This is a genomic window from Arthrobacter crusticola (assembly GCF_004357995.1).
GTDB lineage: Bacteria > Actinomycetota > Actinomycetes > Actinomycetales > Micrococcaceae > Arthrobacter_D > Arthrobacter_D crusticola.
Genome location: NZ_SMTK01000002.1, coordinates 621,218 through 678,888 on the forward strand (window position 1 = coordinate 621,218; position 57,671 = coordinate 678,888).

47 protein-coding genes, 1 tRNA gene and 1 riboswitch (1 of these 49 cut by a window edge) are annotated in these 57,671 nt (G+C 69.8%); of the genes, 34 read left to right on the forward strand and 14 right to left on the reverse strand.

Features of this window, described 5'->3' with window-relative positions:
- A protein-coding gene (ligA, locus tag E2F48_RS06775; protein WP_133403214.1) for an NAD-dependent DNA ligase LigA crosses the window boundary here: on the forward strand, positions 1-1,917 show its 3' portion. It extends 408 nt beyond the left edge of the window; only the last 1,917 of its 2,325 coding nucleotides appear in the window; its start codon lies off the left edge, out of view; its stop codon occupies positions 1,915-1,917.
- Positions 1,918-2,025: 108 nt separating this feature from the next.
- On the opposite strand, the gene E2F48_RS06780 is transcribed toward ligA, so the two are convergent.
- The 4 genes from E2F48_RS06780 to E2F48_RS06795 are packed head-to-tail and all read right to left on the reverse strand — an operon-like array spanning position 2,026 to position 6,671.
- On the reverse strand, positions 2,026-3,543 hold the full coding sequence (locus tag E2F48_RS06780; protein WP_165968709.1) for a glycoside hydrolase family 3 protein: 1,518 nt from the start codon (positions 3,541-3,543) through the stop codon (positions 2,026-2,028).
- Entirely contained in the window at positions 3,540-4,385 is an 846-nt protein-coding gene (locus tag E2F48_RS06785; RefSeq protein WP_246018654.1) for a carbohydrate ABC transporter permease, read from the reverse strand. The genes E2F48_RS06780 and E2F48_RS06785 overlap by 4 nt, the downstream gene beginning before the upstream one ends.
- A 29-nt stretch (positions 4,386-4,414) precedes the next feature.
- Positions 4,415-5,392 carry a carbohydrate ABC transporter permease gene (locus tag E2F48_RS06790; RefSeq protein ID WP_133403216.1) on the reverse strand — a complete coding sequence of 326 codons (978 nt, stop codon included), beginning with the start codon at positions 5,390-5,392 and terminating at the stop codon, positions 4,415-4,417.
- Positions 5,393-5,396: 4 nt separating this feature from the next.
- The gene (locus E2F48_RS06795; RefSeq protein ID WP_246018550.1) at positions 5,397-6,671 is read right to left on the reverse strand and encodes a sugar ABC transporter substrate-binding protein; all 1,275 of its coding nucleotides are present in this window, start codon (positions 6,669-6,671) and stop codon (positions 5,397-5,399) included.
- A 269-nt stretch (positions 6,672-6,940) separates the two neighbouring features.
- On the opposite strand from E2F48_RS06795, the gene E2F48_RS06800 reads away from it, so the two are divergent.
- The 10 genes from E2F48_RS06800 (at position 6,941) to ectB (ending at position 18,341) form a co-directional block, all read left to right on the forward strand.
- On the forward strand, positions 6,941-7,474 hold the full coding sequence (locus E2F48_RS06800) for a GNAT family N-acetyltransferase (protein WP_246018551.1): 534 nt from the start codon (positions 6,941-6,943) through the stop codon (positions 7,472-7,474).
- A 104-nt stretch (positions 7,475-7,578) separates the two neighbouring features.
- The gene (gene gatC, locus E2F48_RS06805; protein ID WP_120166793.1) at positions 7,579-7,875 is read left to right on the forward strand and encodes an Asp-tRNA(Asn)/Glu-tRNA(Gln) amidotransferase subunit GatC; all 297 of its coding nucleotides are present in this window, start codon (positions 7,579-7,581) and stop codon (positions 7,873-7,875) included.
- Between the two features lie 4 nt (positions 7,876-7,879).
- Complete coding sequence (gene gatA, locus E2F48_RS06810) at positions 7,880-9,385, forward strand: Asp-tRNA(Asn)/Glu-tRNA(Gln) amidotransferase subunit GatA (protein ID WP_133403219.1); 1,506 nt, start codon at positions 7,880-7,882, stop codon at positions 9,383-9,385.
- Positions 9,386-10,900: an Asp-tRNA(Asn)/Glu-tRNA(Gln) amidotransferase subunit GatB gene (gatB, locus tag E2F48_RS06815; RefSeq protein WP_133403220.1), complete on the forward strand. Its 1,515-nt coding sequence runs from the start codon at positions 9,386-9,388 to the stop codon at positions 10,898-10,900.
- Between the two features lie 214 nt (positions 10,901-11,114).
- The gene (gene tdh / locus E2F48_RS06820; protein WP_133403221.1) at positions 11,115-12,158 is read left to right on the forward strand and encodes an L-threonine 3-dehydrogenase; all 1,044 of its coding nucleotides are present in this window, start codon (positions 11,115-11,117) and stop codon (positions 12,156-12,158) included.
- 96 nt (positions 12,159-12,254) lie between these two features.
- Positions 12,255-13,454: a glycine C-acetyltransferase gene (locus E2F48_RS06825; RefSeq protein WP_133403222.1), complete on the forward strand. Its 1,200-nt coding sequence runs from the start codon at positions 12,255-12,257 to the stop codon at positions 13,452-13,454.
- A 186-nt stretch (positions 13,455-13,640) separates the two neighbouring features.
- Positions 13,641-14,726, forward strand: coding sequence for an NAD(P)/FAD-dependent oxidoreductase (locus E2F48_RS06830; protein ID WP_133403223.1), 1,086 nt, complete (start codon positions 13,641-13,643; stop codon positions 14,724-14,726).
- A gap of 100 nt (positions 14,727-14,826) precedes the next feature.
- The gene (locus E2F48_RS06835; protein ID WP_120166782.1) at positions 14,827-15,309 is read left to right on the forward strand and encodes a cation:proton antiporter regulatory subunit; all 483 of its coding nucleotides are present in this window, start codon (positions 14,827-14,829) and stop codon (positions 15,307-15,309) included.
- Between the two features lie 3 nt (positions 15,310-15,312).
- Complete coding sequence (locus tag E2F48_RS06840) at positions 15,313-16,521, forward strand: cation:proton antiporter (RefSeq protein ID WP_133403224.1); 1,209 nt, start codon at positions 15,313-15,315, stop codon at positions 16,519-16,521.
- A gap of 563 nt (positions 16,522-17,084) precedes the next feature.
- Positions 17,085-18,341, forward strand: a complete 1,257-nt coding sequence (ectB, locus tag E2F48_RS06845; RefSeq protein ID WP_133403225.1) for a diaminobutyrate--2-oxoglutarate transaminase — start codon at positions 17,085-17,087, stop codon at positions 18,339-18,341.
- A 187-nt stretch (positions 18,342-18,528) separates the two neighbouring features.
- Here ectB and E2F48_RS06850 read toward each other — a convergent pair whose 3' ends face one another.
- Complete coding sequence (locus E2F48_RS06850; RefSeq protein WP_133403226.1) at positions 18,529-19,539, reverse strand: M20/M25/M40 family metallo-hydrolase; 1,011 nt, start codon at positions 19,537-19,539, stop codon at positions 18,529-18,531.
- A 175-nt stretch (positions 19,540-19,714) separates the two neighbouring features.
- Here E2F48_RS06850 and E2F48_RS06855 point away from each other — a divergent pair, with 175 nt between their 5' ends.
- The 4 genes from E2F48_RS06855 (at position 19,715) to E2F48_RS06870 (ending at position 27,428) form a co-directional block, all read left to right on the forward strand.
- Positions 19,715-20,443: a 4'-phosphopantetheinyl transferase family protein gene (locus E2F48_RS06855; RefSeq protein WP_133403227.1), complete on the forward strand. Its 729-nt coding sequence runs from the start codon at positions 19,715-19,717 to the stop codon at positions 20,441-20,443.
- A gap of 251 nt (positions 20,444-20,694) precedes the next feature.
- Positions 20,695-22,020 carry an aspartate kinase gene (locus E2F48_RS06860; protein WP_246018552.1) on the forward strand — a complete coding sequence of 442 codons (1,326 nt, stop codon included), beginning with the start codon at positions 20,695-20,697 and terminating at the stop codon, positions 22,018-22,020.
- A gap of 75 nt (positions 22,021-22,095) precedes the next feature.
- Positions 22,096-26,256 carry a Pls/PosA family non-ribosomal peptide synthetase gene (locus E2F48_RS06865; RefSeq protein ID WP_246018553.1) on the forward strand — a complete coding sequence of 1,387 codons (4,161 nt, stop codon included), beginning with the start codon at positions 22,096-22,098 and terminating at the stop codon, positions 26,254-26,256.
- Between the two features lie 203 nt (positions 26,257-26,459).
- The gene (locus E2F48_RS06870) at positions 26,460-27,428 is read left to right on the forward strand and encodes an AfsR/SARP family transcriptional regulator (protein ID WP_133403228.1); all 969 of its coding nucleotides are present in this window, start codon (positions 26,460-26,462) and stop codon (positions 27,426-27,428) included.
- A 28-nt stretch (positions 27,429-27,456) separates the two neighbouring features.
- On the opposite strand, the gene E2F48_RS06875 is transcribed toward E2F48_RS06870, so the two are convergent.
- Both E2F48_RS06875 and hutH read right to left on the reverse strand, forming a co-directional pair.
- Positions 27,457-28,287, reverse strand: a complete 831-nt coding sequence (locus tag E2F48_RS06875; RefSeq protein WP_133403229.1) for a siderophore-interacting protein — start codon at positions 28,285-28,287, stop codon at positions 27,457-27,459.
- Between the two features lie 73 nt (positions 28,288-28,360).
- Positions 28,361-30,013, reverse strand: coding sequence for a histidine ammonia-lyase (gene hutH, locus E2F48_RS06880; RefSeq protein ID WP_133403230.1), 1,653 nt, complete (start codon positions 30,011-30,013; stop codon positions 28,361-28,363).
- 112 nt (positions 30,014-30,125) lie between these two features.
- Here hutH and E2F48_RS06885 point away from each other — a divergent pair, with 112 nt between their 5' ends.
- From E2F48_RS06885 to E2F48_RS06910, 6 genes are all read left to right on the forward strand, one after another.
- Positions 30,126-30,791, forward strand: coding sequence for an IclR family transcriptional regulator (locus E2F48_RS06885; protein ID WP_133403231.1), 666 nt, complete (start codon positions 30,126-30,128; stop codon positions 30,789-30,791).
- A complete protein-coding gene (gene hutU, locus E2F48_RS06890) occupies positions 30,788-32,485 on the forward strand; it encodes a urocanate hydratase (RefSeq protein ID WP_133403232.1) in 1,698 nt (565 codons plus the stop codon). Before E2F48_RS06885 ends, hutU begins: the two co-directional genes overlap by 4 nt.
- Before the next feature lie 96 nt (positions 32,486-32,581).
- On the forward strand, positions 32,582-33,790 hold the full coding sequence (locus tag E2F48_RS06895) for an allantoate amidohydrolase (RefSeq protein ID WP_133403233.1): 1,209 nt from the start codon (positions 32,582-32,584) through the stop codon (positions 33,788-33,790).
- Complete coding sequence (locus E2F48_RS06900) at positions 33,787-35,280, forward strand: formimidoylglutamate deiminase (protein WP_246018554.1); 1,494 nt, start codon at positions 33,787-33,789, stop codon at positions 35,278-35,280. Before E2F48_RS06895 ends, E2F48_RS06900 begins: the two co-directional genes overlap by 4 nt.
- On the forward strand, positions 35,277-36,533 hold the full coding sequence (locus E2F48_RS06905; protein ID WP_133403234.1) for an amidohydrolase family protein: 1,257 nt from the start codon (positions 35,277-35,279) through the stop codon (positions 36,531-36,533). Before E2F48_RS06900 ends, E2F48_RS06905 begins: the two co-directional genes overlap by 4 nt.
- Positions 36,534-36,575: 42 nt before the next feature.
- Positions 36,576-37,358 carry a CPBP family intramembrane glutamic endopeptidase gene (locus tag E2F48_RS06910; protein WP_133403235.1) on the forward strand — a complete coding sequence of 261 codons (783 nt, stop codon included), beginning with the start codon at positions 36,576-36,578 and terminating at the stop codon, positions 37,356-37,358.
- Between the two features lie 275 nt (positions 37,359-37,633).
- Here E2F48_RS06910 and E2F48_RS06915 read toward each other — a convergent pair whose 3' ends face one another.
- A complete protein-coding gene (locus tag E2F48_RS06915) occupies positions 37,634-38,395 on the reverse strand; it encodes a glycosyltransferase family 2 protein (protein WP_133403236.1) in 762 nt (253 codons plus the stop codon).
- Positions 38,396-38,428: 33 nt separating this feature from the next.
- Positions 38,429-39,070, reverse strand: a complete 642-nt coding sequence (locus tag E2F48_RS06920) for a VOC family protein (RefSeq protein WP_133403237.1) — start codon at positions 39,068-39,070, stop codon at positions 38,429-38,431.
- Between the two features lie 107 nt (positions 39,071-39,177).
- Positions 39,178-39,292: riboswitch (SAM riboswitch) on the forward strand.
- Between the two features lie 52 nt (positions 39,293-39,344).
- On the opposite strand from E2F48_RS06920, the gene E2F48_RS06925 reads away from it, so the two are divergent.
- From E2F48_RS06925 to E2F48_RS06935, 3 genes are all read left to right on the forward strand, one after another.
- Positions 39,345-40,661: a bifunctional o-acetylhomoserine/o-acetylserine sulfhydrylase gene (locus E2F48_RS06925; protein ID WP_133403238.1), complete on the forward strand. Its 1,317-nt coding sequence runs from the start codon at positions 39,345-39,347 to the stop codon at positions 40,659-40,661.
- 6 nt (positions 40,662-40,667) lie between these two features.
- Positions 40,668-41,807 carry a homoserine O-acetyltransferase MetX gene (gene metX, locus E2F48_RS06930; RefSeq protein WP_133403239.1) on the forward strand — a complete coding sequence of 380 codons (1,140 nt, stop codon included), beginning with the start codon at positions 40,668-40,670 and terminating at the stop codon, positions 41,805-41,807.
- Between the two features lie 98 nt (positions 41,808-41,905).
- Positions 41,906-42,148 carry a hypothetical protein gene (locus E2F48_RS06935; RefSeq protein ID WP_133403240.1) on the forward strand — a complete coding sequence of 81 codons (243 nt, stop codon included), beginning with the start codon at positions 41,906-41,908 and terminating at the stop codon, positions 42,146-42,148.
- 56 nt (positions 42,149-42,204) lie between these two features.
- Here the strand turns inward: E2F48_RS06935 and E2F48_RS06940 are convergent, their stop codons facing one another.
- Entirely contained in the window at positions 42,205-43,059 is an 855-nt protein-coding gene (locus E2F48_RS06940; protein ID WP_133403241.1) for an SGNH/GDSL hydrolase family protein, read from the reverse strand.
- A 114-nt stretch (positions 43,060-43,173) separates the two neighbouring features.
- Between E2F48_RS06940 and E2F48_RS06945 the strand changes: the two genes are divergently transcribed.
- Complete coding sequence (locus tag E2F48_RS06945) at positions 43,174-43,869, forward strand: alpha/beta hydrolase (protein ID WP_133403242.1); 696 nt, start codon at positions 43,174-43,176, stop codon at positions 43,867-43,869.
- 12 nt (positions 43,870-43,881) lie between these two features.
- Here the strand turns inward: E2F48_RS06945 and E2F48_RS06950 are convergent, their stop codons facing one another.
- Positions 43,882-44,133 (reverse strand): RNA-binding S4 domain-containing protein, encoded by a 252-nt coding sequence (locus E2F48_RS06950; RefSeq protein WP_133403243.1) that lies wholly within the window; start codon positions 44,131-44,133, stop codon positions 43,882-43,884.
- Positions 44,134-44,184: 51 nt separating this feature from the next.
- Between E2F48_RS06950 and E2F48_RS06955 the strand changes: the two genes are divergently transcribed.
- The 3 genes from E2F48_RS06955 to E2F48_RS06965 all read left to right on the forward strand — a co-directional run bounded on the left by E2F48_RS06955 (position 44,185) and on the right by E2F48_RS06965 (position 47,643).
- Positions 44,185-45,192 carry a DMT family transporter gene (locus tag E2F48_RS06955; protein ID WP_133403244.1) on the forward strand — a complete coding sequence of 336 codons (1,008 nt, stop codon included), beginning with the start codon at positions 44,185-44,187 and terminating at the stop codon, positions 45,190-45,192.
- Positions 45,193-45,346: 154 nt separating this feature from the next.
- The gene (locus E2F48_RS06960) at positions 45,347-46,735 is read left to right on the forward strand and encodes a glycine--tRNA ligase (RefSeq protein ID WP_133403245.1); all 1,389 of its coding nucleotides are present in this window, start codon (positions 45,347-45,349) and stop codon (positions 46,733-46,735) included.
- The gene (locus E2F48_RS06965; protein ID WP_133403246.1) at positions 46,735-47,643 is read left to right on the forward strand and encodes a GNAT family protein; all 909 of its coding nucleotides are present in this window, start codon (positions 46,735-46,737) and stop codon (positions 47,641-47,643) included. Before E2F48_RS06960 ends, E2F48_RS06965 begins: the two co-directional genes overlap by 1 nt.
- A 120-nt stretch (positions 47,644-47,763) precedes the next feature.
- Here E2F48_RS06965 and E2F48_RS06970 read toward each other — a convergent pair whose 3' ends face one another.
- Entirely contained in the window at positions 47,764-48,579 is an 816-nt protein-coding gene (locus E2F48_RS06970; protein WP_133403247.1) for a lysophospholipid acyltransferase family protein, read from the reverse strand.
- Between the two features lie 83 nt (positions 48,580-48,662).
- The gene (locus E2F48_RS06975) at positions 48,663-49,427 is read right to left on the reverse strand and encodes an alpha/beta hydrolase (protein WP_246018555.1); all 765 of its coding nucleotides are present in this window, start codon (positions 49,425-49,427) and stop codon (positions 48,663-48,665) included.
- A gap of 209 nt (positions 49,428-49,636) precedes the next feature.
- Here E2F48_RS06975 and E2F48_RS06980 point away from each other — a divergent pair, with 209 nt between their 5' ends.
- From E2F48_RS06980 to E2F48_RS07000, 5 genes are all read left to right on the forward strand, one after another.
- On the forward strand, positions 49,637-50,995 hold the full coding sequence (locus E2F48_RS06980; RefSeq protein ID WP_246018556.1) for a YibE/F family protein: 1,359 nt from the start codon (positions 49,637-49,639) through the stop codon (positions 50,993-50,995).
- A gap of 274 nt (positions 50,996-51,269) precedes the next feature.
- Entirely contained in the window at positions 51,270-52,400 is a 1,131-nt protein-coding gene (dusB, locus tag E2F48_RS06985; RefSeq protein ID WP_246018663.1) for a tRNA dihydrouridine synthase DusB, read from the forward strand.
- A gap of 72 nt (positions 52,401-52,472) precedes the next feature.
- Positions 52,473-53,756 carry a deoxyguanosinetriphosphate triphosphohydrolase gene (locus tag E2F48_RS06990; protein WP_133403250.1) on the forward strand — a complete coding sequence of 428 codons (1,284 nt, stop codon included), beginning with the start codon at positions 52,473-52,475 and terminating at the stop codon, positions 53,754-53,756.
- Positions 53,757-53,859: 103 nt separating this feature from the next.
- The gene (gene dnaG / locus E2F48_RS06995; RefSeq protein ID WP_133403251.1) at positions 53,860-55,887 is read left to right on the forward strand and encodes a DNA primase; all 2,028 of its coding nucleotides are present in this window, start codon (positions 53,860-53,862) and stop codon (positions 55,885-55,887) included.
- 55 nt (positions 55,888-55,942) lie between these two features.
- A tRNA-Asn gene (locus E2F48_RS07000) sits at positions 55,943-56,015 on the forward strand.
- 84 nt (positions 56,016-56,099) lie between these two features.
- Here the strand turns inward: E2F48_RS07000 and E2F48_RS07005 are convergent.
- Positions 56,100-56,714, reverse strand: coding sequence for a TetR/AcrR family transcriptional regulator (locus E2F48_RS07005; RefSeq protein WP_133403252.1), 615 nt, complete (start codon positions 56,712-56,714; stop codon positions 56,100-56,102).
- A gap of 157 nt (positions 56,715-56,871) precedes the next feature.
- Here E2F48_RS07005 and E2F48_RS07010 point away from each other — a divergent pair, with 157 nt between their 5' ends.
- On the forward strand, positions 56,872-57,546 hold the full coding sequence (locus tag E2F48_RS07010) for a hemerythrin domain-containing protein (protein WP_165968710.1): 675 nt from the start codon (positions 56,872-56,874) through the stop codon (positions 57,544-57,546).
- Positions 57,547-57,671: the final 125 nt, after the last annotated feature.

Below are 57,671 nucleotides of genomic sequence, written 5' to 3' on the forward strand. Positions count from 1 at the left end.
AAGATCGACGGCCTGGCGGTCAACCTGCTCTACCGCAATGGGGAACTGGTGCGCGCCGCCACCCGAGGGGACGGCGTCACCGGCGAGGACATCACCCACAACGTGCTCACCATTGCCTCCATTCCGCGGCAGCTCAGCGGCGACGACGTGCCCGAAGAGGTCGAGGTCCGCGGCGAGGTGTTCATCCCCTCCAAGGACTTCGCCGCGCTCAACGAGCGCATGGTCGCCGCCGGCAAGGCGCCCTTCGCCAACCCGCGGAACGCCGCCGCCGGATCCCTGCGGCAGAAGGACCCGGCCCTGACGGCCGAGCGCCCGCTCGACGCCTACATGCACGGCATCGGTGCGCGCACCGGCCTCACCGCCGAGGCGCAGTCCGAGACCTACGAGCTGCTGCGCCGCTGGGGCCTGCCGGTCTCGCCCTATTCCGAGGTGCTCGACGACGAGGAAGCCATCGTCGGGTTCATCGAACGCTACGGCGACAAACGGCACTCGCTGCGCCACGAGATCGACGGCATCGTGGTGAAGGTCGACAGCTTCGCCCTGCAGCGGGCCCTCGGACACACCTCCCGGGTGCCCCGCTGGTGCGTCGCCTACAAGTACCCGCCCGAGGAGGTCAACACCAAGCTGCTCGACATCCTCGTCAACGTCGGCCGCACCGGGCGGGTGACGCCCTTCGGACTGATGGAGCCGGTCAAGGTGGCCGGCTCGACGGTCAGCATGGCCACTCTCCACAACCAGGAGGTGGTCAAGGCCAAGGGTGTGAAGATTGGCGACATCGTCGTCCTGCGCAAGGCCGGCGACGTCATCCCTGAAATTGTCGGGCCCGTGGTCGCACTGCGCGACAGCCAAGACCCCCCGGTGCGCGACTTCGTCATGCCTACCGAGTGCCCCTCCTGTGGAACGCCCCTGCAGCCGGCGAAGGAGGGCGACGTCGACATCCGCTGCCCCAACGCCCGGTCCTGCCCCTCCCAGCTGCGCGAGCGCGTCTTCCATCTCGCCGGCCGGGGAGCGTTCGACATCGAGGCCCTCGGCTGGGAGGCGGCCATCGCCCTGACCCGGCCCGCCGAGCCGGCGGTGCCGCCGATCACCACCGAGGCGCAGATCTTCAACCTGACCCCGGAGATGCTCGCCGATGTGAGGATCGAGCGGGACAAGAAGGTCAAGGGGGAGGTGGTGGGACGCGAACTCGTTCCCTACTTCTACTCCAAGGGGACGGCGAAGAAACCCTCCGAGCCCAGCGCCACGACCCGCAAGCTGTTCGTGGAGCTCGAAAAGGCGAAGAAGCAGCCGCTGTGGCGGGTCCTTGTGGCCCTGTCCATCCGGCACGTCGGGCCCACCGCCTCGCGGGCGCTCGCCACGGCCTTCGGGTCGATGGACCGCATCCGCGCCGCGAGCGAGGAGGAGCTGGCGCATGTCGACGGCGTCGGTCCGACCATCGCGGCCGCGCTGAAGGAGTGGTTCGAGGAGGACTGGCACCGCGAGATCGTCGACTCCTGGGCCGCGGCGGGGGTTCGGATGGAGGACGAGCAGGACGAGTCGGTGCCGCGCACCCTCGAGGGCCTCACCGTCGTCGTCACCGGTTCCCTGGAGCGGTACAACCGGGACGAGGCGAAGGAAGCGATCATCACGCGCGGCGGCAAGGCCTCGGGGTCGGTGTCGAAGAACACGAGCTACGTGGTCGCCGGGGAAAACGCGGGCACGAAGCTCGACAAGGCCGAACAGCTGGGCGTTCCGGTGCTGGACGAGGAGGGCTTCGACCGGCTGTTGGCCGACGGTCCCGCGGGCCTGGCCGGCGCCGACGGGGGCGGTCCGGGTGCAAGTGGGCAGGACGCGGATGGCCGGGACACTGGTGATCCGGCGGGGGCGGATTGGACCGCTGACGCCGGGCACGTGCCCCTGGAGCCGGAGGAAGACTAACCGTCGAGTGCGCAGCAAACCACGCTTCGGCTCCGTAAAAGCGTGGTTTGCTGCAGTTTCGGCGGTTTCCCGGGGGCATGGGGGCGTCCCGAGGGGCGGACGCCGCCCTCAGCCGAGCAGCCGGGCCGCGAGCGCCTCGGCGCTGGCCCGCGAAGTGCCGTGGGTGTACACGGCCGGGAGATCCTGTCCGTCGGCCGGCACGGTTCCGGTGTGGACCCAGGCCGCCCCGGGCAGCAGGCGGTGGACCGCCTGGGCGGCCGCGAGCTGGGCGCCGCCGGGGGCGAGATCGTCGGTCAGCACCACCACCCGGCTCTCCGGGGTGAGGCCGAGCGAGCCGACCAGGTCCGTGGTCCCGGCCGGGTCCGGAAGGGCGGACCGGCGGACGGGGGTGCGCCGGGCGAGGGCCGCGGAGAACACGTCGCTGAGCGGGCCCGCGGCGATATTGGTACGGCCGCGGCCGTCGAGGAGCTGGACCGGGTCCGCCGCCGTACCGTTCCGGGACCAGGCCGGCAGGACGCCGGTGAGTGCGCGCCCTGCGGCTTCCACCCAGTCCCGCCCGGAGGGCGCCGGAGCGCTTCCGGCCGAATCCGGTGCTGCGGCGCGGGCCTGCCGCGTCGTTTCCACGAAGCGCCGGATGCGCCGGGAGGCCGTCTCGAAGTGGGAGGTCGTCAGGGTGCCGTCGTCGAGGGCGGCCAGGAGCGCGTCGCGCACCTCTCGGTAGTCGTCCTCGTCCGAGGTGCTGCCGGCCTTGGGGCCGAGGTTCGACGGATTGCCGACGCACAGCAGGTCGGCCCCGGCCTTCAGTGCCAGCACCGCGCCGGGGCCGGATCCGACACCGGCGCGGACCGCCGCCATGTCGAGGGCGTCGGTGACCAGGAGCCCGTCGTGGCCGAGTTCCCGCAGCAGGGCGGCGGCGGCGGGGTTGAGGGTCGCGGGCAGTTCGCCGAGCTCCGGAATCACAATGTGGGCGCTCATCACCGCAGCGACCGACTGTTTCACCGCGGCGGTGAACGGCGGCAGGTGGTCCCGGCGCATCTCCTCGAGGCTCAGCTCCACCCGCGGCAGTTCGAGGTGGGAGTCGGTGCTGGTGTCGCCGTGGCCGGGGAAGTGCTTGGCGCAGGCCCCGACGCCGGCTGACTGCAGGCCCCGGATCAACGCCGCCGTGTGCGCGGAGACGCGGGCGGTGTCCGCACCAAAGGACCGCACCCCGATGATGGGGTTGAGCGGATTGGTGTTCACATCCGCAACCGGAGCCAGCACCAGGTTCACGCCGGCGGCGCGGGCGAGGACGCCGATGTCGCGGCCGGCGTCCTCGGTGAGCCCGATGTCGTCCAGGACACCGAGGACGGCGGCGCCGGGGATGCCCGATCCGGCGGCGGACTGGAGGCGGGTCACATTGCCGCCCTCCTCGTCGATGCCGATGACGGCGTGCGGGTTGGCGGCCAGGACCGCCTCCGAGAGCCGGCCCACCGCGCCCGGAGTGTCCGGATCGATGTTCTGGCTGAAGTAGACGACGCCGCCCAAGCCGTTCCGGAGCGCCTCCTCCAGCCAGGCGGGCAGGGCCGTGCCCAGGAACCCGGGAAGGATGACGCTGTTGACGAGGCGGAGGCGGTCGGCGGCGTTCACCCCTTCACCGCCCCGGACACCAGTCCGCCGCTGAGCCGGCGCTGCACGAGGATGAAGAAGATCATCACCGGCAGGGTGATCAGGGTGGAGCCGGCCATCACGTAGCCCCACTCGTTGGAGTTCTCCCCGAAGAACTGCTGGAGGCCCACGGCGACCGTGTAGGTGGAGGGGCTGTCCATGAAGGTCAGGGCGAAGATGAACTCGTTCCACGCGATGATGAAGGCGAACACGCTGGTGGCGACCAGCCCGGGCGCGACCAGGGGCAGCAGCACCGACCAGAACATCCGGCCCCAGCTGGCGCCGTCGATGTAGGCGGCCTCCTCCAACTCGACGGGCACCGCCGCCACGAAGCCGCGGAGCATCCAGATGGCGAAGGGCAGGGAGAACGCCACGTAGACGATGATCAGGCCCAGGAAGGAGTTGAGCAGCTGCAGGTCCCGCACCTGGATGAACAGCGGGATGACCAGCGCCTCCAGCGGCACCATCTGGATGATCAGGATCAGCATGAGGATTCCGGTGCGGAACCGGAACCGGAACCGCGCGACGGCGACGGCGGCGAAGAGGGCGAGGATTCCCGACAGCACCACCGTTGACACCGCCACGATGGCGGAGTTGCGCAGGAAGGTGCCAAAGCCCGCCTCGGAGAGGACGTAGCTGAAGTTCTCAAGCGTCGGCTCGGCGGGGAACAGCGACTGGGCCCCGCCCGTGGCGCGCCCGTCAAAGGCGCTGCTGATCATCCAGTAGGTCGGAAAGAGGGTGAACAGCAGCAGCGCCGCGACGGCGACCGCCTTCCAGGCGAGCGTCCACCGTGCCCGGCGGCTGCGCGGCCGGCGGGCCGGGATGCGGACGGCGTCCGGCGCCGGGGGTGCTTTCACTTTTCCTCCTTGAACAGCGTGCGGACGTAGACGACGCTGATGGCCAGCAGCAGCACGGTGAGCAGCACGGCGATGGCCGAGCCGAACCCGTACCGGTTCTGGGCGAACGACTCCACGTAGGACCACACGCCGAGGTTGAACACTGAACGGTTCGAGCCCGATCCGCCGGGCTGGAGGTAGATCTGCGCGAACACCTTGAAGTCCCAGATCGTGGAGAGGATCACCACGACCGCGAAGACGGGCCGAAGGGTGGGGAAGGTGATCGAGAAGAAGCGGCGGACGGCGCCGGCGCCGTCGACGGTTGCCGCTTCGAGCATCTCCTTGGAGACCCCGAGCAGGCCGGCCAGCACGGTGATCGCCACGAACGGAAAGCCGTGGTGGATGATGTTGACCAGGACGACGGCGTAGAAGGACCAGCGGTCGGTGAACCAGTTGTGCGGCTCGTCGAGCAGGCCCACGCCCTGCAGGAACTGGCTGACGATGCCGCGGTCGGCGTCGAAGATCCAGATCCACACATAGGTGCCGGTCACGGCGGGCATCGCCCAGGCGACCATGACGGCGCTGCTGACGATCGTGCGCCAGAAGCGGTCAAGGCTGGCCAGCAGCAGGGCCACCAGGGTGCCGAGGATCACGGTTCCGCCCACGGCGGCCACCGCGAATCCCACGGTGTTGGGAAGGACGACCGTCCAGAGTGCCGGGTCGGCGAAGACCTCGGCGTAGTTGGCGAAGCCGATGTAATTGGAGCGCCCGCTGACGATCTCGCGCAGTCCGTAGTCCTGGAAGGAGATGAGCACGACGCGGGCGAGCGGCCACAGCAGCAGCACGGCGAGCACTGCGAGGGCCGGGGCCAGGAGCAGCCACGGCCGGGTTGTCGACAGGCGCAGCCTGCCGGGCCGGCGGCGCTGGGGTGGGGTTGGGCCGGTGGCCGCACGCGGTGCCGGGCGTGCGGCTCCAACCTTGGTGGGGGTGGTCAAAAAACTATTTTCCGTTCAGGAGTTCTTCGATTTCGGTGGCGGCGTCTTCGGTCGCCGAATCGACGCTCTTGTCGCCCGAGAGGATTGACTGGATCATCGCCGGAACCGTCTTCTTGGCCTCGACGGCGCCCCAGCCCGGAGCGACGGGAACCGAGGTTCCGGCTTCAACCATCTGGGTGGCGAACGGCTTGACCAACGGGTCATCGGACTTGGCCGCCTCCTCGAGCAGCGAGGCCTGGCCCGGGAAATAGTTGGTCTGTTCGGCCCACTCGGCCGCCGTCTCGCCGGTGGTCATCATCTCGACGAACTTCCAGGCGAGTTCCTGTTTCTTGGATCCTTCGAACACGCTCAGGTGCGAGCCGCCCAGGAAGGAGGGGCTGTAGCCGGACTCGGGGCCGGGGATCGGGAAGGCGCCGATCTTGCCTTCGAGGTCGGGGTTCTGCTCGAGGATCGCCGGCATCGCCCAGGAGCCCATGGTGGCCATTGAGAGGTTGCCCTTGACGAAGTTGTCGAGCACGTCCTTCTCGTTCCAGGTGGTGGCCCCGGCGGAGGACAGGCCGTCCTTCACGGCCAGGTCGGTGTAGAACTTCACGCCCTCGCGGGCTTCGGGGGAGTCAATGCCCGAGGACCAGGTGTCTCCCTCCTGCTCGGCGAGCTCGGCACCGGCACCCCAGATGAAGGGGTAGGCCAGGTACGCGGAGTCTCCGGGAACGGCGAACGGCGTCATGTCCGGCTCGGCCTCCTTCAGGGCGAGGCCGGCCTCGCGCAGCTCCTCCCAGGAGGTGGGCGGGGTCAGGCCGTGCTTTTCGAAGATGTCCTTGCGGTACACGACGGAGCGGACCCCGGCATACCAGGGCATGCCGTAGAGGCTGTCCTCGAGGGTGCCGGCCTCGACCAGGCCGTCGACGAGGTCATCCTTCAGCCCGGCCTTCTCGATCTGCTCGTCCAGCGGTGCCAGAGCGCCGGCCTCGGCGAATTCCGCGGTCCAGGTGCTTCCGGTCTCGGCGACGTCCGGCGTCGTGTTCCCGGCGATGGACGTGACAAACTTGTCGTGGGCCTCGGCCCACTGAACGAACTGCACATCGAGGGTGGCGCCGGTTTCCTCCTTGAACTCGGATTTCACCGACTTGAAGAAGCTTTCGGCGTCGGGGTTCGTCCCCTCCATGATCCAGACGCTGAGCGTCTCGCCCTCGGCGTCGGAACCGCCGCCGTTTCCACATGCTGTCAGCGCCAGTGCTGCCACTGCAGTCACGGCCATTGAACGCTTGAGCTTTCTCACTTGCTGTCCCCTCCATCGCGGCGAAGGCGGCGGCATCGGAATGTGCCACGGCCCATAGAGTGAAAGTAATCTCCATCACGGTCTAAGTCAACGTAACTGATTTCCAGACACGCCGGACGGACCCCCCTTCATCCCCGTGCTGGCCGCGGTGCAGAGCCTCCGCGGAGGGCAGGCGGGGGCGGGAACCGTGCCCGAAAACACACCCCGGACCGGCGTGGTGCACTGGCGCCGGGCGTAAAATTGACTTTTTATTCTCGATGAAGGACACCGTGGAAACCGCACGCACCGACTCCTCCCGCCCCTCTGACACCCTCACGATCCGCCCGGTCCTGCCCGGCGACTACGACGAGGTGGCGCGCATCACCCGCACCGCCTACCTCGAGGCCGGCTACTTCGCCGACGTCGACCACCCCTACATGGCGGTCCTCTCCGACGTCGCGCACCGTGCTGAGCACGCCGAGATCTGGGTTGCCGAGCGGGGCGGCCGGGTTGTGGGTTCGGTGGCGCTGACCTTCGAGGGGCAGCGGTACACCGATATCGCCATCGCCGGGGAGCTCGAGTTCCGCATGCTCGCCGTCGACCCCGCCGTGCAGCGCGGCGGCATCGGCCGGGCCATGGTCGAGGCGATCATTGCCCACGCACGGACCCTGCCAGGCATCAACGCCGTCAGCCTCACCAGCGGATCCAACATGGTGCGCGCGCACCGGCTCTACGAGTCCCTCGGCTTCCACCGCGTCCCCGAGCGCGACTGGCTCGTGCCCAATGAGGACATCCTGCTGTGGGTCTTCCGCCTGGAGCTCTAGGGCCGGTGTTCTGAAGGCCTTCCGGGCGGGTTCCGCGGTGCCCGCCCGGGCCCTGTCCGCCCGTAGACTAGAGGCAGACACCCATCCACTTCCAGGGGAGATCCATGGCTGAGATTAACCGTGAGGACGTCGCGCATCTGGCGCGGCTGGCGCACATCGACATGAGTTCCGAGGAACTCGACCGCATGGCCGGCGAACTGGCCGTCATCGTGGATTCGATCAAGAGCGTCAGCGAGGTGGCCGGCGACGACGTCCCCGCCACCAGCCACCCGATTCCGCTGAGCAACGTCTACCGCGACGATGTCGTGGGGGAGACGCTCAGCAACGAGGAGGCCCTCGCCGGCGCCCCCGACAATGCCGACGGACGCTTTCGGGTCCCTGCAATCCTGGACGGGGAGTAACCCAATGAGTGAAATCATCCGCCTGAGCGCCGCCGCGCTCGCGCAGAAGCTGCAGTCGCGCGAGGTCTCCGCCGTCGACGCCACGCAGGCGCACCTCGACCGGATCGCCGCCGTGGACGGCTCGATCAATGCGTTCCTCCACGTCAACACCGAGGAGGCGCTGCTCGTGGCCGCCGAGGTCGATAAGGCGCGCGCCGACGGCGACACCCTGCACCCGCTGGCCGGCGTGCCGATCGCCGTGAAGGACCTCATCGTCACCAAGGGCCAGCCCACCACGGCCGGCTCCAAGATCCTCGAGGGCTGGCACAGCCCCTACGACGCCACGGTGATCCGCCGGCTGCGCGAGGCGCGGATGCCGATCCTGGGCAAGACCAACCTCGACGAGTTCGCCATGGGCTCCTCCACCGAGCACTCGGCGTACGGGCCCACCCGCAACCCCTGGGACCTCGACCGCATCCCCGGCGGCTCCGGGGGAGGTTCCGCCGCGGCCGTCGCCGCCTTCGAGGCGCCGCTGGCCCTGGGCACCGACACCGGCGGCTCGATCCGCCAGCCCGGCGCCGTCACCGGCACCGTCGGCGTCAAGCCCACCTACGGCGGGGTCTCGCGCTACGGCGCGATCGCCATGGCGTCCTCGCTGGACCAGATCGGCCCGGTCTCGCGCACCGTGCTCGACTCCGCGCTGCTTCACGAGGTCATCGGCGGTCACGATCCACACGACTCCACCTCCCTCACCGACCCCGTCGGCGCCCTCGTTGAGGCCGCCCGGCGCGGCGAGGTGAAGGGCCTGCGCGTCGGCGTCATCAAGGAACTTTCGGGCGAGGGCTACCAGGCCGGCGTCCTGAACCGCTTCGCGGAGTCCCTTGAGCTGCTCCGCGGCGCCGGCGCCGAGATCGTCGAGGTCTCCTGCCCGAACTTCAAGTACGCCCTGGGCGCCTACTACCTGATCATGCCCTCCGAGGCCTCAAGCAACCTCGCCAAGTACGACGGCGTGCGCTTCGGCCTGCGCGTGGTGCCCGAGGGCGCCCCGACGATCGAGCGCGTCATGGGCGCCACCCGCGCCGCCGGCTTCGGCGATGAGGTCAAGCGCCGCATCATCCTCGGCACCTACGCCCTGAGCGCCGGCTACTACGACGCCTACTACGGCTCGGCCCAGAAGGTCCGCACCCTCATCCAGCGCGATTTCGACGCCGCCTTCACCCAGGCCGACGTCCTGATTTCCCCGACGGCGCCCACCACCGCGTTCCGCCTGGGCGAGAAGCTCGACGACCCGCTGGCGATGTACCTCAACGACGTCGCCACCATCCCCGCGAACATGGCCGGCATCCCGGGGCTGTCCCTGCCGGGCGGGCTCGCCGACGAGGACAACCTGCCGGTCGGCATCCAACTGCTGGCCCCGGCGCGCCAGGACGCCCGGCTCTACCGGGTCGGCGCCGTGCTCGAATCACTGCTTGAAGACAAGTGGGGCGGACCGCTGCTGGCGCAGGCCCCCGAGATTGCGGGAGTGAAGTAAATGACTGCTGTACACGACGAGGTCCTGTCCTTCGACGAGGCCATGGAGAAGTACGACCCGGCGCTCGGCTTCGAGGTGCACGTCGAGCTGAACACTCGAACCAAGATGTTCTCCTCGGCCCCTAACGGTTTCGGGGACACCCCCAACACCAACATCACCCCGGTGGACCTCGGCCTGCCCGGTGTGCTTCCGGTGGTCAACCGGGTCGCCGTGGAGTCCTCGATCAAGATCGGGCTCGCCCTGGGCTGCAAGATCGCCGAGCGCAGCCACTTCGCCCGGAAGAACTATTTCTACCCGGACACCCCGAAGAACTTCCAGACCTCCCAGTACGACGAGCCGATCGCCTACGACGGCGCCATCGACATCGAACTGGCCGACGGCACCGTCTTCACCGTGGAGATCGAGCGGGCCCACATGGAGGAGGACGCCGGGAAGCTGACCCACATGGGCGGGGCCACCGGCCGCATCCAGGGCGCCGAGTTCTCCCTCGTCGACTACAACCGGGCCGGCGTGCCGCTGGTGGAGATCGTCACCAAGCCCATCCTGGGTGCGGGCCGGCGCGCACCGGAACTGGCGAAGGCCTACGTCGCGGCCATCCGGGAGATCGTGAAGAACCTCGGGGTCTCCGACGCCCGGATGGAGCGCGGCAATGTCCGCTGCGACGCAAACGTCTCCCTCATGCCCAAGGGCAGCACCACCCTGGGCACCCGCACCGAGACCAAGAACGTGAACTCCCTGCGGTCGGTCGAGCACGCGGTGACGTATGAGATCCAGCGGCACGCCGCAGTCCTGGACTCCGGGGCCGCCATCGTGCAGGAGACCCGCCACTGGCACGAGGACACCCGGTCCACCACCGCCGGCCGGCCCAAGTCCGACGCCGACGACTACCGCTACTTCCCGGAGCCGGACCTGGTTCCCGTCGTCACCAATGACGCCTGGATCGAGAAGCTGCGCTCGGAACTGCCCGAACCGCCCGCCGAGCGCCGCAAGCGCCTCCAGGCCGACTGGGGCTATTCCGACGCCGAGTTCCGCGACGTCGTCAACGCCGGAGTGATGTCCTCGATCGAGGACACCGTTGCCGCCGGCGTCAGCCCCGCCGTCGCCCGCAAGTGGTGGATGGGTGAGATCTCCCGGCGCGCCAAGCTTGCCGACGTCGAGCCGGCCGAACTGGGCGTCACCCCCGAGCTGATCGTCGAACTGAACGCGCTGATCGAATCGGGAAAGATCAACGACAAGCTCTCCCGCGAGGTGCTCGACGGCGTGCTGGCCGGCGAGGGCACCCCCGCCGAGGTCGTCGAGGCGCGCGGCCTGGCCGTAGTCTCGGACGACGGCCCGCTGCTCGAGGCCATCGACGGCGCCCTGGCGGCCCAGCCGGACGTCGCGGACAAGATCCGCGGCGGCAAGGTCCAGGCCGTTGGAGCGATCGTCGGCGGCGTCATGAAGGCCACCCGCGGGCAGGCCGACGCCGGCCGGGTGCGCGAGCTGATCCTGCAGCGCCTGGGCGTCGAGGGCTGACGCTCCGTCCCCCTGCCCCACGCCTGCCCGCCGACAGCACCCTGTCGGCGGGCAGTCGGTTTTCCCGGGCAGGGGCGGGTCCGGCCCGCCCGCCTCGGGTGCCGTTCACCACTGATAATCTTGCGGTGGCTGTCACAACAGCCACCCGAGTTGCACCAGCTCGCCGCCGGCGGATCCAGCCGGCAGTGCGGGATTGGCGCGGAAGGAAGATGGAGTGAAGGCGCTTTACAAGTCCGGTGCGCATCCCGGATTCGAACTGGTCGACCGTCCCGAGCCGACGGTGGGCCTTGGAGAAGTAAAGATCCGGGTCATGACCACCGGGATCTGCGGAACCGATCTCCACATCGAGTCCTGGGACTCCTGGGCGCAGGGCATGATCAACGCCCCCCTGATCCCCGGCCACGAGTTCTACGGCGAGGTGGTCGAACTCGGCGGCGGCGTCCGCGACGTGAAGATCGGCGACCGGGTCTCCGGCGAGGGCCACGTCGTCTGCGGCATCTGCCGGAACTGCCGCGCCGGGCGGCGCCAGATGTGCATCCGCACCTCGAGCGTCGGCGTCCAGCGCGACGGAGCCTTCGCCGAATACGTCGTCCTTCCCGAGACCAACGTCTGGGTGCACCACGACGAGATCACCCCGGAGCTCGGCGCCGTCTTCGACCCGTTCGGCAACGCCGTCCACACCGCCCTGAGTTTTCCGCTGGTCGGGGAGGACGTCCTCATCACCGGCGCCGGACCCATCGGCCTGATGGCGGTCGCGGTGGCCCGCCACGCCGGTGCCCGGAAGATCGCGGTCACCGACATCGCCGCGCCCCGGCTTGAACTCGCCCGGGCCGTCGGGGCCGACATCGCCATCGATGTCAGCCGCATGCGCATCCTGGAGGCGCAGCAGGAGCTGGGCATGAAGGAGGGCTTCGACATCGGCATGGAGATGTCCGGCCACCCCTCGGCCCTGCCCGAGATGATCGACAACATGACCCATGGAGGGCGCATCGCCATGCTCGGCCTGCCGTCGTCGTCGATCTCCATCGACTGGGGCAAGGTGGTCACCCACATGCTCACCCTCAAGGGAATCTACGGGCGCGAGATGTTCGAGACCTGGTACGCCATGAGCGCCATGCTTCAGTCAAACCCGGCCCTGCGCGACGCCGTCGCGAGCGTCGTCACGGACACGCTGCCGGCCTCCGAATGGCAGGCCGGTTTCGACACCGCCCGCCGCGGGGCCAGCGGCAAGGTGGTCCTGGACTGGACCTCCCTCTGACCTCCCACTGACCTCCGGCGCCTCCCGGTCCTCCGCAGTCTCTCCTACCTCCAGCCGATTCACCTCCAGCCGTCCCATCCTCCAAGGAGCAGCGACATGTACACCTCCATCCGCGACCAGCTCACCGGCGAGCTTGAGGAGATCCGCAGCGCCGGGCTGTTCAAGCACGAGCGCACCATCTCCTCGCCTCAGTCAAGCCACATCCGGGCCGGGCTGCGCACCGGAGGGTCAGCCGAGGTCCTGAACTTCTGCGCCAACAACTACCTGGGCCTCGCGGACCACCCGCAGATCATCGAGGCCGCGAAGAACGCCCTGGACGAGCGCGGCTTCGGCATGGCCTCGGTGCGCTTCATCTGCGGCACCCAGGACCTCCACCTGGAGCTGGAGCGGCGGGTCTCGCAGTTCCTCGGAACCGACGACACCATCCTCTTCTCCTCCTGCTTCGACGCCAACGGGGGAGTGTTCGAATCCCTGCTCTCGGCGGAGGACGCCGTCATCTCCGATGCGCTGAACCACGCCTCGATCATCGACGGCATCCGCCTGAGCAAGGCCCAGCGCTTCCGGTACGCCAACCGGGACATGGCCGACCTCGAGGCAAAGCTCAAGGAGGCCTCCTCGGCGCGGCGCCGCCTGATCGTGACCGACGGGATCTTCTCGATGGACGGTTACCTCGCCCCGCTCGAGGCCATCTGCGACCTCGCCGATCAGTACGACGCGATGGTCATGGTCGATGACTCGCACGCCGTCGGCTTCATGGGCCCGACCGGTGCCGGGACCCCCGAACACGCCGGCGTCGGGCACCGCGTCGACATCTACACCGGAACGTTCGGCAAGGCCCTGGGCGGTGCGTCCGGTGGCTATGTCGCCGCCCGCCGCGAGATCGTCGAGGTGCTCCGCCAGCGCGCCCGGCCGTACCTGTTCTCGAACTCGCTGGCGCCCTCGATCGTCGCCGCGACCCTGACCGCCCTGGACCTGGTCCAGAACAGCGCCGAGCTGCGCGCCACCCTCGTCGAGAACGCGGCCCATTTCCGCCGCCGGATGACCGAGGAGGGCTTCGAGCTGCTCGAGGGAGAGCATGCGATCATCCCGGTCATGTTCGGCGACGCGGTCCTGGCGGCGAAGACCGCCGACGCCATGCTGGCCCACGGGGTCTTCGTCACCGCGTTCAGCTACCCGGTGGTGCCCAAGGGCGCCGCGCGCATCCGCGTCCAGCTCTCCGCCGCGCACAGCAGCGAGGACATCGAGGCCTGCGTCCGGGCGTTCGTCGCAGCCCGGTCCGAGGCCGCAGCCGGGTAGGGTCCCGAGGGGCGGCGCGTTCCTGCCGAAATCCCGGAGTTCCGGGCAGTCCCGGCCGGGGGAGGGCCCGCCGCCAGCGGGCGGTGCGTTCCCACCGGAACCGAGGCTCCCGGCGCCACTTCCCGCCGGACGCGCCGGGCGGCCCCATCGTGCCCGACGCGCAGCGGATGTGCCTACGATGGCGCCATGAACCTTAGCTGCGATGTCCTCATTGTCGGTGGCGGCATCGCCGGCCTCTCGCTGGCCTCGGAACTCGCCTCCCGCGGAGGCCCGACCGTGGCCCTCGTCGAGGCCGAATCGACCCTCGGCTACCACACCTCGTCCCGGTCCGCCCGGCAGCTGAATCCCAGCTACGGCCCGCCGGTGGTGCGCCGGCTCACCGCCCGCACCCTCGGCCTGCTTGCCGGGGTGCAGGAGCGGACCCGCCTCGTGCTCACCACGCCGCGGAGCTACCTGCTGATCGGCAGCGAGGCCGACGTCGCCGCCAGGGCTGCCGGCCCAATGCGCCGGGTGACCCACGCCCAGGCCCTTCGGCTGTGCCCGCAGCTGCTTCCGGATACCTTCGAGGCGGCCGGGCTCGACACCACCTGCGTCGGCACCGACACCGACGCCCTGCTTGAATACCACCGGTCGGCCGCCGTGGGATCCGGGGCGGCGATCCTGACCGGCGCCAGGGTCACGGCCGCCGGGCGCAGCGGCGGCCGGTGGCGCGTGCGGGCCGGGGAGCAGGAGATCAGTGCCGGCGTGGTGGTCAACGCCGCCGGTGCCTGGGCCGACCGGCTCGCGGAGATGTGCGGGGCGGCACCCCGGAACCTGGTGCCCTACCGGCGCACCGCCGCCGTTGTCCGGGTGGGGTCGCAGCCGGTCCCGGGCACGCCGATGGTCGCCTCGGCCGATGACTCCTTCTACTTCCGCCGTGACGAAGCGGGCGTCTTGATCTCGCCGTGCGAGAGCGTTCCCAGCACCGCGGAGGACGCCCGCCCCAATCCCGGTGACGTCGAGGCGCTGATCGTCCGGCTCAACACCCTCACCACCTTGGGCATCACCGAAGTCGTCCGGTCGTGGACCGGGCTTCGGACCTCCCCGCCCGGCGGGATCCCCATCGTCGGGTTTGATCCGGACGCCGAAGGGTTCTTCTGGCTGGCAGGCCAGGGCGGCTTCGGCTTCCAGACGTCCTCGGCCATTGCCGAGCTCGCCGCGGCGCAGCTGACCGGGCAGGAGCCGGGGGACACGCAGGCCGCGGCCGAACTCGCCCCCGCCGCCGCCGGATGATCCACCCCGAGCCGGACCTCAATGTCACGCCGCCGTCCGCAGGCAGCAGCCGCGTTCGAGGGTCGGCAACGGCACCGCAGGACAGGCATAGGATGGTCGGATGAACGTTGATGAAGTCCCACTGCCCGGGATCGGGGTCCGCAGGGATATTGAAACCTCGTCAGGACGCCGGATCGGCATCGTCGCGCACCGCGAAGGGAGCCTTGACCTCATCATCTCGGCGGCCAACGACCCCGACGCCTGCGTCGCATCCATTCCCCTGACCCCCGATGAAGCCGCAACGATCGGGAACCTGCTGGGCGCACGGCAGCTCGTGGCCCGGCTGACCGAGGAACACCGCGACCTGCCCGGGGTCACCACCCGCCAGTTCCTGGTGGAGCGCGGCTCTCCCTTCGACGGGCGTTCCCTGGGCGAGACGCGCATGCGCTCGCGGTCGGGCGCCTCGGTGGTGGCGGTGCTCAGCTCCGGTGAGGTCCAGGCCTCTCCCACTCCGGATTTCGTCCTGGCCGCCGGCGACCTCCTGGTCGTTGTCGGTACCTCCGAAGGTTTGGACACCGCCGCGAAGATCCTCCGGCACGGCTGATCGGTGCACACAACCGCAATAACGCTGATTGAACTCGGCGCTGTCCTGCTGTGCCTTGGCGCCCTCGGCCGCCTCGCCGCACGCTTCGGACTGTCGCCGATCCCGCTGTACCTGGTCGGTGGGCTCTTCTTCGGCCAGGGCGGATTCCTCGCCCTCGAGGGCCTCGAACGCTTCAGCGAGGTGGCCAGCGAGATCGGGGTCGTCCTCCTGCTGCTGATGCTCGGCCTTGAGTATTCCGCCAAGGAACTCGTCACCGGTATGCGGCAGTCCTGGATGGCAGGCGTGCTCGATATCGTCCTGAACGCCGTCCCCGGGGCAGCCGTCGCGCTCCTGCTGGGGTGGGGTCCCGTCGGCGCCCTGGTGATGGCCGGGGTCACCTATATCTCCTCGTCCGGCATCGCCGCGAAGGTGATCTCCGACCTCGGACGCCTTGGCAACCGGGAAACCCCGACGGTGCTGGCGATCCTCGTGTTCGAGGATCTCGCCATGGCCATCTACCTGCCGGTGCTGACGGCGGTGCTCGCCGGGCTCAGCTTCGCCGGAGGCCTCCAGGCCGTGGGTATCTCCCTCGTCGTGGTGACCCTCGTCCTGGTCGTCGCCCTGCGCTGGGGCAATGTGGTATCGGCAATCGTGGACAGCAAGGACCGCGAGGTGTTCCTGCTGACACTCATCGGGGCCGCGCTGCTGGTCGCCGGGCTCGCCTCGACCCTGCAGGTCTCGGCCGCCGTGGGCGCCTTCCTGCTGGGCATCGCTATCTCCGGCGCGACGGCGGAAAACGCCTCCCGCGTGCTCGAGCCGCTGCGCGACCTTTTCGCCGCGATCTTCTTCGTGGTCTTCGGCCTGAACACCGATCCGGCGTCCATCCCGCCGGTCCTGGGCTGGGCCGTGGTGCTGGCGCTGGTCACGGCGGCCACCAAGATCGCCACCGGCTGGTGGGCCGCGGCCCGCCAGGGGATTAAGCCGCGCGGCCGGGCGCGGGCCGGGGCCGCGCTGGTAGCCCGCGGCGAGTTCTCTATCGTCATCGCCGGGCTTGCCGTAGCCTCGGGGGCCGTGGTCCCGGAGATCGCGGCGCTGGCGACGACGTACGTGCTGATCATGGCGATCCTCGGACCGATCCTGGCCCGGATCGCCGAACCCGTGATGGACCTGCTGATGCGCCGCCCCCGCGCCGGGGGGACGGTGCGGGGGGTCGACACGAGGGCCGGCGGCTGACCGGCTGTCCCGGTCAGCGGGGCGTAGCCCGGGCCGCCCGCAAGCCGGCAACCGTGAGCGGGTGGGACAAGATTTTCTGGTCAACCCCGGAGGACGACGCTACATTGATCCCACGGTGAATCGCCCGCCGAGCAGCAGGGCGAACCAGCGTAGGTCTCATGCTGCCGGTGCTGTTCGTGGTCTCCACTGCTTCGCTTGGTTTCCACTGCATCGCCGGTCCATGGCAGGCCGACGCTGCCCGGAGGGATACCCCTCCGCCGGCCTCGACAGTGCAGGCAGTCTGCCGGAACAAGCCCCGGTGGATTATGCGCCTCGACCCGGCGAGCACCCCGGGACCGACCATCGACGCCATGGAGTGTTCCGCGACGCGCCCTGAGAGTACGCGCTATCACCGTTCCCGATCGCGCATCGGCTCCTGAACCGGGATGGACCAGGACGGCCACCGCCTCGCCCTGATTCAAACAGCAGACCGTCGGCACACTCCCGCTGCGGTCCCCGCAACCGGTGAGGAACTGTCTGGACGGAGACCGCGGGATGGGCAGCGATAGACCGAAGGAAGACCAGTGACGGATATTTTTGAAACCCTTGAATCCGAAGTCCGCAGCTACTGCCGCACCTGGGACACCGTCTTCGATCACGCCGAAGGCAGCCTGCTGTACGGCGAGGACGGCAAGGAGTACGTTGACTTTTTCTCCGGTGCCGGGGCACTGAACTACGGACACAACAATCCCCTGCTGCTCCAGCCACTCATCGAATACCTTCAGTCGGGCGCCGTTGTCCATTCACTCGACATGAAAACGCCTGCGAAGCGCAGGTTCCTCGAAGCCTTCAACGAAGTCGTCCTGACGCCCCGGTCACTGGACTACAAAGTGATGTTTCCCGGCCCGACAGGGACGAACACCGTGGAGTCGGCGCTGAAGCTCGCGCGGAAGGTTACGGGACGGCACCACATCCTCGGCTTCACCAATGCATTTCACGGCATGACCCTCGGCTCCCTGTCCGTCACGGGCAACTCCATGAAACGGCGGGGAGCGGGAATCCCCCTGACGAACACTTCGAGTATTCCCTATGACGGATATCTGGAAGGCAGCGGCGGGGACTTCCAGTGGCTCAGCCGGACCCTGGAGGACAGCGGCTCCGGCGTCGATCTGCCGGCGGCGGTCATCGTGGAGACGGTGCAGGGCGAAGGCGGGCTGAGGGCGGCAAGGGCAGCGTGGCTCAGGGGACTCGCCGAGATCTGCAGCCTGCACGGTGTCCTCCTCATCGTGGACGATGTGCAGGCCGGGTGCGGGCGCACCGGGACCTTCTTCAGTTTCGAAGAGGCGGGCATCGTCCCGGACATCGTCTGCCTGTCGAAGTCGATCTCCGGTTTCGGACTGCCGATGGCCCTGACACTGTTCAAACCGGAGCTGGACATCTGGAAGCCGGGAGAACACAACGGCACCTTCCGCGGCCACAATCCCGCCTTCGTGACCGGGGCGGCGGCCCTTCGCCACTTCTGGGCGGATTCCGATTTCCAGCTCCAGATCGGCGAACGCTCGGTGCAGCTGCACGGGGGGCTTGAGGAGATTGCGCTGCGCACCGAGGGTGCCCACGTGCGCGGACGGGGCATGATCGCAGGCATCTACTACCCGGACCCGGAAACGGCGGGAAAGATCGCATCCGAGAGCTTTGCCCGGGGCCTGCTCGTCGAGACTTCCGGGCCCAAAGGGGAGGTGCTCAAGGCCCTTCCCGCACTCACCATCGATCCGGATGCGCTTCGCCGGGGCCTCGCGATCCTCGCCGATGCCGCGGAGGCTGTCACCGGATCCATCGCCTAGGCGGTCCCGGAACCGGCTGCCCGGCCAGCCGACGGGGAGCCGTCAGCACCGGTGGAGCCGGTCCAACCGGCTGGTACGCCCGGCCCGGGTGCCGCCCGGGCCGGGCGTACCAGCGGAGACCTCCCCGGTGGAGAGTCTGGGGGCGGAGCAGGAGGAGCGGAAATCGGGTCGTCGGGCGCGTCCTGTCCTATTCCGGTGGCGGTGCCACCGCGAACGCCCGGGCCGCAAAAACCAAGGCGGCGGTCATCTCACGCAGCATCGTTGGATCGACGTTGTCGAGGGTGTCGCAGCCCTGGTGGTAGCAGGGGTCGTACTCCCTCCCGGCCGTTCCGCCGTGGAGCCGGACCTCGGCGTCGGACTTGATGCCGGAATCGCCGGTGAACAACCCGCCGACAGCGATCCCGGCGTCCTGGAAGGCCTCGTAGTCCGACCCTCCGTCCAGCGAGGTCGGCTCAGCGGCCAGGTCGTTCTGCGCGAAATAGTCGAGGAAGACCTCCTCGATGACGTCCGAGCCTTTCGGGCCGCCACGGTCGGAGTCCGAGCCGTCGCCGTCATGGACGAAACGGACACCGTTCGGGGATCCGACCATGTCGAGGTTGAGGTAGACGGCGGTGCTGTCGACCTGCTCCCCGGTCAGTTCGGAGACGTAGTGGTTGGAACCGTAAAAGCCGTCCTCCTCACCGCCCCAGAACGCGAAACGCACCCGGTTGGACGGTTCGATGCCGCTCTCCGCCAGCCACTCGGCCGTCTCGAGGATGGCGGCCACCCCGGTGGCGTTGTCGTTGATTCCCGCGCCCTCGGCGACAGAGTCGAGATGACCGCCCACCACAACGGTCTGCGCGTCGCTCCCCGGGCTGTCCGCGACGATGTTGAAGGATTGGACCTCCTCGTCGTTCCAGTCATTCCAATAACTGAAGCGCTGGCGGACGGGTTCATAGCCGGCCTCGCGCAGCTGCTCCTCGACGTAGCGGGCGGACTCCTCGTAGCCGGAGGTGCCCGAGGCGCGGGTTCCGCCCTCCGCATCGGCGACGGACTGCAGCGCCTGGACATGGGCAAGGACACCGCGTTCCGTGACAGCGTCCCGAATCGCCTCGGCGTCGGTGGCGGAGGTTGGTACCAGCGGCGGCGGGGACGAACACGAGGTCAGCGCCGCCAGTGCCAGACCGGCGGCAAGTGCCGGTCCTGCTCGGAATTTCATCCAGTTCCTCCTCCAACCCAGCCGGTCGCCCCTCGATGCTGGAGAGCAATCGGGAATGCCAGACCTGCCCAGCATTCGTAGCATAGGCTGGTTTGGATGTCCCCATCTATGTGAAAGACCGGTGTCCCCGGCTCCCGGCGGGCACCGGTCTTTCCCTGCCGGTTCCGGAGGCTGAATGGACAACGCAGCTGGAGCAGTCTTCGACGGTGTCTTTCTCACGGCCCGGCGTCTTTCGGAGGTGGACCCCGCGCTTGCCGTCCTGCTCGACGACGCGGAGCTGCGCAGGGCCGCCGCCTTCCGCGCGCCGGCTCCGCGCCAGCGGTTCCTGGCCGGACGCATCCTGCTCAGACAGCACGCCTCCCGGCTGGCGCAGGTCCCGCCCGAGCGGCTGCGGGCGGACTACCGTTGCTCCGCCTGCTCCCTGGCCGATGGCGTCCACGGCCAACCCCGGTACACCCTGCCCGCATCCGCTTCCGCCCCCGCGCTCCGAATGAGCCTCAGCAGGTCCGGAGACTGGTGCCTGACCGCCGGAAGCGCCGATATGCGCCTCTCCGGTCTCGGCGTCGACATCGAAGCCGGACCGCTGCCGGCCCCCGACGGCTTCGAGGAGGTGGCGCTGGCACCGGGGGAGCGGAGGCTGCTCCGCCGGATGACGGGAGCACAGCGCACCACCGCGACGACAAGAATCTGGGTGCGCAAGGAGGCGGTACTGAAGGCGCTGGGCATCGGCATGGACCTGGATCCATCGCTCGTGGACGCCTCCGCCTCCGTTCCCCTGGTACCCGGCGGGGATTGGAGGAACGGGCAGTGGCATACCCGGGATATTACCCCGGGCGCGGTCGGCCTGCCCCGCGAATTTACCGCGGCATTGGCGGTATTCCGAGGATCACAGCTCTCTACCTAGGTCAAGACGGGGCGCCGCCTAAGGTTTTCCTAAGGTACCTGGAACACAGTCGTGGATGAGAAGAGCCCCTATCCTGCATCCGTCCCTGCTCGACTGAAGAGGCTGCCTTGAATGATGTTTTGCGTGATGCCGGTGCGCCCACCGGCCATGGAGGATCCCCTGAAACATCCGGGCGTCCGGAACCCGGAGCCACCGACGATGAGGCGCCCGGCCAAACTCAGAGCCGCGCCGATCCGGCCGGAAGCCTCATCGTGCAGAAATACGGTGGCTCCTCGGTGGCGGATGCCGCCGGCATCCTCCGCGCGGCCCGCCGCATCGCCGAAACCCGGGCCGCGGGAAACCGCGTTGTCGCAGTGGTTTCGGCGATGGGCGACACAACCGATGACCTGCTCGACCTTGCCGATGCGATCTCCACCCGGCCGCATCCCCGGAGCCTCGACGCCCTGATCGCCACCGGTGAGCTTGTGTCGATCGCCGCCCTGGCGCTCGCCCTGACGGATCTCGGGGAGGACGTCACCACGTTCACGGGCAGCGAGGCAGGGCTCATCACCGACAACCTGCACGGCAGGGCGCGCATCCTCGATGTCCGGCCCGGCCGGATCACCACCTGCCTGGAGCGGGGAGGGATCGCCGTTGTCGCCGGATTCCAGGGCCGGACCGGGCGGAAGAAGTCATTGACGACGCTCGGACGCGGCGGGTCCGATCTCACCGCGGTCGCGCTTGCCGCCGCGCTTGGCGCAAGCATCTGCGAGATCTACACCGATGTTGACGGCGTTTACACCGCCGACCCGAGGGTTGTCCCGACCGCCCGCAAGATCGACGTGATTTCCAGCGAGGAGATGCTGGAGTTCGCCGCATCGGGCGCGAAGATCCTGCATCTGAGGTGTGTCGAGTATGCCCGCCGGTTCGGTGTCCCGATCCATGTACGCTCCTCGTTCGCACAGCACAGGGGGACCCTGATCCTGCCGAGCTTCGACCGGCAGCCCGGGGAGCCGGCAAGGGAACAGCCGGTGATCTCCGAGGTCATCGGTGTGAACTCCAGTGCCCGGATCACAGTGTTCGGGGTGTCCGAGGGCAGCGACACCACGGCGCGGATCGTGCACGACCTCACGGGGTCGGGCCTGAACCTGGAGATGATCATCAAAAGTTCACGGTCCGCCGGCTCCGGGCGCACCGACATTTCCTTCACCATTCCCGCCGCCGAGGCCTCCACCGCCATGAAGGCGCTTGAGTCGGCCCGGACGGACATCACGTTCCAAGGAATCGATATCAACGAGCACGTGGGGAGGGTATCGGTCGTGGGACTGGGCATGCGGTCCTCACCCCACGTCTTCTCGACGTTCTTCCGGGCACTCTCCGATGCAGGCATCCACATGGAACTTGTCGAGATCTCCGAGATCTGCATAGCGGCAGTCACCCGGGCCGGCCAGCTTGACGCCGCCGTCGGGGCCGTTCGCCGGGCTTTCGGCCTGGCCCGTGTCGCCAAGGACGTTTCCGTCGAGGCACCCCCGGGGATACAGATCCAAGCCGCTCCGGAAAACGGCGCGCTCGATGAAACCCGGACGCCGACCGCCTGAGCCGGCGCCACAGCACCGGGACAAACGGGGGATGGCCCACCGGGGTCGTCCCCAAGGAAGAGATTGGAGACCTGGATGGGGCGACATGTAGCCGACCCGGTGACCACCGGCAGGGCGTTCGCCCGCCCGCACCGCCCGAAGGGGCGCGTCATGGATGACGTGCATGCCCGGACGCTTACCCGTCCGGAACAGGGCGTCCGCTGGGCGCCGGGAGAGCGCTTGAACCATCTGTTCGAGGACCGGTGCGACCGGCTTCGCAGGGAGGGCAAAAGCGGCCAGCTCGCGGTCGACGCCGACGATGTCGCCCTGACCTACGACGAGCTGGACGGGCGGGCCAACCAGCTCGCCCGCCACCTGCTGTCGCATGGTGCGCGCTCTGGTGACCGGATCGCACTGCTCTTCGACCTGCCCTGGCGCTCATATGTCGGAATGCTCGCGGTGCTGAAAATCGGCGCCGCCTACGTGCCCCTGGACCCGGGATTCCCTCCTGACCGGCTGAAGTACATCCTCGATGACGCCAACGTGGCGCTGGTGGTTTCACTCGCCCACCTTGGGGAGCTCGTACCTGAAGGACGCCGGACCGTGTTCCTCGACGCGGAGCAAGCCCGCATCGACGCCTTGGAGTCCTCACGGCTCGACACCGTCCTGGGGGCGGAGGGGGCCGGTGAACTGGCCTACATCATCTACACCTCGGGTTCGACCGGCAGGCCGAAGGGGGTGGCGATCGAACACGCCAGCATCTGCAACTTCGTCCGGGTCGCGGCAGACACCTACGGGGTCGTCCCCACGGACCGCTTCTACCAGGGGATGACGATCGCCTTCGATTTTTCGGTTGAGGAGATCTGGGTGCCGTGGATGGCAGGGGCGACGCTTGTTCCCAAACCCCGCGGTTCAAGCCTGCTCGGAGCCGACCTCGCCGACTTCCTGCATGCAAAGCACGTGACCGCCATGTGCTGTGTGCCCACCCTTCTTGCAACAATCGACGACGACCTGCCCGAGCTGCGGTTCCTCCTCGTCTCGGGGGAGGCATGCCCGCGGGACCTGATTGCCCGCTGGCACCGGCCGGGCCGGCGGTTCCTCAACGTCTACGGCCCAACCGAAGCGACGGTCACCGCGACATGGGCCGTCGCCGACCCGCACCAGCCGGTCACCCTCGGCGTCCCCCTGCCCACCTACTCGGCGGTCATCCTCGACCCGCACGAGCCGCGGGAGGTTCCCCGCGGGGAAGTGGGGGAGATCGCCCTGGCCGGAATCGGACTCGCCAAGGGGTACGTCAACCGGCAGGACCTCACCGACCGAGCCTTCATCCCGGACTTCCTCAACCTCGCCAACAACCCCTCCGGGCGGATCTACCGCACGGGCGACCTCGGCCGGTTCACCGAGGAAGGCCAGATCGACTACCTCGGCCGGATCGACACCCAGGTCAAGATCCGCGGGTACCGCATCGAGCTGACGGAGATCGAATCCGTGCTGCTGCAAGTCTCCGGAATCGCGCAGGCCGTCGTCACCACCTACGAGTCCAGCCCCGGAAACACGGAACTGGCCGCCTACTACAGCCTCCGCCGGGACACCGAGGCGGTGGACAAATCGATGATCCTTGAGGTGCTGCGGGAGAGGCTGCCGGGGTACATGGTGCCCGCCTACCTCGACCGGCTCGACGTCATCCCCATGCTCACCAGCGGCAAGGCCGACCGCAAGAGCCTGCCCGCACCCGTCAACAAGCTCAGTGCCGTCAGCAACGGCACCTACACCGCGCCGGTCACCGCGGCAGAGGAAATCCTCGCCGACGTCCTGGCCGAAGTGCTCCAGGTCGAGAAGGTATCGACAACCGACCACTTCTTCAACGATCTCGGTGCGAATTCGCTGTTGCTTGCCCATTTCTCCGCCCGCCTGCGCAAGGACGGGAGAGTTCCCCCGGTCCCGATGCGGGAGATCTACCTGAAGCCGACGATCATGGACCTTGCCGCCTCCCTGGGCGCACCGACGGGAGCCACGGCCGCCCACCTGGTACAACCCGACAGTCCGGCGCCGGCGCCGGCAAGCACAGCATCGTATGTGCTGTGTGGCGTCCTCCAGGCCCTGTTCTTCCTGGGCTCGACCTTCGCCGCCTCCTTTCTGTTGCTCGCGGGCTTCCGGTACGCCTCGGGGGCCGACACCCTCGGTGAGGTCCTCCTGCGTTCCTTCCTGTTCGGGACGGTGACCTTTCTGGCTTTCTGCCTGCTGCCGATCGCCGCTAAATGGCTGCTCATTGGCCGGTGGAAGGTGCAGGAGATCCCGGTATGGACGCTCGGCTACGTTCGGTTTTGGCTGGTCAAGGTGCTCATCCGGAACAGTCCCCTCAGGATGTTCGTGGGCACGCCCGTGTACGCGCTGTACCTGCGCGCGCTCGGCGCGAAAGTGGGCCGCAACGTGGCGATCTTCGCTTCGGCCGTTCCCGTCTGCACCGACCTCATCACCATCGGGGACGGAACAGTCATCCGGAAGGACGCGGCGTTCAGCGGCTACCGTGCCCACCGGGGCCGGATCCAGACCGGGGCGGTCACCATTGGGGCGGACGTGGTGATCGGCGAGGCGGCCATCCTCGACATCGGCTCATCGATCGGCGACGGCTCACAGCTCGGACACGGCTCGTCGCTCTATGCGTCGCAGTCGATCCCCCCGAACGAGCGGTGGCACGGATCCCCGGCGCAGCCCACCACCACCGACTACCGGGCCGTGGCCCCGGCGGACTGCAGCCCCCGCCGGCGCATCACCTATGGCACCTTTGCGGTAATCAACCGCGTCTTCCTGGTCGCGCCGCTCGGCCTGGCCGCCCTCTCGACGTTCATCCCGGTGTACATGTCCAGTGACAAGCGGGACCACGCCGACCTGATGTTCTACGTGGAGGCCCTGGCTGTCTCCTTCATCATCTTCTTCGGGGCCGTGGTGACCGGCCTGCTCCTCCTTGCGACCGTGCCGCGCCTGCTGAACCTGTTCCTCACGCCGGGGAAGGTGTACCCGCTCTACAGCCTGCCGTACATGCTCCAGCAGGCCATTGCCGGCATGACGAACCTGCGGTTCTACATGGAACTGACCGGGGACAGCTCGCTCATCGTCCACTACCTGCGGTTGCTGGGCTACAAGCAGCCGGGCCTGGTCCAGACGGGCTCGAACTTCGGTGTGGCGCTCAAGCATGAAAGCCCCTTCGCGGCGACCATCGGCAGCGGCACCATGGTCGCAGACGGCCTCTCGATCATGAACGCGGACTTCTCCAACAGCTCCTTCAAGGTCTCGCCCACCTCGATCGGCTCCCGCAGCTTCTTCGGCAACAATATCGTCTACCCCTCCGCGGGGCGGACCGGGGACAACTGCCTCCTCGCCACGAAGGTCATGGTGCCCGTCGACGGCCCCGTGAGGGAAGGGGTGGGCCTGCTCGGCTCTCCGGCCTTCGAAATCCCGCGCTCGGTGCGGCGGGACAGCGAGTTCAAGGCGATCCGGCCTGAGGAGCTGAAGACGCAGCTGCGCGCCAAGAACAACCACAACGGGCTCACCATCTGGTTCTTCCTGATCAGCCGGTGGATCTACACCTTCGTGGCCCTCGTCATCGCCTCCTTCGGTGTCGCCCTCCACACGATCTTCGATGTTCTGGCCGTCGCGGCGTGCTTCACCGCGCTGCTGCTGTTCACCACTTTCTATTTCATCCTCATCGAGCGGGCCTCCCTCGGATTCCGAAGGCTGAACCCGCTGTTCTGCTCGATCTATGACCGCCGCTTCTGGCGGCATGAGCGTTTCTGGAAGCTCAGCGGAACGACCTACCTCGAATTCTTCAACGGAACCCCGTTCAAGAACCTGGTGTGGCGGATGCTGGGGGTCCGGGTCGGCCGGAGGGTGTTCGACGACGGCTGCTCGATCCCGGAGAAGACGATCGTCTCGATCGGCGACGACTGCACCCTTAACGCCCTGAGCACCATCCAGTGCCACTCGATGGAGGATGGCGCGTTCAAGGTCGAAGGCATCACCATCGGGGCGGGCTGCACCGTGGGCGTCAACGGCTTCATCCACTACGGCGTCACCATGGGCGACGGCGCCGTGCTTGAGCCCGACTCGTTCCTCATGAAAGGCGAGGACCTTCCCGCAGGCAGCCGCTTCGGCGGCAACCCGGCACAGGAACTCACGCGTTCCGCCGTCGGCCTTCCCTCAGCGGCGAAAACCCGAACGCACCCCCTTGAGGAGGGGAATATCCCTTACCTCGGCTGAATGCGAACGCTCCACCCTGCGCCCGACAAGATGTTCGGGTACTCGTCTCTGATGGTAAGACACCTGTCTTCCTTGTTACCCCACAGAACGAGTATTCGGGCTTCTTGACCCACGCGCCCGGACGGTGCCACGGTTGCTGCAGGTTGAGCAGTTGGGCGCTGAGTAGGGTTTCGGCCTGGCACCTCGGACGATGGTGAGAAGAGATGTCCCTGGACAAGTTGAAGAACCACTCGGAACCGGAGGCGGAGTTCCCCCGGTCGATTTCCGTGAACCTGATCGGAGACTTCTCGGTCACGCGGGGAGACGGCACCGTGCTCCGCGCGGGGGACCTGGGCGGACTCAAGACACGGCAGATCTTCGAGTTGCTCCTGCTGCGGCTGGGCTCCCCCATATCGAAGGACCGGCTGATCGAGGTGCTGTGGGGCGGCCGCGCCCCCAACGGTGCCGTTGCGACACTCGAAAGTTACGTCAGTATGCTGCGCAGGATCATCCAGCCGGGGCATGCGCGCACCGGGCCGCTGCGGACCGCCACCGGCGGATACCTGCTCGACGCGAAACTGGTCGACCTTGACTACGCGCGCTTCCAGCACCTCGTCCGCTCCGCCGAACGATGCCAGCCTGCCGATGCGCTTCCGCGCCTGCTGACGGCACTCGAGCTGTGCACCCGACCCCTGCTGGGGCATGAGCTGACCGCGGAATGGGCGGAGGAGGCCCGGCTGGGCCACGCCGCCGCCGCACAGGAGGTGCGCCTCAAGGCGGCCGAAACCGCATCGCTGCTGGGCCGGACAACGGAATCAATCCGTCTCGCGCAGGAGGCCCTCTCGGCCGACCAGCTCAGCGAACGGGCCTGGATCTCCATGATCCTCGGCCTGGAACACGCTGGAATGGCGGCCGAGGGCCTTTCGGCGTTTGAGCGCTGCCGGAGGGTTTTCGCCACCCACCTCGGGTGTGAGCCGGGCCCGGTACTCAAGGGCGCCCACCGGCGGCTGCTCCACCAGACGGCTGAGGCCGACCCCGACCTGTCCGAGGAGGTCGCTGCGCTGCTCTATCTGGGCGGACGCCTCAACGGGACCGGCGGTTCCCGGAGCCTCGACAGCGGGCGCGAATGGACCAGCGAGATCGCCGGCCGGATCCTCCACAACTTCATCCAGCGGGCACACGAGGCGAGCTGAGCACCGGGCCGGGCGGACGCGGAGCCCCTCAGTCGAGAATCTTGCCGATCGGTTCGCGCTTCTCGGCCTGGAACCGGTCCTCGGCCCGGCCGTACGCCCAGTAGCCCGAGAGGGAGACCTGGGTACGTTCGAGCCCGCGCTGGCCGAACAGGACATCGCGCAGCGCCTTCATGGCCCCCCGCTCGCCGTGGACGAACGCCTCGGCCCGACCCTCGGGCCACTGGGCGGCGGCGACGGCGTCCGCGAGCAGCGACGTCGTCCCGGCCGGACGGCCACGACGGAACAGCCAGCGGAGTTCGACGCCGGCGGGGGCCTGAAGCGGGAGGATGTCCTCCTCGTCGTCCACCTCAAGCCAGGCGATGCCGGTGGCGGCCTCCGGGAGCGCCTCAAGGCCTGCGGCGATGGCGGGAAGAGCCGCCTCGTCGCCGGCGAAGAGGTACCAGTCGGCGTCGCGCTTCGGCGTCCACGCTCCGGACGGGCCCATCAGCACGAGCGGGTCGCCGGGCCGGGCGCGGGCAGCCCACGGGCCGGCGATCCCCTCGTCGCCGTGGACCACGAAGTCGATGGCGAGCAGCTGCCGCTCCCGGTCCATCCACCGCACCGTATAGGTCCGCTTGATGGGCAGGTCCCCGGGAGGGAGCTGCTCCGCGAGGGTCTCGAGGTCGTAGGGGGGAACGAGCCCGAGTTCCGGGCGTGCGAAGAGCAGCTTGACGTACCGGTCGGTGGAATCGTTCTCGAGGAGCTTGGGAAAGGCCTCTCCGCCGGCGATGACGCGGACCATGTGCGGGCCGAGCCGGATCGTCTCGAGGACACTGAGCACCACCTGGGGACGGGGCTTTCGAATGGCGGGTGCGCTCATGGGTACGGCTCGCTTCCGGAGAGGTTGGTAAGCCAACCCTAACAAACGCGCCGCGCGCGGCCGTTCCCCGGGCCTACAGCAGCCCGGTCCGGAGTGCTTCCTCGGCGGCGGCGATCAACGCGCCGTTGTCGACCAGCACCCGTGCTGCCTCGATCTCCGGCGCGAGGTAGCGGTCGGTGCCGGGGCCCTCGATGTCCCGGCGCAGCACGCGGCGCACCGCGGTGATGGCCTCCGAGCTGCGTGCCGTGACGAGGCCGCCGTCCCGCAGGTCGAGGGCGCGGGCAGCGGTCAGGATTTCAATGGCGAGGACCCGGGTCAGCCCGTCGAGGGAGCGGCGCAGCTTCAGCCCGGCCGCCCAGCCCATGGAGACGTGGTCCTCCTGCATGGCGGAGGACGGGATGGAGTCGACCGAGGCCGGGTTGGCCAGCCGCTTCAGTTCGGAGACGATGCCGGCCTGGGTGTACTGGGCGATCATGTGCCCCGAATCCACCCCCGGGTCGTCGGCCAGGAAGGCGTTGAGGCCGTGGTTGCGTGCCTTGTCGAGGAACCGGTCGGTGCGGCGTTCACTCATTGAGGCGACGTCGGCGACGGCGATGGCCAGGAAGTCGAGCACGTAGCCGACGGGGGCGCCGTGGAAGTTGCCGTTGGATTCGATCCTGCCGTCGGGGGTGATCACCGGGTTGTCGATGGCCGAACCGAGTTCGATGCCCGCCACCGAGTTGCCGTGGGCGAGGGTGGCCCGGGCCGCCCCGTGGACCTGCGGGGCGCAGCGCAGCGAGTAGGCGTCCTGGACCCGGGTGAAACGGTGGCGTCCGGTCTCGGCGGTCAGCTCCGCGGCAATGAGCCCGGAATCCTTGAGGAGGGCGCGGATGTTCGCGGCGGAGTCGCGCTGCCCGGGGTGCGGGCGCAGCTCGTGCAGGTCGGCGGCGAAGACGGCGTCGGTGCACAGGAGACCCTCGACGCTCATGGCGGCGGCGAGGTCGGCCGTCTTCAGCAGCCGGTGGAGGTCATCGGCTGCCAGCACCAGCATGCCGAGCATGCCGTCGGTGCCGTTGATCAGCGCCAGTCCCTCCTTTTCGCGCAGCTCGACCGGAGCGATGCCCGCGGCCGCCAGTGCCTCCGCAGCGGAGGCGGCGGAGCCGTCCGGGGTGCGTACCGTGCCCTCGCCCATGAGGGCCAGCGCCACGTGGGAGAGCGGGGCGAGGTCCCCGGAGCACCCGAGGGAGCCGTACTCGCCGATCACCGGGGTGATGCCGGCATTGAGCATCGCTGCATAGGTTTCGGCGACCACCGGCCGGACGCCGGTGCGCCCCGTGGCCATTGTGGAAAGCCGCCCGAGCATCAGCCCGCGCACCACCTCACGGTCCACCTCCGCTCCCGAGGAGGCCGCGTGGCTGCGGATCAGACTGCGCTGGAGCTGGGTGCGCTGGGCAGGTGGGATGTGCTTCGTGGCCAGGGCGCCGAAGCCGGTCGAGACTCCGTAGTGGGGGGTGGTGTCCCCGGCGAGCTGATCCACAACGCGGCGGGAGGCGGCCATCGCCTCGAGGGCATCGCCGTCGAGCTCCACCTGCGCGCCGTAGCGGGCGATCGCAACCACCTCGGCCGGAGTGAGGGGGCCGGTGCCGATCCGGATGGGTCCGCCGCCGCGGCCGGCGGTGGCGGAGCCGGGTGCCGGGGCGGACGGAAGGGTGCCGGTGGTGCCCTGGGCTGTGTGCTCTGCAGTCATGGGGAGCCTCGCTTCGCATGGCCTCCGGGGTTCCACCGGACTATTGCCATTGAGTGAAAATGGAGTTTCAATAAGTGAAATACAAATCCGACCAAGGCGCAAGGGGATCCGAGTGGCAGATACCTCAACCCGCACCGTCGAACGGGCGCTGCTGCTCCTGGGCGCGGTGTGCGAGCGGGGCACGGTCTCCCTGGCCGAGGCCGCCCGGGACGCAGGGCTTTCGGCTTCGACGGCGCTGCGGCTCCTGCGCACCCTCGAAGCCACCGGCTTTGTGCGCCGGGACGACGCCGGCGGCTACCGGCCCGGGCTGCGGGTCGTCCAGCTGGGCGCCCAGGCGCTCAGCTCCGAATCCCTCGTCTCCCTGGCCGAGGGCGCCCTTGACCGGCTCGTCGGCCTGACCGGGGAATCGGCCTACCTCAGCGTCCCTTCCCACGACGGCCACGGGGTCTACCTCGCCGTGCGCGAAGGAACCCACTCGGTGCGCCACGCCAGCTGGGTCGGCCGCAGCATTCCCCTTGAGGGGACGGCGGTCGGCGCTGTCCTTTCGGGGGCGACACCCTCCACGGGGTACGTCGTGGTGCGCGACGGCGTCGAAGCCGATGTCACCGCCATCGCGGCCCCCGTCCGCGCCGGAGGGCGCATCGCCGCGGCGCTCAGCGTTGTCGTGCCCAGCTACCGCATTCGAGAAGACGAATCAGCAGAGATTGGGATGCATGTGGCCCGCGAGGCCGCCGCCATCCTCCCCGCCACCGCAACCCCTGAAGGAGAATCAGCATGAGCACATCCGAGGCCACTGCCCCGACTCCCCGCGCCACCACCCATGATCCGTCCCGGAGCATCCGCGCGGCCCGCGGTACGGCCCGGACGGCCAAGAGCTGGCAGACCGAGGCTCCGCTGCGGATGCTGATGAACAACCTCGACCCCGAGGTCGCCGAACGCCCGGAGGACCTCGTGGTGTACGGCGGAACGGGCCGGGCCGCCCGCAGCTGGGAGGCCTACGACGCCATCGTGCGCTCCCTTGAGGACCTCGAGGACGACGAAACCCTGCTGGTGCAGTCGGGCAAGCCCGTCGGCATCTTCCGCACCAACCCGTGGGCCCCGCGGGTGCTGCTGGCCAACTCGAACCTCGTGGGGGACTGGGCCACCTGGCCGGAGTTCCGCAGGCTCGAGGCCGAGGGCCTGATGATGTACGGGCAGATGACCGCCGGGTCCTGGATCTACATCGGCACCCAGGGCATCCTGCAGGGCACCTTCGAAACCTTCGCCGCGATCGCCGCCAAGCGTTTCGGCGGCACCCTCGCCGGGACCCTGACCCTCACCGCCGGCTGTGGCGGCATGGGCGGGGCGCAGCCGCTGGCCGTCACCCTCAACGGGGGCGCTGTGCTGATCGTCGACGTCGACGGATCGCGCCTGCGCCGCCGCGTCGCCAAACGCTACCTCGACACCGTCGCCGACTCGCTCGACGACGCCGTCGCCGCCGTCCTCGCCGCGAAGGCCGACGGGAAAGCACTGTCCGTGGGCGTCGTGGGCAACGCGGCGGAGGTGTTCCCGGAACTGCTCCGGCGCGGGGTCGACATCGACATCGTCACCGACCAGACCTCGGCGCACGACCCGCTGAGCTACCTCCCCGAAGGCGTGGCCCTCGTGGACTGGGCCCGGGAGGCCGAGGCGGACCCGGTGGGCTTCACCAAGAAGGCCCAGGCCTCGATGGCCCGCCACGTCGAGGCAATGGTCGGTTTCCTCGACGCCGGCGCCGAGGTCTTCGACTACGGCAACTCCATCCGCGACGAGGCGCGCTCCGGCGGCTATGCGCGGGCCTTCGACTTCCCCGGCTTCGTCCCCGCCTACATCCGCCCGCTGTTCTGCGAGGGCCTCGGCCCGTTCCGCTGGGTCGCGCTCTCCGGGGACCCGGCCGACATCGCGGTCACCGACGCCGCCCTCAAGGAGCTGTTCCCGGAGAACACGCACCTCCACCGCTGGCTCGATGCCGCCGCCGAGCACGTCGAGTTCGAGGGCCTGCCGGCACGCATCTGCTGGCTCGGCTACGGCGACCGCGCCAAGGCCGGCCTCCTCTTCAACCGCCTCGTCGCCCAGGGGAAGGTGTCCGCGCCGATCGTCATCGGCCGGGACCACCTCGATTCGGGCTCGGTCGCCTCGCCCTACCGGGAGACCGAAGCCATGGCCGACGGGTCGGACGCCGTCGCCGACTGGCCGCTGCTCAACGCCCTGATCAACACCTCCTCAGGCGCCACCTGGGTCTCCATCCACCACGGCGGCGGGGTCGGCATCGGCCGCTCCATCCATGCCGGCCAGGTCTCGGTGGCCGATGGTACCGAGCTGGCCGCCTCGAAGCTCGAGCGGCTGCTGACCAACGACCCCGGCATGGGCGTGATCCGCCACGTCGACGCCGGCTACCCCCGGGCCGCCGAGGTCGCCGCCGAACGCGGCGTGCGCATCCCCATGCAGGAGTAACGGCGGCGGCTCACCCGCGGCATGCCGCGTGTCCCCCAGCCACCGCCTACACCCACCGCACCCCTACCGCCCGCAGCCGTTCTGCCCGGAGGCTTCATGGATTCCGTCTCAACCCTTCTCGACTCGATCGACGGCGTCGGCCGCGACGCCCGCCGCGGCGGGTACTCCCGGCCGGTGTACTCCGCCGCGGAGAGCGAACTGCGCGAGTGGTTCACGGCCGAGGCCGGCCGGCGCGGGCTGGCCGTCGAAAGCGACCGCAACGGCATCCTGTGGGCCTGGTGGGACGTCCCGGGGATCGGACGGAGGGGATCGCTCGTCACCGGCAGCCACCTCGACTCCGTGCCGGGCGGGGGAGCCTTTGACGGGCCCCTCGGGGTCGCCTCGGCCCTGGCCGCCGTCGACCTCCTGCGCGGGCGCGGCGTGCAGCCGAACCGCTCCCTCGCGGTTGCGGTCTTCCCCGAGGAGGAGGGCTCCCGCTTCGGCGTGGCGTGCCTGGGTTCGCGCCTGCTCACCGGGACCCTCGACGCCGACCGGGCACGCAGCCTCACCGACGCCGACGGCACCACCTTCGCCGACGCCTCCCGCGCCGCGGGCCTCGACCCGGCGGGGCTGGGGCGCGATGACGAGGCGCTGGGAAACATCGGCGACTTCATCGAACTCCACGTCGAGCAGGGCCGGGGACTGATCGACCTGGACTCCGCCGTCGCCGTCGGCTCCTTCGTCCTCGGCCACGGGCGGTGGAGGCTGTCGGTGCGGGGGCAGGGCAACCACGCCGGCACCACCCTGATGGCCGACCGCGCCGATCCCATGGTGGCGGCGGCGCAGATCGTGCTGGCGGTGCGCGAGGCCGCCCGCCGCCAGGACGGCGCCCGCGCCACTGTGGGCCGCCTGACCCCGGTGCCCGGCGGCACCAATGTCATCGCATCCCGGGTCGACCTCTGGCTCGACGTGCGCCACCCCGACGACGCCGTCACCGCCGCCCTCGTCGAAACCATCCACGGCAAGGCGCAGAAGGCCGCCGCCTTCGAGGGCTGTTCGGTCACCCTTACGGAGGAATCCTTCAGCGGCACCGTGGCCTTCGACCCCGCCCTGCAGCGGGGACTCGCCAACTCCCTCGGCGGGGTGCCGGCCCTGCCCACCGGTGCGGGCCACGACGCCGCGGTGCTCGCCGGCGTCGTGCCCTCGGCCATGCTGTACGTGCGGAATCCCACGGGGGTCAGCCACTCCCCGGAGGAGTATGTCGAGCGGGAGGACGCCGACGCCGGTGCCGCCGCGCTCGCCGACGTGCTCGAGGATCTGCTGTGAGCGGCGGCAGGGCGGACGGGACGGCCGGAGCGCCCGCCCCGGCCCCGCTGTGGTGCGCTGCGGCCTGGCTGGGGGACCGCGGCGTCGTCGAGGGCGTTCGGGTGGTGCCCGCAGGCGACGGGACGGTGGCCTCCCTCGAGGCGGGGGTTCCCGCGGAGGCCGGGGACACCGTGCTTCCCGGCGTGGTCTTCCCGGCCGCCGCCAACGCCCACTCCCACGCCTTCCACCGGGTGCTGCGCGGCCGCACCCATAACGGGGCCCCGGGCAGCTTCTGGACCTGGCGCGAATCGATGTACGCCGCGGCCCGGCAGCTGACCCCGGAGCTGTACGAGGAGCTGGCCACCGCGGTGTTCGCGGAAATGGTGGTCACCGGGTGGAGCAGCGTCGCCGAATTCCACTACGTCCACCACCGGCCCGACGGATCGCCCTACGGAGCGGGTCCGGCCGCGGCGGGTTCCGGCACGGCTGAAAGCGCCGACGGCACGGACGGGCCCCACGCCATGGAACTGGCCCTGGCCCGGGCGGCTGTCCGCGCCGGGATCCGGCTGACCCTTCTCGACACCTGCTACCTCGGCGCAGGCTTCGGCGCTCCACCCGGGCCGGATCAGCGCCGGTTCACCGACCCCTCCGCCGGCGACTGGCTGCGCCGCTTCGCCTCGCTGCGGAAGACGGTGGCCGATCGCTTTCCGGTGTCCGCCGTCACGGTCGGCGCGGCCGTGCACTCGGTGCGGGCGGTCCCGCCGGGAGCGCTCGCGGAGATCGCCCGGGCCCTTCCACCGGAGGTCCCGGTACACATCCACCTCTCCGAACAGCCCGCCGAGAATGAGGCCTGCCTCGCCGCGACGGGGCTGACCCCGACCGGCCTGCTCGCCTCCACCGGACTGCTGACGTCCCGGCTCTCGGCGGCGCACGCCACCCACCTCACCGCCGCCGACATCGACCTGCTCGGCGGCGCCGGAGCCACGGTGGTGATGTGCCCCACCACCGAGGCCGACCTGGCCGACGGAATCGGACCCGCCGGCGATCTGCAGCGAGCCGGCGCCCGGATCGCCCTGGGCACCGACCAGCACGCCGTTATCGACCCGTGGATCGAAATGCGGGCCCTCGAGCACGGTGAACGCCTCGCCACGGGAGGCCGCCCGCAGTTCACCCCGGCCCAGCTGCTCACCGCCGGAACGGCGGGCGGGCTCCGCGCGCAGGGCCGACCGCCGGCCGGCCTCGAGCCCGGCGCCGTGTGCGACGTCATGGCAGTCGACCCCCGCTCGGTGCGCACCGTCGGCAGCGACCCGGAGCAGCTCATGTATTCGGCCACGGCACAGGACGTCACCGACGTCGTCATCGGCGGGGTCCCCGCCGCCCACCGCGGGCGGCACCTGGGTCTGGGCGACCCGGCGGAGCTGCTCGTGGCCGTCCTCGGGAAGATGGACGGGGCGGGCAGCGGCGCCTCCCGCAGCGACAGCCACACGAATCTAGGAGCAGCAGCACCGTGACCTCGACGCTCATCACCAATATCGGCGAACTCTCGACCTCGGATCCGGACCAGCGGGTCCTCACCGACGCCGCCGTCGTCCTCGAGGGCGAGCGGATCAGCTGGATCGGCCCGGCAGCCGGCGCTCCGGCGGCGGACACCGTGCACGACGCCGAGGGCCGGGCGGGCTTGCCCGGCTGGGTCGACAGCCACACCCACCTCGTCTTCGCCGGCGACCGTACCACGGAATTCGAGGCCCGGATGGCCGGTGCCGAGTACCGGGCCGGCGGCATCGCGGTCACCACGGAGGCCACGCGGGCCGCCGGGGACTACGAGCTGACGCGGCTGCTGCTGGGCCGGGCCGCCGAGGCGGCCTCCGGCGGCACCACCTACCTCGAAACGAAGACCGGCTATGGGCTCGACGTCGAACACGAGGCCCGCAGCGCGCGGATCGCCGCGGGCGTCGTCGACGAGGTGACCTACCTCGGCGCGCACCTCGTGCCGGCCGGCATCGATGCTGACGAGTACACCGAGCTGGTCTGTGGACCCATGCTCGACGCCGTGCGCCCCTACGTCCAGTGGGCCGATGTCTTCTGCGAGCGGGGCGCCTTCACCCCCGAGCAGAGCCGGGCCGTACTCACCGCCTGCCGGGATGCGGGGCTGGGGCTGCGGGTCCACGGCAACCAGCTCGGCCCGGGGGAGGGGACGGCGCTCGCCGTGGAGTTCGGCGCCGCGAGCGTCGACCACGTCAATCACCTCAGCGATGCCGACATCGACGCGCTCGCCGGGTCCTGGTCCGGCTGGGATCCTGCGGACGCCGCGGAGGCCGGAGCGGAGGGCGGACCGGCCGGGCAGGCGTCCGCACCGGGGCGGGGCACCGTGGCCACCTGCCTGCCGGCGTGCGACCTCTCAACCCGCCAGCCCTTCCCACCCGCCCGCCGGCTGCTTGACGCCGGGGTCCAGATCGCCCTGGCCAGCAACTGCAACCCCGGCACCTCCTACACCACGTCCATGGCGTTCTGCGTCACCACGGCCGTGCTGCAGATGGGCCTGAGCGTTCAGGAGGCGGTCCGGGCCGCCACCTACGGCGGCGCCCTGTCCCTGGGGCGCGGGGCCGGGACCGACGCCGACGGCCGGCGCGCGGTGGGCTCCCTCGCCGTCGGGCACCGGGCCGACCTCCAGCTGCTCAACGCACCCTCGGCCACCCACCTCGCCTACCGGCCCGGCATCCCGCTGACCGGGGCGGTGTGGCGTGCCGGGGTCAGGCGCGGCTAGGGCGGCTGGGAATCGGAGCCGGGCGCTGGAAAGATAACCCCCATGCGCTCTCTCTCACCCACCGTCCACCCGCCTGCACTGCGGGAGCGGCGGAGGATCACCGCGGAAATCCTGATCGTGATGGGGCTCTCCCTCGGACAGTCGGGCGTGTACGCGGTGGTCCGCCTGTTGGACAAGGCGACCTCCGGTCCGCTCGCCGGCCAGACCACCACCCTGAACCCGGTGCTGAACGACCGGCAGTACTTCGACCTGGCGTACCAGCTGCTCGGGATCTTCTTCGCCCTCGTGCCGGTCGCCCTCGCCCTGTTCCTGCTGAGCGCCGGCGGGGCCTCGGCGTTCCGGCGGATCGGCTTCACCTTCGAACGCCCCGCCCTGGATTTCGGCCTCGGGCTGGGGCTGGCCGTGGCCATGGGGGTGGGCACCCTCGGCGTCTACGCCGCCGGACGCGCCCTGGGCGTCACCACCGCCATTGTCCCGGCGGCCCTCGACGACTACTGGTGGACGGTGCCCGTGCTCGTGCTGTCGGCCCTGCGCCACGCGGTCCTCGAGGAGGTCCTCGTGGTGGGGTACCTGTTCGAGCGGCTGCGCCGGCTGGGCTGGTCCGTTCCGGCCGTCCTTCTCACCAGCGCGCTGCTGCGCGGCAGCTACCACCTCTACCAGGGCATCGGGCCGTTCGTGGGCAATGTGATCCTGGGCCTGATTTTCGGCTACGCCTACCTGCGCACCGGCCGGGTGATGCCGCTGGTCATCGCCCACGCGGCACTCGACATCACCGGCTTCGTCGGCTTCGCCCTGCTCGGCCCGGCCATCGGCATCGGGGACTAGCGGACCCGGACAAAAAAGCCCGCCTCAAAGAGAACGGTTGCAGGGCAAAGGCCCTGCAACCACTCCCGGCCCCGCAGACTGCTCTCTGCTTGACAACTTCGGCGCCACCTCTAACTAAACCAGTCCCGGCAGCCCCCTGGGCGGATACTTCGGCGCTCAGGGTGTCTTGACATGCCTGCCCGCCGTCAGGAACGGGAGGCAATCCATCGCTCCCGCCGCCGGTCCGGTTCCGCCGAAGGACGGCTGCAGAACGCGCTGCCGCACCGAAGTTCCCGTCAGCGGATGTCGGTATCCCTGCCCAGCCTGCCCCGCAGGCCGGGCAGCAGCTGGTGCACGGCCGCCCGCGCCGGCCCATAGGCGCGGATCCTGCGCATCGAGGTCGCCACCACGAGGCCGCGGTCGATCCGGACGGCGGAGCGGCCCAGCGCCCGCGCAACCCGCAGCGCGTACTCGACGTCCTCGTCGAGCTCGGCGATCGACGTGCGCGGAAATCCCCCCACCCGCTCGTAGGCGGCGGCGCGGGTTGCCAGGTTGTGCCCCGCGACGAGCCTGAGGTAGCTGCGGTCGAGGTGGCCGGCGGCCAGCGCCGTGCGCAGCACGAGGAAGGCGGCGGGGATCACCAGGGCGTCCCCGGCGCGGCGGTGGGCGTCGTCGAGGGGCACGCTCCTCCCGCCCAGCAGTGCGGTGCCGGGGCGGCCCGCGAAGCCTGCCAGGATCCGCCCGGTCCAGTCGGGCCGCGGAACACTGTCCCCGTCGGTCCGGGCCACCAGGTCGAAGCCGTCCGCGATGGCACGGCGGAATCCGGTGTCGCTGGCCGCCCCGGTGCCCTTCACGGGCTCCTCAAGGACCGTCAGCGGGAAGCCGTCCCGGCCGGCAAGGAATGCGGCGATCCGCGCCCGGGTGCCGTCGGTCGACCCGTTGTCGACTACATAGACGGAGACGCCGTCCCGGTGCTGCTGGCGGTACAGCCCCTCAAGGGTCCTGCCGATGGAGGGCTCGTTGAACACCGGGACCACCACAGCGAGCCGTGCGACCACAGCGTTCCCCCGGACGGCGTTTCCCGGTGCGGGCTAAATTTCGATCTTGCCGTTGGCGGTGTCGAAGGTGACCGACATCAGTCCGGGCGTTCCGTTGGGGGCGGTCCACTTCACGGAGACGTCCCCCAGCGGCGCCTCGACGGGAGTGCCGAGCCATTCGGTGACCCGCGCGCGCGACCCGGCGATGGTCAGTGAGTCAAGCCGCACCGTCGAGGGGCGGGCGTTGGAGGGGTGGAGCGCCTCAGTCCCGTCGTCCCACCGCAGCAGGTAGGGAACCTGGGGGTCGGCGATCAGGCCCTTGATGCCGATCTGCTGCCAGGTGAGCTCCTGGCCGTCGGGGAACTTCCGGTTGCCCGGTACCGACTGGCGCCCAAGCCGTTCTTCGAAGGGCGTGAGGTCATCGACCGCGACCACCCAGCCCATCCAACCGCCGCCGGCCTCGGAGCGGGCACGCACGGCCTGGCCGAACGGGGCCTTGATGGACGCGGGGTGGTCGAGGACCTCGACCACCTCGACATACTGGCCGTTGGCCAGGGGCACGATCATGTTCCGGGTTCCGAAACGGGGGTGCACACCACCCTTGACCGCTTCGACGCCCAAAGCTGAGGAAATCCGGTCCGCGGTAGCGGCCAGTCCGTCGGGTTCGCAGGCATAAGATACATGGTCCAAGCGCATGGCTACATAGTGGCACTTTGTGATCCGCGTCTCGACTTAGGTGCACCTTACTTAACGCTGAGTCACAAATTGCCCCCGGCCGCGGGTTTCGGCTTTCATGGGGAAAAGGTCATGAGTGCCAGCACACAGCCCCGGCTTGCTGGCCGGCAACCCTCCACCGCGGCGGGGTGCCCCGGGTGAAGACCTGGCGGAGCGCCACACGGCGCTGCGCAAGCGCGGGTCCCCGCCGGCGGTTTCCGGCGGCGGACGGGCCCCTTCATCGACAGGGAACGCCATGTCCAGCAACTGGTCCTTCGAAACCCGCCAGATCCACGCGGGGCAGACGCCCGACGCCGCCACCGGGGCACGGGCGCTGCCCATCTACCAGAGCACGTCCTTCGTCTTCCCCAGCACACAAAGCGCGGCCGACCGGTTCGCGCTGACCGAGCTCGCCCCGATCTACACCCGCATCGGCAATCCCACCCAGGAGGTCGTTGAGGCCCGCATCGCCTCGCTCGACGGCGGGGTGGGCGCCCTGCTGCTCGCCTCGGGGCAGGCGGCCGAAACCTACGCCATCCTCAACCTCGCCGAGGCGGGCGACCACATCGTCGCAAGCCCGAGCCTCTACGGGGGCACCTACAACCTCTTCCGGCACACCCTGAGGAAGTTCGGCATCGACACCACCTTTGTGGAGAACCCCGACGACCTGGGGCAGTGGCGCGCCGCCGTCCGGCCCAATACCAAGGCGTTCTTCGGGGAGGTCGTCTCGAACCCCCGCCAGGACGTGCTCGACCTCGAGGGCATCAGCGCGGTCGCCCACGAACACGGCATCCCCCTGATCGCCGATGCGACGGTGTCCACGCCGTACCTCATCCGCCCCATCGAGTGGGGCGCCGACATCGTCGTGCATTCCGCCACCAAGTACCTCGGCGGCCACGGCACCGCCATCGGCGGCGTCATCGTCGACTCCGGCCGCTTCGACTACGGCCGTGACCCGGAGAAGTTCCCGGGCTTCAACACCCCCGATGAGAGCTATCACGGACTGGTGTACGCCCGGGACCTCGGCGTGGGAAGCGCCCTGGGGGCGAACCTCGCCTTCATCCTGAAGGCGCGCGTCCAGCTGCTGCGCGACCTCGGATCCGCGATCTCTCCGTTCAATGCCTTCCTCATCGCCCAGGGGCTCGAAACGCTCAGCCTGCGGATGGAACGCCACATCGCCAACGCCCGCGCCGTCGCGGAATGGCTCGAACTCCACGACGACGTCGAGTCGGTCGCCTACGCCGGCCTGCCCTCAAGCCCCTGGTACGAGCGCGGGCTGAAGTACGGACCGAACGGCACCGGCGCCATCGTGTCCTTCGACATCGCCGGCGGGATCGAGGCCGGCAGGCGCTTCGTCGACGGCCTCGAACTCCACTCCCACGTGGCCAATGTCGGCGATGTCCGCTCCCTGGTGATTCACCCCGCCTCCACGACCCACAGCCAGCTCGGCGCCGAGGCGCAGCTGGCCGCGGGAGTGCGCCCGGGCCTGGTGCGCCTGGCCGTCGGGCTGGAGAACCTCCAGGACATCCTGGCGGACCTCGACGCCGGGTTCCGCGCGGCCAAGGGAAGCTAGCGGGCCGTGACCGCCTACCTACCCGCCCCCGGGCGCGCCCCGGCACCGGGCGTTCCCGGGCGCGACGGCGCCGTCCGGACCGCCCGCCTCGGCCCCGCCACCCTCGAGACCGGAGGGTTCCTGCCCGGGGTCGAGCTCGCCTACGAGACCTGGGGCGTGCTCGACGCCGACGCCTCCAACGCCGTCCTGATCGAACACGCCCTGACCGGCAGCTCCCACGTGGCCCGGGGCGGGTCGGACGAGGACGGGTGGTGGGACCCGCTCGTCGGTCCCGGCCGCACCGTGGACACTGACCGGTACTTCGTCGTTGCCGCCAATATGCTCGGTGGCTGCTACGGGTCCACCGGCCCCTCGACGCCGGCTCCCGACGGCCGGCCCTGGGGTTCGCGCTTTCCCTTTGTCACCATCCGGGATTCTGTCCGGGCCGAAGCGCTGCTGGCCGACCAGCTCGGGATCCGCCGCTGGCATTCGGTGGTGGGCGGTTCAATGGGCGGGGCGCGGGCGCTTGAGTGGGCGTTGATGTACCCGGAGCGGGTGGCCCGGTGTGCCGTCATCGCCTGCTCCGCCGCGAGCACGGCCGAGCAGATCGCGTTCGCGCAGGCCCAGCTGCAGGCCATCCGCCTCGATCCGCACTACGCCGGCGGGGACTACTACGGGTCCGCCCCTCCGGCGGCCGGCCTGGGGCTGGCCCGGCGGATCGCGCACATCACCTACCGGTCCGAGGTGGATTTCGCCCTCAGGTTCGGGCGGAGCGCCCAGGGCACCGAGGCCCCCTTCGGAGGGCGGCGTCCGGCGGACCGCGGGCGGTATTCGGTGGAGAGCTACCTCGACCACCAGGCCGCCAAGCTCGTGCAGCGGTTCGACGCCAACAGCTACCTCGTCCTGACCGAAGCGTTGATGAGCCACGACGCCGCACGCGGCCGGGGCACCCTGCGGCAGGCGCTCGGCGCGGCGAGCGCCGAGTTCCTCGTCGCCGCCGTCGATTCCGACCGGCTCTACTTTCCCGAGCAGGCGCGCGGCCTCGCGGCCGCCCTCCCGGGGGAGGTGCCCGTCCATACCATTTCCTCACCGATCGGCCACGACGCCTTCCTCACCGAGATCGGGCAGCTCGACGCACACCTGCGCGCCCGTTTCTACCCCCGGTAGCCTCCCCGAAAGGACTGGGCGCGCCGGAGTAACCAGCCCTACAGTGGTGCCGAGCACGCCCGCCGCCGGCCGGCGGCGGCCGCGAGGAAGGATCGTTCATGGACCTGAACAGCATCGGCTGGAACGAGGAAGCCCGGGGGAAAATCCTGCTGGACGCGGACCGCGCGCTGCAGGAGGCGGTGAGGGAGGCAGTGGAAACCTTCAGCGGCCGCAGCAGGGAGGAAGTGTATGAATTCCTCTTCGCCAAGCTCCAGCCGCAGTTCGTCGACTTCCAGCCGGGACCGGACCTCAGCGCCTGCGCCGACGCCGTGGCTAACGGAGAGGTTTCCCTCGACGCCTAGGTGCAATGCAGTGCGCCGTGGGGCCCGCAGCCGCGGCGGACCGGGGTCCGCCGTTCCTAGAGGCCCGCGCCGGGTGGCATGGCCGGACCGAAGATTGTCGAAGCTTCCGGACGCTTGGGGCTGATGCCATCACCGGAGGAACGGTGGCGCAGGCGCCTCAGGATCCAGGGCATCAGGTATTCCCGGGCCCAGACGACGTCCTCGGTGCGTGCAAGGCGCCAGCTCTTCGGCGGAAGCGGCTTGGCCTGCATCGGTTCGAGGGTGTGGTTCACCGCGAGCGTGTCGAGGACCATCATGGCGATCGTGTGGTGCCCCAAGGGGGAGAAGTGGAGACGGTCGTCGGACCACATCTGGGGATCGGAGAGCTGCCGCAGCGCCCACATGTCGGCGATCACGGCGTCGTGCCGGGCCGCGATGACCCGCAGGTTTTCGTTGTACACGGCGGTCTTAAGGCGCACCTTTCCCAGCACCGTGTCGCGCACGTCGGGCCCGGTGAACAGCACCACCGTCGCGCCCTCGCTGCCGAGGGTCTGTACGGCGGAGTCGAACCGTGCGGCGAGCTGATCGGGGTCGGCGCCCGGCCGCAGGAGGTCGTTGCCGCCGGCGGAAATGCTCACGAGGTCGGGCTTCAGTGCCAGCGCCGGCTCCACCTGCTGGTCAACGATCTGCTGGAGCAGGCGCCCCCGGATCGCAAGGTTTGCGTAGGAGAAGCTGCCGCAGCCCCGGCTGAGCTCCTCGGCGACCCGGTCGGCCCAGCCCCGGTTTCCCCCGAGGCTGTCGGGGTTGGGATCCCCGATCCCCTCGGTGAAGGAATCACCAAGGGCGACGTACCGCCGCCAGGGGTGGGGAATGGCCTCCCCTTCAACGTGTACTGATTCTCCAACTGCAGGTACTGCCTGTTTCTCACTCACCCCTTCATCCTGCCAAGTCCGGGGCCGCCTACGCGACCGTAGGTAGCCCCGGTTACGGCGCCGCGGGTGGGTGGAGCGCGTGGGCCGGGGCGGGGTGCATGCCAGAATTGGGGGATGACGAAAACCGGCCCCGCCCCCCTGTCCACGCCCGTCTGGGACCCGGTCACCCTCTGGTCCCGGCCCGAAAGCGAGAGGGCAGGAACCCCGCTTCTTGTGCTGTTTCACGGCTATATGGCCGACGAACGCGACCTCATGGGGCTCGCCGATTACCTGCCCGAGGAGTTCACGGTGGTCTCGGTCCGCGCACCCCACGCGGAGGACCAGGGGTACTCGTGGTTCCCGCTGTCCCGGGACGCCGGGTACTCGGTGGAGGCCGTCGTCGACGCGCTTACGCCCTTGGCGGAGTGGCTCGATGCAATCCGGGCGCCGCACTCGAGCGTCAGCCTGCTGGGGTTCTCCATGGGCATGGGCGTCGCCACCTCGCTGCTGCGCCACCGCCCTGGCGACTTCGCTACCGTTGTGGGCCTCTCAGGATTCGCTGTTCCACCCGAAGGCCATCCCTTCTTTCAGGACGAGGCGCTGGCGGGCCAACAGGTGCCCTTCTTCTGGGGACGGGACCAGGCGGACGAGGTGATCTCCTCCTCGATGGTGGAGTACACGCACCGCTGGGCAACCTCGACCACCCGACTGACGAAGGTGCTGTACCCCACCATGGGGCACAGCATCAGCCAGCAGGAACTGGCCCACGTCCGGGAGTTCCTGACGCTGACGGTGCTGAATGCGCCGTCCGGCGGGACCGGCGGAAGCTGAAGGGCCCCGCGCTCAGCCGGCCACGATCTTCACGCTCTGGCCGTTGACGCTCACGACGTCGCCGGGGTGGAGCTGGCGCCCGCGGCGCTCCTCGATGTCGCCGTTGACGTGGACCAGCCCGTTGTCGATCAAGGTCTTCGCCTCGGCTCCGTCCTCGGCCAGCGAGGCAAGCTTCAGCAGCTGTCCCAGCCGGATCATGCCGTCGGAGATGGGAAGTTCGCTGATGCCGGCCGACGCGCCGGGTCCGTTCGGTTCGCTGCTCATAAGGCAATTCTGCCCGACCGGATGCGGCCACCGGTCCACTAAACTTGACCGGTGACTTCCTCAGCACCGCTCCCGCCCCTGATCGGCATCCCGGTGGCGCTCGCCGCCGGCACAGCCATCCCCGTCCAGGGGCGCATTAACGGGGCCCTGGGTGCCCGGCTCGACGACGGCGTTGCCGCGGCCCTGGTGAGCTTCGGCACAGGGCTGGTGGTGATGATCCTGATCTCCCTGGTGCTGCCGCGCGGCCGGGCGGGCTTCCGGGCGATCGGTCCCTCGGTGCGCGAACGCCGGTTCCCGCCGGTGTACCTGGGGGCCGGGGCAATCGGCGCGTTCTTCGTGTTCTCCCAGTCCCTGACCATCAGCCTCATCGGCGTCGCGCTGTTCTCCGTGGCCGCGGTCATGGGCCAGTCCCTGAGCGGACTCGTCGTCGACCGGCTCGGCATCGGCCCGGCGGGCAAGCGGTCTGCGACCCCGATGCGCATCATCGGCGTCGTGCTGACGGTGGTGTCCGTGATCTGGGCCGTCTCACCCCGGTTCGGTGCGGCGGGGGAGCCCTCGTCCTGGCTGATCCCGGTCCTGCTGCCGGTCGCCGCCGGCATTCTCCTAAGCTTCCAGCAGGCCATGAACGGGACGGCGGCCTTCCACTACGGAACCCCCATCACCGCCACCCTGGTGAACTTCATCGCCGGGACCGTGGTCCTGCTCGCGGCCTGGCTGGCGAAGGTCGCCATCGCCGGACCCGGCAACGCCCTGCCGTCGGAGTGGTGGTACTACCTGGGCGGGCCCATGGGCTGCGTCTTCATCGGCCTGGGAGCGCTGCTGGTGCGCAGCCTCGGCGTCCTGCTCACGGGCCTCGGCCTGATCGGCGGCCAGCTCGTGGGATCGCTGGCCCTTGACCTGTTCGTCCCGGCACCCGGGAGCGTCGTCGCCTTCGCCACCGTCGCCGGCACCCTCCTGACCCTCGTCGCCATCGTGCTGACCACCCTGCCGTGGCCCCGGGGCGCCGCGGCCGCGGCGGCGCGCCGCCGGCGGACCGGGACGACGGCCGGGCGCACGTAGGGCAGGTTCGGCTCCGGTGCCGGTAGGCTTGGAGCAGGACTGTCCCTTCCGGATTTCCGTGGTTTTCTGTCGGGAATCCCGGAAGGATCCACAGCTTTGCACCCATCATCCCGCGGACCGCACCCAGCGGCCTGCTGACGACCGGAGAACCCCCATGGCGGCACCCAAATCAGCTCTTGACCCAATCATCTCCCTCTCCAAGCGGAGGGGCTTCGTCTTCCAGTCCGGGGAGATCTACGGCGGATCGCGTTCGGCGTGGGACTACGGGCCCCTCGGCGTTGAGCTGAAGGAGAACATCAAGCGGCAGTGGTGGCAGTCGATGGTGCGCGGGCGCGAGGATGTCGTCGGCCTCGACTCGGCAGTGATCCTTCCCCGCCAGGTGTGGGAGGCCTCGGGCCACGTCGAGGTGTTCAGCGATCCGCTGGTCGAGTGCCTGAACTGCCACAAGCGCTACCGGCAGGACCACCTCGAGGAGGAGTTCGAGGAGAAGAAGGGCCGTGCGCCCGAGAACGGGCTGCTCGACATCACCTGCGCGAACTGCGGCACCAAGGGCCGCTGGACCGAGCCCCAGAGCTTCTCCGGGCTGATGAAGACCTACCTCGGCCCCGTCGCCAGCGAAGAGGGGATGCACTACCTGCGCCCCGAAACAGCCCAGGGCATCTTCGTGAACTTCAACAACGTGCTCACCACCTCGCGGCGGAAGCCGCCGTTCGGCATCGGCCAGATCGGCAAGAGCTTCCGCAATGAGATCACCCCGGGCAACTTCATCTTCCGCACCCGCGAGTTCGAGCAGATGGAGATGGAGTTCTTCGTCGAGCCCGGCACCGACGACGAGTGGCACAAGTACTGGATCTCCACCCGCTACGACTGGTACACCGACCTCGGCATCCGCCCCGAGAACCTGCGCCTCTTCGAGCACCCGCTGGACAAGCTCAGCCACTACTCCAAGGGCACCACGGACATTGAATACCGTTTCGGCTTCTCCGGCTCCGAGTGGGGCGAGCTCGAGGGCATCGCCAACCGCACCGACTTCGACCTCTCGACCCACTCGAAGCACTCCGGGACTGACCTGAGCTACTTCAACCAGGCCACCAACGAGCGCTACACCCCGTACGTGATCGAGCCCGCCGCGGGCCTGACCCGCTCCTTCATGGCGTTCCTCGTCGATGCGTACACCGAGGACGAGGCGCCCAACGCCAAGGGCGGCGTGGACAAGCGTACGGTGCTCAAGCTCGACCCGCGCCTTGCCCCGGTCAAGGCCGCGGTGCTGCCGCTGAGCCGCAACGAGGACCTCTCACCCAAGGCCAAGGAGCTGGCGGCGCAGCTGCGGCGGAACTGGAACATCGACTTCGACGACGCCGGGGCGATCGGACGCCGCTACCGCCGGCAGGACGAGATCGGCACGCCGTTCTGCATCACCGTCGACTTCGACACCCTCGAGGACCAGGCCGTAACCATCCGCGAACGCGACACCATGGCGCAGGAACGGGTCTCCCTGGACAAGGTTCAGGGCTACCTCGCCGAGCGGATGCTGGGCGCCTGATGGCCCTCGAGTACCGTGCCTGGCAGGAGGGCGATGACCTCGAGCTGCTCCAGCTGTGGGGCGGCCCGGAGTCGACCCCGTCGGAGCAGTTCCGCGGCTCCTTCCGGCCCTCCTCGGAGGAACCCTGGAACCGCTGCATCACCGTCCTGGACCAGGGCATTCCGGTCGCCGCCGGTTTCGCTTATGAAACGGCACTGCACCCGGAGAGGCTCTGGTGCTATGTCGAGGTCGCGGCGGACCACCGCCGCGCCGGTGTGGGGTCGACCCTGCTGGCGATGCTGCGCCACGAGGCCGCGGCATCGCCGTCGGGCGTCACGGCCCTGCGCAGCAAGGTCCAGCCCGGCACGTCGGGGGCGGCCTTCGCTGAGGCCACCGGATTCACCACCATCCAGCGTTCCCGCGTGGTCGTCGTGAAGCCGGGCGCGCTGCCGGCCCCCCGGTTCGAGGACGCCTCAGGGCCCCAGCTCGAAGAGGCAGCGACCGGCTCCGTCGAGCTCACTCAGGCCGTCGCCGCCTTCTACACGGCCGTCCACGGCTGGGACCGGGCGGAGATGACCCTCGGCCGGGCCCAGAACCTGCTCCTGGCCGACGCAACCGGCGCCGGAGGGGCGGTGGTGCTGCGGGATAAGCCCAAGAGCGACGGCGGGTCCATCGCGGCCTTCGCCGTCAGCTACACCTCGGCCCGCACCGACGCGCCGGCCGACGTCCTGCTCGGATACGACACGTCCCTGCCCGCTGCGGAGCAGGAAGCCGCGGTGGCCAGCCTGCTCGCCATGCTCGTCCACACCTACCCGGTCCAGCTCGAGGTTGACGATTCGATGACGGCGCTGGTGAACGTCGTCGAACCGCTGCTGGCCGCGGGCTCCGCCGTGGAGGCCGCTCCGGCCACCTTCGTCGTCGCCGGCTGACGGCCCGCACCGGGGGAGCGGCCGCACGCGTCCGTCGGTCAGCGCCTCTCCGGAGGCGGCCCGCCCGGGCCTCCCGGGTGCCGGCCCGAGGCGGGCGGCCGGCACCCGGCCACCCGCGGCTCAGCCCCTGCTGTACCGCCCGGTGGCGAGGTCGTGTGCGTCCGCGGCGGCCCGTTCGGCCTCTGTCATGGCACCGCCGCCCAGGTGGGCCGGCTGCCACCACTCACCGGGGGCCGGGACCAGCGGGAAGGTCTCGATGCACCGCTCGATGCCGTCCTGCAGTTCGGCTCGCAGCTTCTCCGTCTCTGCGGCCACATCCGCGCCTGGCGTCTGCCGGATCGGTCCGCTCACGTGGATCCGCACCGGGGAGCCCCACGCGCGTCGAAGCGAAAAGCCGTGGCCCCGGGTCAGCAGGCGGTGCGAACCCCACACCGAGACGGGGAGAATCGGCACGCCGGCCTCCGCCGCAAGCCGCACGGCCCCGGTCTTGAGCTCGCGCACCGTGTAGCTGCGGCTCACCCCGGCCTCCGGGAGGATGGCAACGTATTCGCCGGCGCGCAGCTTCGCCAGCGCGTCGGCGTAGGCCTCGGCCCCGGCCCGGCGGTCGGTGACGACGTGCCCCAGGCCGTACACGACCGGCCCGACCACCGGATGTGATGCCGCCGCCTTGGTGATCATGTACCGCATCTGCACCCGCGCGTGCTTCCAAAGGACGAGTTCGGCGAAGGCGAAGTCGAGGTATCCGAAGTGGGTGATGGCCACGACGGCGCCCCTTCCGGGCACCGCGCGGCGGGAGCGGCCCTGCAGCGGGTCCGGGGCCGGAAGGTTTTCGGTGCCCGTGACGTCAATCCGCAGCCGAAGCGCCGCGAAAGTCAGCAGCCCCGCCCGCACCACCGCACGGTACATCCGGTCGCTCTGCTTCGGTTTCCATACCATCGTGTTTTTGTCCTGTTCCGGTTGGTGGAGGGGCGGCGGTGGCCATCCGCCCCGGTGACTGTTGCCCGGCCGCATGCGGCGCCTCAGACTCGAATGGCCAGTGGTTCGTCGGCGGTCAGCAGCGTCCGCGCCAGGCGCAGATGCGCGGGCTCGACGCCGGCTCCGGTGTCCGCCGCGAAACGGCTGAGGATGAAGGAGGCCGTGAGGCCGTGCCAGCTGCCGACCTTGCGGAACATGAAGTGTCCGGCGTTGCGGACGCTGACGTAGTTCACCGAGGCGGCAAGGGGCAGGGCGCGCTCGGCGAACCGGCGGGACTGGCGCGGGCTGGTCCAGCGGTCGGTGTCGCCGTGCACGATCAACAGGTGCCGGTCCTTGACGGGATCCACCGGGGTGTTGCTCTCAAGCCACGGGGCGAGGGCCGCCACGGCTCGGACCTGCGGGTCATCCGCAGCGCAGATCGCGGTGAGCCCTCCCATGGAGTGCCCCACCAGGTAGATCGGAACCCCCGGATGCTGCTGCCGGATGCGCTCGAGGGCCCACCGTGCGTCCTGCAGCGCCGACATTTCGGGGCCGTTCCAGCCGCGCACCCGGTTGCGCAGTGCCATCACAGCCAAGCCGAGCGGACCGCCCCGGCGGTGGAGGATCGAGGCGAAGGGGATCATCCGCGAGGGACTGAGGTGCCGGCTGCGCACGGGATCGAAGCTGTGGGCCCGGCCGCCGTGGAGCACCAGGGCGACGGCGGTGACCTCACCCCGCGGCGCGCGCACCGTCAGGACCGGATCGGCCGGCACCACCGCGCGGGCGGGACGCCGGGGTGTCCCGCCCATTCCAGCACCGTTCCCGCTCATCGCGTCCCCCTCCACTCCTCGGCGCCGTCAGCACCGGTGCCCGCCGGGTACCTTTACCTCCAACCCTAGGCGGCACCGCCCGGGTGTCCACCCTGCGTAGACTCCGTATGAAAACCTTGCTCTTCCGTAACTTCTGCACCACCAACCGAAGGATGTCCGTGGGTATCAGCCACACTTCGACTGCCGGTTCTTCGGAGCCGACCGCTCCAATGATTGCCACCCGCCGCCGGGCAAACTTCCTCCTGGCGGCCATCCTCCTTCCGCTGGGGCTGCTGACGGTCGCTGGCATGTGGCTGCTGTGGCCCTCGGGCGACACCTCGGAGATTTCGGTGGCGAATCCCTACGCGACCGCGGAGGGTGTGCAGTTCGAGACCGGAACGGTGCAGCGGGCGGCCTTCGAGGACTGCCCGTCCTCCCAGCCGACCGTGGACGCCGGCGGCGAGGCCCTCACCTGCCTGGTGGCCTTCACGGTGCCGGACGCGGGCGGCCCCACGGTGCCCGTCGAGGTGACCCCCGAACTGGCCAAGGCCAGTGCCGTCGAGGCGGGGGACCGGATTCGGTACCTGAACCTCGAGGGGGTCATCCAGGGCGGATCGGCGCCCTATGTCTTCGTCGACTTCATCCGCACCGTGCCGATCGCCGCCCTGACGATCCTGTACGCCGTCGTGGTCGTCGCCGTCGCCCGCTGGCGCGGATTCCGGGCGATGCTCGGGCTCGTCGGTGCACTGTTCATCCTGGCGCAGTTCATCCTGCCGGGCCTCGTGGAGGGCGCACCGCCCCTGCTGCTCGGCCTCGTGGGCTCGGTGGCCATCATGATCGGGGTGCTGTACTTCGCCCACGGTTTCTCCGCGCGCACCTCGACGGCGTTGCTCGGCACCATCTTCGGTCTGGGTATCACCGCGGTGCTGGCGGCCTGGGCCACCGGGACGGCCCACCTGACCGGGGTGGGCGACGACAACGCGTACGCGCTGGTCAACTCCTCCGACCAGTTGTCCATCTCCTCGATCATCCTGTGCGGGCTGATCATCTCCGGCCTGGGCGTGCTCAATGACGTCACCATCACCCAGTCCTCGGCGGTCTGGGAGCTCTACGAACTGGCCCCGTCCACCCCGGCCCGGCGGCTGTTCACTGGGGCGATGCGCATTGGCCGCGACCACATCGCCTCGACCGTCTACACGATTGCGTTCGCCTATGCAGGTGCGGCCCTGCCCGTGCTGATCCTTGTCTCGCTCTATGACCGGGCCCTGATCGACACCCTCACCAGCGGCGAGCTCGCGGAGGAAGTGGTGCGCACCTTGGTGGGCTCAATCGGTCTGGTCCTGGCCATCCCGGTCACCACGGCCATCGCCGTGGCGGTCGTGAAGGCCGTCGGGGGCCGCGGAACGGGTGCCGCGCCGGTACCCGCCGCCGTTCCGGCGGGTCCTGGCGGCACGCCGGAGCCGGCCCGGCAGCAAGCTTTGCAGGAAGCTTCGCAGGGGGCACCGTCGGGGGCCGGGAACGGACCCGAAGCGGAGCCGGAGGTGCATGCAGGCTCCCGCCGGGCCCGCCGGGAGGCAGAATCCCACTAGGCGGCACCGCGGCGGCCCCAAAAACGCTCCCGAGACGCCGCGCGGTCCCGCGGATGCGCTGCCGCCCGGGCAGCCGCCGGAGGGCCGATGTGCCCGATTTGCCCGCACTTGCGACAATGGAGGGGTGACTGCCGTAACCACCCGGACCGCCGGGCCCGCACTCCATTCCGCCGCCCCCGCCGTCGACGCCTCGGCCCCTGACGCGCCCGCCGCAGCCGACGCAGCGGCATCGTTAGCTTCCGCCGACGCCGCCACCCGGCTCGACCTTCCTCCGCTGCGCCTCGGCCCGATCACCGTGGACACCCCCGTGATCCTGGCCCCCATGGCGGGCATCACCAACAAGGCCTTCCGTCGGCTGTGCCGCGAATACGGCGGCGGACTGTACGTCTCCGAGATGGTCACCTCGCGCGCGCTGGTCGAACGCAGCCCCGAATCCCTCCGGATCATCTCCCACGACGAGGACGAGTCGGTCCGCTCCGTGCAGCTGTACGGGGTGGATCCGGCCACCGTCGGCGCCGCCGTGCGCATTCTCGTCGAGGAGGACCGGGCGGACCACATCGACCTGAACTTCGGCTGCCCCGTGCCCAAGGTGACGCGGCGCGGCGGCGGAGCGGCGCTGCCCTGGAAGCTAGACCTGTTCACGGGCATCGTCCAGACCGCGGTCCGCGAGGCCTCCAAGGGCGGCATTCCGCTGACCATCAAGATGCGCAAGGGCATCGACGAGGACCACCTGACCTTCCTCGAGGCCGGCCGGATCGCCCGCGACAGCGGAGTGGCGGCCGTCGCCCTCCACGGCCGCACCGCCTCGCAGTACTACTCGGGAAAGGCCGACTGGTCGGCCATCGCCGAACTGCGCAACGCCCTTCCCGACATCCCGGTCCTGGGCAACGGTGACATCTGGAGCGCCGAGGACGCGGTCCGCATGGTGCGCGAGACCGGCGTCGACGGCGTCGTCATCGGCCGCGGCTGCCAGGGCCGCCCCTGGCTCTTCGGCGACCTGATGAACGCCTTCGAGGGAAGCGCCGAGCGCCACCAGCCGGGCCTCGGCCAGGTCGCCGAGACGGTGTACCGCCACGCCGAGCTGCTCGTCGATGCCTTCGGCAGCGAAATGATGGGCCTGCGGGACATCCGCAAGCACATGGCGTGGTACTTCAAGGGGTACGTCGTCGGGGGAGAACTGCGCGCCAAGCTGGCCACGGTGCCGACGCTCGAGGTGCTGCGGGGCCTGCTCGCCGAGCTCGACGCCGAATCCCCCTACCCGGGCGCGGACGCCGAGGGCCCCCGCGGCCGGGCCGGCTCGCCGAAGAAGACCTCACTGCCGGAGAACTGGCTTCAGTCGCGGCGCCTCAACGAGGCGCAGCAGGCCGACATCTCGGCGGCCGAACTGGACGTCTCCGGTGGCTGACTCCCCGGACGCCCGGTGTCCCGCGGCACGCCGCGCCGATTCCGACCACCGGCCGAAAGGCAGGAAGGGCCCATGAGCTTTCCCTCCGCACCGCTGACCGCGGGCTACGCAGTCGAGGATCTCCACCGGTGGGTCGACGAGCCCGCCAAGAGCACCCACCGCTCGGACTTCGAACGGGACCGTGCCCGGGTCCTCCACTCCTCGGCGCTCCGGCGCCTCGGCGCGAAGACCCAGGTCGTGGCCCCGGACACCGACGACTTCGTGCGGACCCGGCTCACCCACAGCCTCGAGGTCGCCCAGGTCGGCCGCGAACTCGGCCGCTCCCTGGGCTGCGACCCCGACATCGTCGACGCCGCCTGCCTCGCCCACGACCTCGGCCACCCGCCCTTCGGGCACAACGGCGAGACCGCCCTGAATGAGATCGCCCACGGCATCGGCGGATTTGAAGGCAACGCCCAGACCCTGCGGCTGCTCACGCGCCTCGAACCGAAGGTCATCCGCCCCGACGGCACGTCGGCGGGCCTGAACCTCACCCGGGCCAGCCTCGACGCCGCCTGCAAGTACCCCTGGACGGCCGCGGACGCCCCGCTCATCAACGGGCACCGCACCTCCAAGTTCGGCGCGTACGACGACGACCTCCCGGTCTTTTCATGGCTGCGCGCCGGCGCCCCGGCCGGCCGCTCCTGCCTCGAGGCCCAGGTGATGGACCTGGCCGACGACATCTCCTACTCGGTCCACGACGTCGAGGACGCCATTGTCGCCGGGCACCTTCAGCTGCGCTGGATGGACAGTCCCGACGCGCGGGCCCGGGTGGTGGGCTACACCCAGCAGTGGTACCTGCCCGGCAGCGACCCGGCCGCCGTCGATGCGGCCCTCGCGCGGCTCGAGAAGACAGCGGTCTGGGTACGGGAGGCCGACGGCAGCCGCCGCTCCATGGCCGCCCTGAAGAACATGACCAGCCAGCTGATCGGCCGGTTCTGCCTGAGCGCCCTCGAGGCGACCCGCGCCATCTACGGCACCGACCCGCTCACCCGCTACACGGCACAGATGGTGGTTCCCGAGGAGACGCAGCTCGAGATCGCCGTCATGAAGGGCCTGGCCACCACCTACGTGATGACCACCGATCACCGGCAGCCGCTCTACGAACGCCAGCGCGAGGTGCTTTCCTCGCTCGTGGCGCAGATGGCCGCCAACGGGGACCGCTACCTCGAACAGTCCTTCGCGGCCGACTGGCAGGCCGCCGGCGATGACGACGCGCGGCTGCGCGTGGTGATCGATCAGGTGGCCTCCCTCACTGACGGCTCGGCTTTGGCCCTGCACGAGAGGATCGTCGGGCCGGTCCCTGCCCTCTGGTAGCGCGGTTCCGGGCCCCTGGCCGCCGCTGAGCTCCGGGGCGGCGCAGCGGGCCCGCCGGGGCGCCGCCGCCGAAGCTGTCAGTGGCGGGGCCTAAACTGTTGTCATGGCCGGACTCATCAAGCGCGAAGACATCGATGAGGTACGCCAGCGCACCGACATCAAGGAGATTGTCGACGGCTACGTCACCCTCAAGTCGGCCGGCGTGGGCTCCTACAAGGGGCTGTGCCCCTTCCACGACGAACGGTCGCCCTCCTTCCACGTGCGACCCCAGCTGGGCTCCTACCACTGCTTCGGCTGCGGCGAGGGCGGCGACGTCATCTCCTTCCTCCAGAAGCTCGACCACACCTCATTCACCGAGACGGTGGAGAAACTCGCCGCGCGCCTGGGCCTCGAGCTCCACTACGAGGACGGGGGCACCGGCCCGCGCCGGGAGGACGTCGGCCGCCGCCAGCGCCTCCTCGACGCCCACAAGATTGCCGCCGAGTTCTACCGCGACCAGCTGCTGACCCCCGGGGCTGCAGCCGGACGGCAGTTCCTCCAGGAGCGCGGGTTCGACCGTGAGGCCGCCGCCCACTTCGGGGTGGGCTACGCCCCGCAGGGCTGGGACGGGCTGCTGAACCACCTCACCGGGCGGGGTTTCACACACGACGAACTCAAGCTCACCGGCATGTTCAGCGTCTCCTCGACCAACGCCTCGCGCCTCTACGACCGCTTCCGCGGCCGGCTCATCTGGCCCATCCGCGACATCACCGGCGACACCGTCGGATTCGGCGCCCGGAAGCTGTACGAGGAGGACCAGGGGCCGAAGTACCTGAACACCCCGGAAACCTCGCTCTACAAGAAGTCATCGGTCCTGTACGGCATCGACCTCGCCAAGAAGGACATTGCCAAGACCCGCCAGCTGGTCGTCGTCGAGGGCTACACCGATGTAATGGCGTGCCACCTCGCCGGCGTAGGCACCGCCGTCGCGACCTGCGGCACGGCGTTCGGGGCGGACCACATCAAGATCGCCCGCAGACTGCTCTCCGACGACGGCACCGGGGGAGAGGTCGTCTTCACCTTCGACGGCGATGCCGCCGGGCAGAAGGCCGCCCTGAGGGCCTTCGAGGAGGACCAGCGCTTCATCGCCCAGACCTATGTCGCCGTCGAGCCCTCGGGAGCCGATCCGTGCGACCTCCGCCAGACCCGCGGCGACGAGGCGGTGCGGAGCCTCATCGCCGACCGCCGGCCCCTCTTCGAATTTGCCATCAAGGCATCGTTCGCGAACTTCGACCTGACCACCGGCGAGGGGCAGGTCAAGGCGCTGCGCCATGCGGCCCCCATCGTGGCGCGCATCCGCGACGTGTCCCTGCGCTCGACCTACACGCGGGAGCTCTCGCGCTGGCTGGGCATGCAGTTCGTGGGGGAGGACCAGGTGGGGCGGGCCGTCGCGGCTGCCGCGCGCCGTGAGGGCGCGGCGCCGGCGGCCACCCCAGGAGCCTCGACGGGCGCCGGTTCCGGGCGCACAGACTTCGGCTCGGCCGGATCGGGCCGTGCAGGGTACGGCGGGCCCTCCGGCGGCGACCGCCCCACCTTCCAGGCCGGGGAGGGCCCGGTGGGGTCCCCAGCGGCCGGGCAGGACGGTCCTGCCGGGGAGGGGATCCTCGACCAGCCGCAGTTCTCCCGGCCCGATCCGCGCGATCCCATGGCGCGGATGGAGCGCGAAGCCCTCGAGGTGGTGCTGCAGCAGCCAGGACTGCTCGATGTTACCCAGTGGGAGCGGTTCGGCGAAGCCCCGTTCTCGGTGCCCGTCTACGCCGCGCTGCGAACCGCCGTGCTCGCCGCGGGCGCCGCCGGGACCGATGCCGGGCAGTGGGTCGAGCGGGTGCGCCGGGAGGTGCCCGACGTGCTGCGGCCGCTCGTGAGCGAGCTCGCCGTGCGTCCCCTGCCGGCGAAGGACGCCGACGCCATGGCCGTGTACTGCCGGGACATCCTGAACCGGTTGACCGAGCTGCGGATCACCCAGCAGAAGGCCGAGAAACTGGGGCAGCTTCAGCGCATGGATCCCGCCGCCGATCCGGTCCTCTACAACCAGCTGCAGCGTGAGCTGATGGACCTCGAGATGCAGCGCCGGCAGCTCCGGCCGGACTGATCCGGCGCCAATTTCACTTCACCCGGTTTCGTATGTAAAGTTGTATCTGCCGCTTTCCTCCGTAGCTCAATTGGCAGAGCATTCGACTGTTAATCGAAGGGTTACTGGTTCAAGTCCAGTCGGAGGAGCAATCAGGGCCGTTGACGGGTTTTCCCGTCAACGGCCCTTCTTTTTGGGTCCGGTTTGTGGATCCGCACCCCGTGGATGCCCGGCTACCGCAGCGAGGCCAGGGCGGAACGGTAAAGGGCCTCCTCGGCCCGGTCCCAGCTCCAGCCGCGCTCGCTCACCAGGGTGCGCCACGACGCGGGGCCGAACCACAGCCACAGGAGGTCCGCGGCCTCCCCGGTGGACATGCCCGGGCGCAGCGCCCCGAGGGACCGGAGATGCTCCGCCACCTGCGCCAGCGCTTCGAGGTAGGAGGCGGTGGTGCGCTCCCACAGGGCCTCGCCCTCCTCGTGGACCGGGAGGGCCTTGTAGACGGCCTCAAGGGGTACGGCCTGGCCCTCGTTGCCCCTCCGGGTGCCTGAGGCGAGTTCGCGCAGGACCTCGTCGATCCCGCTGAGGCTCCGCACCGCCTCGACGGTCGCGGCGCCGGGGGATTCGACGACGGCGCGGTCGACGATCTCATTGAGGATCGCCGCCTTGCCGCCGACGCTCGCGTAGACCGTCTTCGCTGCCACGCCGGCGGCCGCCGCAATGTCGGCCACGCTCACCCGGGCGTACCCGCGGACGGCGAACAGTTCGGAGGCCCCCCGCAGGATCGAGGCCCGGGTTTCGGCGGCGCCGAGCTCCCGTGAAGGGGAGGTGTAGGCGCGTTTCCCGCTCACGCCGAGCTTCTGCTGCCTGGGAGATGGATCACAAAGGCACTGTACCGTCCCGATATTCGATAGAATGGGTGTTACCCCAATTGCTCCGTGCGGTGCGCTTCTGCGGCCCGCGGGGCGCATTCCGGCGGATTCTCCGTCCCTCCACGAAGGAACACCCATGCAGATCGATCCCTCCGCACCGGCGGACAAGCCGGAAACGCAGCAGATGATCGTCATCCATAAGGCGCTGCGCCGCGAGTTCGGCCTGCTCCCCGGGATCGTCGGGAAGGTGGCCGGCGGGGACACAGCGCGCGCCGGGGTTGTGGCCGATCACACGAAGCTCACCCTGCGGTTCCTCCATGAACACCACGAGAGCGAGGATCGCCTGCTCTGGCCGGTCCTTGAGCAGCGGGTCCCCCTGGAGCGGTCCCTTGTGGAGACGATGGAGGCCCAGCACACGGTGGTGGCCGACCTCATCGCCTCCCTCGAGGCCGAACTGGCGGCCTGGCAGGCCGACGCCTCGGCGGCCGCCCGGGACCGCATCACGGGGCTGCTCACGCGCCTTGATGCCGCGCTCGCGGAGCACCTCGATGCCGAGGAGACCAGCGTGCTTCCACTGATCCACGACAACCTGACCGTTGCGGAATGGGACGCGCCGGTGAAGGACGCGGCCTCGAACATGCCCAAGGACCTCCGCTCCCGCCTGATGCTGGCGGGAATGGTGATCGAGAGCGCGACCGACCGGGAGCGCGTGTGGTTCCTGAACGAACTCCCCGCTCCCGCCCGGCTCTTGTGGAAGCTGGCCGGCATCCGGATGTACGGCAGGTACGTCAGGACCGTCCGCGGAGCCTAGGCGCGGTTACGCCGGCCGCGGGCCGGAGTGACCGCGGCCGGCCCGCCGTGGTTCCTCCAACCGGGAATGCGCCGGCTGCGGCAGTCGGAACCCTGCTGGTGGAACGCGCTCGGGCGTAGGGTTGA

Bases quoted from the DNA above. Each gene is read 5' to 3' on its own strand.
- gatC (WP_120166793.1), top strand. From the start codon at position 7,579: ATGGCTGAGATTAACCGTGAGGACGTCGCGCATCTGGCGCGGCTGGCG.
- gatA (WP_133403219.1), top strand. From the start codon at position 7,880: ATGAGTGAAATCATCCGCCTGAGCGCCGCCGCGCTCGCGCAGAAGCTG.
- gatB (WP_133403220.1), top strand. From the start codon at position 9,386: ATGACTGCTGTACACGACGAGGTCCTGTCCTTCGACGAGGCCATGGAG.
- E2F48_RS06825 (WP_133403222.1), top strand. From the start codon at position 12,255: ATGTACACCTCCATCCGCGACCAGCTCACCGGCGAGCTTGAGGAGATC.
- E2F48_RS06830 (WP_133403223.1), top strand. From the start codon at position 13,641: ATGAACCTTAGCTGCGATGTCCTCATTGTCGGTGGCGGCATCGCCGGC.
- E2F48_RS06835 (WP_120166782.1), top strand. From the start codon at position 14,827: ATGAACGTTGATGAAGTCCCACTGCCCGGGATCGGGGTCCGCAGGGAT.
- E2F48_RS06850 (WP_133403226.1), bottom strand. From the start codon at position 19,539: ATGAAATTCCGAGCAGGACCGGCACTTGCCGCCGGTCTGGCACTGGCG.
- E2F48_RS06855 (WP_133403227.1), top strand. From the start codon at position 19,715: ATGGACAACGCAGCTGGAGCAGTCTTCGACGGTGTCTTTCTCACGGCC.
- E2F48_RS06865 (WP_246018553.1), top strand. From the start codon at position 22,096: ATGGGGCGACATGTAGCCGACCCGGTGACCACCGGCAGGGCGTTCGCC.
- E2F48_RS06870 (WP_133403228.1), top strand. From the start codon at position 26,460: ATGTCCCTGGACAAGTTGAAGAACCACTCGGAACCGGAGGCGGAGTTC.
- E2F48_RS06875 (WP_133403229.1), bottom strand. From the start codon at position 28,287: ATGAGCGCACCCGCCATTCGAAAGCCCCGTCCCCAGGTGGTGCTCAGT.
- hutH (WP_133403230.1), bottom strand. From the start codon at position 30,013: ATGACTGCAGAGCACACAGCCCAGGGCACCACCGGCACCCTTCCGTCC.
- hutU (WP_133403232.1), top strand. From the start codon at position 30,788: ATGAGCACATCCGAGGCCACTGCCCCGACTCCCCGCGCCACCACCCAT.
- E2F48_RS06895 (WP_133403233.1), top strand. From the start codon at position 32,582: ATGGATTCCGTCTCAACCCTTCTCGACTCGATCGACGGCGTCGGCCGC.
- E2F48_RS06910 (WP_133403235.1), top strand. From the start codon at position 36,576: ATGCGCTCTCTCTCACCCACCGTCCACCCGCCTGCACTGCGGGAGCGG.
- E2F48_RS06920 (WP_133403237.1), bottom strand. From the start codon at position 39,070: ATGCGCTTGGACCATGTATCTTATGCCTGCGAACCCGACGGACTGGCC.
- E2F48_RS06925 (WP_133403238.1), top strand. From the start codon at position 39,345: ATGTCCAGCAACTGGTCCTTCGAAACCCGCCAGATCCACGCGGGGCAG.
- E2F48_RS06935 (WP_133403240.1), top strand. From the start codon at position 41,906: ATGGACCTGAACAGCATCGGCTGGAACGAGGAAGCCCGGGGGAAAATC.
- E2F48_RS06945 (WP_133403242.1), top strand. From the start codon at position 43,174: ATGACGAAAACCGGCCCCGCCCCCCTGTCCACGCCCGTCTGGGACCCG.
- E2F48_RS06950 (WP_133403243.1), bottom strand. From the start codon at position 44,133: ATGAGCAGCGAACCGAACGGACCCGGCGCGTCGGCCGGCATCAGCGAA.
- E2F48_RS06960 (WP_133403245.1), top strand. From the start codon at position 45,347: ATGGCGGCACCCAAATCAGCTCTTGACCCAATCATCTCCCTCTCCAAG.
- E2F48_RS06965 (WP_133403246.1), top strand. From the start codon at position 46,735: ATGGCCCTCGAGTACCGTGCCTGGCAGGAGGGCGATGACCTCGAGCTG.
- E2F48_RS06970 (WP_133403247.1), bottom strand. From the start codon at position 48,579: ATGGTATGGAAACCGAAGCAGAGCGACCGGATGTACCGTGCGGTGGTG.
- E2F48_RS06975 (WP_246018555.1), bottom strand. From the start codon at position 49,427: ATGAGCGGGAACGGTGCTGGAATGGGCGGGACACCCCGGCGTCCCGCC.
- E2F48_RS06980 (WP_246018556.1), top strand. From the start codon at position 49,637: ATGATTGCCACCCGCCGCCGGGCAAACTTCCTCCTGGCGGCCATCCTC.
- E2F48_RS06990 (WP_133403250.1), top strand. From the start codon at position 52,473: ATGAGCTTTCCCTCCGCACCGCTGACCGCGGGCTACGCAGTCGAGGAT.
- dnaG (WP_133403251.1), top strand. From the start codon at position 53,860: ATGGCCGGACTCATCAAGCGCGAAGACATCGATGAGGTACGCCAGCGC.
- E2F48_RS07010 (WP_165968710.1), top strand. From the start codon at position 56,872: ATGCAGATCGATCCCTCCGCACCGGCGGACAAGCCGGAAACGCAGCAG.